Origin of the sequence: Pantoea sp. PSNIH1, assembly GCF_007680655.1 — a bacterium.
In the GTDB taxonomy this organism is placed as follows: domain Bacteria; phylum Pseudomonadota; class Gammaproteobacteria; order Enterobacterales; family Enterobacteriaceae; genus Pantoea; species Pantoea eucrina.
In genome coordinates this window covers 1,430,971-1,486,723 of the sequence record NZ_VEIP01000001.1, presented here as the reverse complement: position 1 = coordinate 1,486,723, position 55,753 = coordinate 1,430,971, and the positions used below count along the sequence as shown (strand labels likewise).

General features: G+C 56.4%; 56 protein-coding genes, 1 other RNA gene and 1 other annotated feature (2 of these 58 running past the window's edge). Of the genes, 33 read left to right on the top strand and 24 right to left on the bottom strand.

The window, feature by feature from the left end:
• The 4 genes from cyoB to FS690_RS06965 form a co-directional block, all read right to left on the bottom strand.
• On the bottom strand, positions 1-218 hold the beginning of the coding sequence (gene cyoB, locus FS690_RS06980; protein WP_065649951.1) for a cytochrome o ubiquinol oxidase subunit I. The gene continues 1,765 nt to the left of window position 1, outside the view; the window shows 218 of its 1,983 coding nt (coding positions 1-218); it begins with the start codon at positions 216-218; its stop codon lies off the left edge, out of view.
• Between the two features lie 4 nt (positions 219-222).
• Entirely contained in the window at positions 223-1,146 is a 924-nt protein-coding gene (cyoA, locus tag FS690_RS06975; protein ID WP_039382982.1) for a cytochrome o ubiquinol oxidase subunit II, read from the bottom strand.
• Positions 1,147-1,582: 436 nt separating this feature from the next.
• Complete coding sequence (gene ampG / locus FS690_RS06970) at positions 1,583-3,070, bottom strand: muropeptide MFS transporter AmpG (protein WP_071668931.1); 1,488 nt, start codon at positions 3,068-3,070, stop codon at positions 1,583-1,585.
• A gap of 55 nt (positions 3,071-3,125) precedes the next feature.
• A complete protein-coding gene (locus FS690_RS06965; protein WP_039382984.1) occupies positions 3,126-3,704 on the bottom strand; it encodes a lipoprotein in 579 nt (192 codons plus the stop codon).
• 265 nt (positions 3,705-3,969) lie between these two features.
• Here FS690_RS06965 and bolA point away from each other — a divergent pair, with 265 nt between their 5' ends.
• The 9 genes from bolA to FS690_RS06920 all read left to right on the top strand — a co-directional run bounded on the left by bolA (position 3,970) and on the right by FS690_RS06920 (position 14,355).
• Complete coding sequence (gene bolA, locus FS690_RS06960; RefSeq protein ID WP_039382985.1) at positions 3,970-4,284, top strand: transcriptional regulator BolA; 315 nt, start codon at positions 3,970-3,972, stop codon at positions 4,282-4,284.
• Positions 4,285-4,585: 301 nt separating this feature from the next.
• Positions 4,586-5,890, top strand: a complete 1,305-nt coding sequence (gene tig / locus FS690_RS06955; RefSeq protein ID WP_094111500.1) for a trigger factor — start codon at positions 4,586-4,588, stop codon at positions 5,888-5,890.
• 335 nt (positions 5,891-6,225) lie between these two features.
• A complete protein-coding gene (gene clpP, locus FS690_RS06950) occupies positions 6,226-6,849 on the top strand; it encodes an ATP-dependent Clp endopeptidase proteolytic subunit ClpP (RefSeq protein ID WP_010616837.1) in 624 nt (207 codons plus the stop codon).
• A 129-nt stretch (positions 6,850-6,978) separates the two neighbouring features.
• The gene (clpX, locus tag FS690_RS06945; RefSeq protein WP_039382987.1) at positions 6,979-8,250 is read left to right on the top strand and encodes an ATP-dependent protease ATP-binding subunit ClpX; all 1,272 of its coding nucleotides are present in this window, start codon (positions 6,979-6,981) and stop codon (positions 8,248-8,250) included.
• A gap of 189 nt (positions 8,251-8,439) precedes the next feature.
• Entirely contained in the window at positions 8,440-10,794 is a 2,355-nt protein-coding gene (lon, locus tag FS690_RS06940; protein WP_104084628.1) for an endopeptidase La, read from the top strand.
• Between the two features lie 211 nt (positions 10,795-11,005).
• Positions 11,006-11,278: a nucleoid-associated protein HU-beta gene (gene hupB, locus FS690_RS06935; protein WP_039382989.1), complete on the top strand. Its 273-nt coding sequence runs from the start codon at positions 11,006-11,008 to the stop codon at positions 11,276-11,278.
• Positions 11,279-11,514: 236 nt separating this feature from the next.
• Positions 11,515-13,383 carry a peptidylprolyl isomerase gene (gene ppiD / locus FS690_RS06930; protein WP_145339248.1) on the top strand — a complete coding sequence of 623 codons (1,869 nt, stop codon included), beginning with the start codon at positions 11,515-11,517 and terminating at the stop codon, positions 13,381-13,383.
• Positions 13,384-13,522: 139 nt separating this feature from the next.
• Positions 13,523-13,849 carry a helix-hairpin-helix domain-containing protein gene (locus FS690_RS06925; RefSeq protein ID WP_071668933.1) on the top strand — a complete coding sequence of 109 codons (327 nt, stop codon included), beginning with the start codon at positions 13,523-13,525 and terminating at the stop codon, positions 13,847-13,849.
• Between the two features lie 101 nt (positions 13,850-13,950).
• Entirely contained in the window at positions 13,951-14,355 is a 405-nt protein-coding gene (locus FS690_RS06920) for a thioesterase family protein (protein WP_039382991.1), read from the top strand.
• Between the two features lie 42 nt (positions 14,356-14,397).
• Here the strand turns inward: FS690_RS06920 and queC are convergent, their stop codons facing one another.
• Both queC and FS690_RS06910 read right to left on the bottom strand, forming a co-directional pair.
• A complete protein-coding gene (queC, locus tag FS690_RS06915) occupies positions 14,398-15,093 on the bottom strand; it encodes a 7-cyano-7-deazaguanine synthase QueC (RefSeq protein ID WP_039382992.1) in 696 nt (231 codons plus the stop codon).
• Between the two features lie 26 nt (positions 15,094-15,119).
• Positions 15,120-16,829: an SgrR family transcriptional regulator gene (locus FS690_RS06910; protein WP_145339246.1), complete on the bottom strand. Its 1,710-nt coding sequence runs from the start codon at positions 16,827-16,829 to the stop codon at positions 15,120-15,122.
• 92 nt (positions 16,830-16,921) lie between these two features.
• Here FS690_RS06910 and cof point away from each other — a divergent pair, with 92 nt between their 5' ends.
• Positions 16,922-17,743 (top strand): HMP-PP phosphatase, encoded by an 822-nt coding sequence (gene cof / locus FS690_RS06905; RefSeq protein ID WP_145339244.1) that lies wholly within the window; start codon positions 16,922-16,924, stop codon positions 17,741-17,743.
• Positions 17,744-17,778: 35 nt separating this feature from the next.
• Here the strand turns inward: cof and FS690_RS06900 are convergent, their stop codons facing one another.
• Complete coding sequence (locus FS690_RS06900; RefSeq protein WP_071668937.1) at positions 17,779-18,813, bottom strand: PLP-dependent cysteine synthase family protein; 1,035 nt, start codon at positions 18,811-18,813, stop codon at positions 17,779-17,781.
• Between the two features lie 115 nt (positions 18,814-18,928).
• On the opposite strand from FS690_RS06900, the gene FS690_RS06895 reads away from it, so the two are divergent.
• The 5 genes from FS690_RS06895 to amtB all read left to right on the top strand — a co-directional run bounded on the left by FS690_RS06895 (position 18,929) and on the right by amtB (position 24,846).
• On the top strand, positions 18,929-19,390 hold the full coding sequence (locus FS690_RS06895) for an Lrp/AsnC family transcriptional regulator (RefSeq protein WP_108569664.1): 462 nt from the start codon (positions 18,929-18,931) through the stop codon (positions 19,388-19,390).
• Between the two features lie 22 nt (positions 19,391-19,412).
• Positions 19,413-21,197 (top strand): SmdA family multidrug ABC transporter permease/ATP-binding protein, encoded by a 1,785-nt coding sequence (locus FS690_RS06890; protein ID WP_145339242.1) that lies wholly within the window; start codon positions 19,413-19,415, stop codon positions 21,195-21,197.
• Positions 21,190-22,953 (top strand): SmdB family multidrug efflux ABC transporter permease/ATP-binding protein, encoded by a 1,764-nt coding sequence (locus tag FS690_RS06885; RefSeq protein ID WP_145339240.1) that lies wholly within the window; start codon positions 21,190-21,192, stop codon positions 22,951-22,953. The genes FS690_RS06890 and FS690_RS06885 overlap by 8 nt, the downstream gene beginning before the upstream one ends.
• A 232-nt stretch (positions 22,954-23,185) precedes the next feature.
• A complete protein-coding gene (gene glnK / locus FS690_RS06880; RefSeq protein WP_003850469.1) occupies positions 23,186-23,524 on the top strand; it encodes a P-II family nitrogen regulator in 339 nt (112 codons plus the stop codon).
• Between the two features lie 32 nt (positions 23,525-23,556).
• The gene (amtB, locus tag FS690_RS06875; RefSeq protein WP_071669033.1) at positions 23,557-24,846 is read left to right on the top strand and encodes an ammonium transporter AmtB; all 1,290 of its coding nucleotides are present in this window, start codon (positions 23,557-23,559) and stop codon (positions 24,844-24,846) included.
• Between the two features lie 41 nt (positions 24,847-24,887).
• On the opposite strand, the gene tesB is transcribed toward amtB, so the two are convergent.
• Entirely contained in the window at positions 24,888-25,751 is an 864-nt protein-coding gene (gene tesB, locus FS690_RS06870) for an acyl-CoA thioesterase II (RefSeq protein ID WP_145339239.1), read from the bottom strand.
• A 203-nt stretch (positions 25,752-25,954) separates the two neighbouring features.
• Between tesB and FS690_RS06865 the strand changes: the two genes are divergently transcribed.
• Positions 25,955-26,512: a YbaY family lipoprotein gene (locus FS690_RS06865; RefSeq protein WP_039383000.1), complete on the top strand. Its 558-nt coding sequence runs from the start codon at positions 25,955-25,957 to the stop codon at positions 26,510-26,512.
• Between the two features lie 36 nt (positions 26,513-26,548).
• Here FS690_RS06865 and FS690_RS06860 read toward each other — a convergent pair whose 3' ends face one another.
• Positions 26,549-26,860: an MGMT family protein gene (locus FS690_RS06860; RefSeq protein ID WP_039383001.1), complete on the bottom strand. Its 312-nt coding sequence runs from the start codon at positions 26,858-26,860 to the stop codon at positions 26,549-26,551.
• Positions 26,861-27,017: 157 nt separating this feature from the next.
• On the opposite strand from FS690_RS06860, the gene ffs reads away from it, so the two are divergent.
• Positions 27,018-27,114, top strand: an RNA gene (gene ffs, locus FS690_RS06855) — signal recognition particle sRNA small type.
• Positions 27,115-27,217: 103 nt separating this feature from the next.
• Here ffs and FS690_RS06850 read toward each other — a convergent pair.
• From FS690_RS06850 to FS690_RS06840, 3 genes are all read right to left on the bottom strand, one after another.
• Entirely contained in the window at positions 27,218-27,436 is a 219-nt protein-coding gene (locus FS690_RS06850; protein ID WP_039383002.1) for an HHA domain-containing protein, read from the bottom strand.
• Positions 27,437-27,460: 24 nt separating this feature from the next.
• On the bottom strand, positions 27,461-27,838 hold the full coding sequence (tomB, locus tag FS690_RS06845; protein ID WP_039383003.1) for an Hha toxicity modulator TomB: 378 nt from the start codon (positions 27,836-27,838) through the stop codon (positions 27,461-27,463).
• A gap of 145 nt (positions 27,839-27,983) precedes the next feature.
• On the bottom strand, positions 27,984-28,337 hold the full coding sequence (locus tag FS690_RS06840; protein WP_039385744.1) for a hypothetical protein: 354 nt from the start codon (positions 28,335-28,337) through the stop codon (positions 27,984-27,986).
• Positions 28,338-28,656: 319 nt separating this feature from the next.
• Between FS690_RS06840 and FS690_RS06835 the strand changes: the two genes are divergently transcribed.
• From FS690_RS06835 to FS690_RS06825, 3 genes are read left to right on the top strand one after another with little or no spacing between them, the layout of a single operon-like run.
• Positions 28,657-29,298, top strand: coding sequence for a metal ABC transporter ATP-binding protein (locus tag FS690_RS06835; RefSeq protein ID WP_145339237.1), 642 nt, complete (start codon positions 28,657-28,659; stop codon positions 29,296-29,298).
• Positions 29,295-30,134 (top strand): metal ABC transporter permease, encoded by an 840-nt coding sequence (locus FS690_RS06830; protein ID WP_145339235.1) that lies wholly within the window; start codon positions 29,295-29,297, stop codon positions 30,132-30,134. Before FS690_RS06835 ends, FS690_RS06830 begins: the two co-directional genes overlap by 4 nt.
• A 21-nt stretch (positions 30,135-30,155) precedes the next feature.
• On the top strand, positions 30,156-31,034 hold the full coding sequence (locus tag FS690_RS06825) for a metal ABC transporter substrate-binding protein (RefSeq protein ID WP_094111508.1): 879 nt from the start codon (positions 30,156-30,158) through the stop codon (positions 31,032-31,034).
• A 40-nt stretch (positions 31,035-31,074) separates the two neighbouring features.
• On the opposite strand, the gene ykgO is transcribed toward FS690_RS06825, so the two are convergent.
• The 4 genes from ykgO to FS690_RS06805 all read right to left on the bottom strand — a co-directional run bounded on the left by ykgO (position 31,075) and on the right by FS690_RS06805 (position 35,974).
• Positions 31,075-31,215 (bottom strand): type B 50S ribosomal protein L36, encoded by a 141-nt coding sequence (ykgO, locus tag FS690_RS06820; RefSeq protein WP_071668939.1) that lies wholly within the window; start codon positions 31,213-31,215, stop codon positions 31,075-31,077.
• Positions 31,216-31,227: 12 nt separating this feature from the next.
• Entirely contained in the window at positions 31,228-31,485 is a 258-nt protein-coding gene (locus FS690_RS06815) for a type B 50S ribosomal protein L31 (protein ID WP_039383008.1), read from the bottom strand.
• Positions 31,486-31,608: 123 nt separating this feature from the next.
• Positions 31,609-34,761, bottom strand: a complete 3,153-nt coding sequence (locus FS690_RS06810) for a multidrug efflux RND transporter permease subunit AcrB (RefSeq protein ID WP_039383009.1) — start codon at positions 34,759-34,761, stop codon at positions 31,609-31,611.
• Between the two features lie 16 nt (positions 34,762-34,777).
• Positions 34,778-35,974 carry an efflux RND transporter periplasmic adaptor subunit gene (locus FS690_RS06805; protein WP_039383010.1) on the bottom strand — a complete coding sequence of 399 codons (1,197 nt, stop codon included), beginning with the start codon at positions 35,972-35,974 and terminating at the stop codon, positions 34,778-34,780.
• A gap of 143 nt (positions 35,975-36,117) precedes the next feature.
• Between FS690_RS06805 and acrR the strand changes: the two genes are divergently transcribed.
• On the top strand, positions 36,118-36,753 hold the full coding sequence (gene acrR, locus FS690_RS06800; RefSeq protein ID WP_108569668.1) for a multidrug efflux transporter transcriptional repressor AcrR: 636 nt from the start codon (positions 36,118-36,120) through the stop codon (positions 36,751-36,753).
• On the opposite strand, the gene rsmS is transcribed toward acrR, so the two are convergent.
• The 3 genes from rsmS to priC are packed head-to-tail and all read right to left on the bottom strand — an operon-like array spanning position 36,750 to position 37,716.
• Positions 36,750-36,905: a pleiotropic regulatory protein RsmS gene (gene rsmS, locus FS690_RS06795; protein ID WP_071668940.1), complete on the bottom strand. Its 156-nt coding sequence runs from the start codon at positions 36,903-36,905 to the stop codon at positions 36,750-36,752. The genes acrR and rsmS overlap by 4 nt on opposite strands.
• Positions 36,906-36,913: 8 nt before the next feature.
• Positions 36,914-37,159, bottom strand: coding sequence for a GlsB/YeaQ/YmgE family stress response membrane protein (locus FS690_RS06790; RefSeq protein ID WP_039383012.1), 246 nt, complete (start codon positions 37,157-37,159; stop codon positions 36,914-36,916).
• Between the two features lie 44 nt (positions 37,160-37,203).
• Positions 37,204-37,716 carry a primosomal replication protein PriC gene (gene priC / locus FS690_RS06785; RefSeq protein ID WP_104084632.1) on the bottom strand — a complete coding sequence of 171 codons (513 nt, stop codon included), beginning with the start codon at positions 37,714-37,716 and terminating at the stop codon, positions 37,204-37,206.
• Positions 37,717-37,768: 52 nt separating this feature from the next.
• On the opposite strand from priC, the gene FS690_RS06780 reads away from it, so the two are divergent.
• From FS690_RS06780 to htpG, 6 genes are all read left to right on the top strand, one after another.
• Positions 37,769-38,146 (top strand): DUF454 family protein, encoded by a 378-nt coding sequence (locus FS690_RS06780; protein WP_039383014.1) that lies wholly within the window; start codon positions 37,769-37,771, stop codon positions 38,144-38,146.
• Between the two features lie 153 nt (positions 38,147-38,299).
• Positions 38,300-38,851 carry an adenine phosphoribosyltransferase gene (gene apt / locus FS690_RS06775; protein ID WP_039383017.1) on the top strand — a complete coding sequence of 184 codons (552 nt, stop codon included), beginning with the start codon at positions 38,300-38,302 and terminating at the stop codon, positions 38,849-38,851.
• A gap of 225 nt (positions 38,852-39,076) precedes the next feature.
• Complete coding sequence (gene dnaX / locus FS690_RS06770) at positions 39,077-41,056, top strand: DNA polymerase III subunit gamma/tau (RefSeq protein ID WP_145339233.1); 1,980 nt, start codon at positions 39,077-39,079, stop codon at positions 41,054-41,056.
• Positions 40,401-40,462 (top strand) — a sequence feature (DnaX frameshifting element). It overlaps the preceding gene by 62 nt.
• A gap of 50 nt (positions 41,057-41,106) precedes the next feature.
• Positions 41,107-41,436, top strand: a complete 330-nt coding sequence (locus FS690_RS06765) for a YbaB/EbfC family nucleoid-associated protein (RefSeq protein ID WP_031377860.1) — start codon at positions 41,107-41,109, stop codon at positions 41,434-41,436.
• Complete coding sequence (gene recR / locus FS690_RS06760) at positions 41,436-42,041, top strand: recombination mediator RecR (protein WP_039383019.1); 606 nt, start codon at positions 41,436-41,438, stop codon at positions 42,039-42,041. Before FS690_RS06765 ends, recR begins: the two co-directional genes overlap by 1 nt.
• A gap of 100 nt (positions 42,042-42,141) precedes the next feature.
• Positions 42,142-44,016 (top strand): molecular chaperone HtpG, encoded by a 1,875-nt coding sequence (gene htpG, locus FS690_RS06755; protein WP_071668943.1) that lies wholly within the window; start codon positions 42,142-42,144, stop codon positions 44,014-44,016.
• Between the two features lie 65 nt (positions 44,017-44,081).
• Here the strand turns inward: htpG and FS690_RS06750 are convergent, their stop codons facing one another.
• Positions 44,082-44,951: a LysR substrate-binding domain-containing protein gene (locus FS690_RS06750; RefSeq protein WP_145339231.1), complete on the bottom strand. Its 870-nt coding sequence runs from the start codon at positions 44,949-44,951 to the stop codon at positions 44,082-44,084.
• Between the two features lie 185 nt (positions 44,952-45,136).
• Here FS690_RS06750 and FS690_RS06745 point away from each other — a divergent pair, with 185 nt between their 5' ends.
• The 4 genes from FS690_RS06745 to FS690_RS06730 all read left to right on the top strand — a co-directional run bounded on the left by FS690_RS06745 (position 45,137) and on the right by FS690_RS06730 (position 49,191).
• The gene (locus tag FS690_RS06745; RefSeq protein ID WP_071668945.1) at positions 45,137-45,958 is read left to right on the top strand and encodes a DUF6024 family protein; all 822 of its coding nucleotides are present in this window, start codon (positions 45,137-45,139) and stop codon (positions 45,956-45,958) included.
• Between the two features lie 151 nt (positions 45,959-46,109).
• Positions 46,110-46,754, top strand: coding sequence for an adenylate kinase (adk, locus tag FS690_RS06740; RefSeq protein ID WP_039383025.1), 645 nt, complete (start codon positions 46,110-46,112; stop codon positions 46,752-46,754).
• 114 nt (positions 46,755-46,868) lie between these two features.
• On the top strand, positions 46,869-47,828 hold the full coding sequence (hemH, locus tag FS690_RS06735) for a ferrochelatase (RefSeq protein ID WP_039383026.1): 960 nt from the start codon (positions 46,869-46,871) through the stop codon (positions 47,826-47,828).
• Positions 47,829-47,889: 61 nt separating this feature from the next.
• Positions 47,890-49,191: an inosine/guanosine kinase gene (locus FS690_RS06730; RefSeq protein WP_145339229.1), complete on the top strand. Its 1,302-nt coding sequence runs from the start codon at positions 47,890-47,892 to the stop codon at positions 49,189-49,191.
• A gap of 53 nt (positions 49,192-49,244) precedes the next feature.
• Here FS690_RS06730 and ybaL read toward each other — a convergent pair whose 3' ends face one another.
• On the bottom strand, positions 49,245-50,933 hold the full coding sequence (ybaL, locus tag FS690_RS06725) for a YbaL family putative K(+) efflux transporter (protein ID WP_039383029.1): 1,689 nt from the start codon (positions 50,931-50,933) through the stop codon (positions 49,245-49,247).
• A 354-nt stretch (positions 50,934-51,287) separates the two neighbouring features.
• Here ybaL and ushA point away from each other — a divergent pair, with 354 nt between their 5' ends.
• Entirely contained in the window at positions 51,288-53,036 is a 1,749-nt protein-coding gene (ushA, locus tag FS690_RS06720; protein ID WP_108569738.1) for a bifunctional UDP-sugar hydrolase/5'-nucleotidase UshA, read from the top strand.
• Positions 53,037-53,083: 47 nt separating this feature from the next.
• Here ushA and FS690_RS06715 read toward each other — a convergent pair whose 3' ends face one another.
• On the bottom strand, positions 53,084-53,515 hold the full coding sequence (locus FS690_RS06715; protein WP_039383032.1) for a multidrug/biocide efflux PACE transporter: 432 nt from the start codon (positions 53,513-53,515) through the stop codon (positions 53,084-53,086).
• A gap of 90 nt (positions 53,516-53,605) precedes the next feature.
• On the opposite strand from FS690_RS06715, the gene FS690_RS06710 reads away from it, so the two are divergent.
• Positions 53,606-54,478 (top strand): LysR family transcriptional regulator, encoded by an 873-nt coding sequence (locus tag FS690_RS06710; protein WP_039383034.1) that lies wholly within the window; start codon positions 53,606-53,608, stop codon positions 54,476-54,478.
• Here the strand turns inward: FS690_RS06710 and ybaK are convergent.
• On the bottom strand, positions 54,475-54,954 hold the full coding sequence (gene ybaK / locus FS690_RS06705) for a Cys-tRNA(Pro)/Cys-tRNA(Cys) deacylase YbaK (protein WP_104084634.1): 480 nt from the start codon (positions 54,952-54,954) through the stop codon (positions 54,475-54,477). The two genes, FS690_RS06710 and ybaK, sit on opposite strands and share 4 nt — an antisense overlap.
• Before the next feature lie 207 nt (positions 54,955-55,161).
• A protein-coding gene (locus tag FS690_RS06700) for a TraB/GumN family protein (protein ID WP_104084635.1) crosses the window boundary here: on the bottom strand, positions 55,162-55,753 show its 3' portion. Its footprint extends 218 nt past the window's final position; 592 of the gene's 810 nt are visible here — the last part of the coding sequence; its start codon lies beyond the right edge, outside the window — the gene reads right to left on this strand; it ends in the stop codon at positions 55,162-55,164.

The window sequence follows — 55,753 nt, the reverse complement described above, 5'->3', positions numbered from 1 at the left end:
AAGCCGCGCAGCAGCATGACGAATGCCATGATGATATACATGATACCCAGTTTTTTGTGGTCAACGGAGGTAAGCCATTCTGACCACAGATACTTCCACTTACCAAAATAGGTGAGGGCGGCAACCAGCGCCAGACCACCAATGATGATAGCGGCGACCGTAACCATGATAATAGGCTCATGGTACGGCACTGCATCCAGTGTTAATTTTCCGAACATCGTATTATTCCCCGGTTCCCGCAGCAGCGGCGTGATTCATGTCCATGCCTTCGTGTGACATGTCCATTTTCCCGTGGCTCATCTTGAACTTATCAATAATCTGCTTGAAGAGTTCAGGATTCGCAGTTGAGAAATATTCCACCGGATGATTCTCACTTGGCGAAGCCAGTTTCTCAAACTCATCCATGGTGGTCAGCGTGTTAGGTGCCGCTTTAACTTTGGCAACCCACTGCTGGAATTCCGCATCATCTTTAGTTGCAATGGCCTTGAACTTCATGCCAGAGAAACCGCGACCACTGAAGTTTGATGAGATACCGTCAAACGTTCCTGGCTCATTGGCGATCAGGTGCAGTTTGGTCTGCATGCCCGCCATGGCGTAGATCTGGCTGCCGAGCGTAGGAATGAAGAACGAGTTCATCACGGAGTTAGAGGTGATTTTGAAGTTAACTGGCGTATTTGCCGGGAAGGCAATCTGGTTAACGGTGGCAATACCCTGTTCCGGGTAAATGAACAGCCATTTCCAGTCCAGTGCAACCACATCGATCTCAACAGGCTTAACGTCAGAGACCAGCGGTTTAGCCGGCTCCAGCGCATGCGTTGATTTCCAGGTCAGCACGCCGAGGAAGATGATGATCAGGATCGGAATGGTCCAGACCACGGCTTCCACTTTGTTAGAGTGTGACCAGTTAGGGCTGTACTTCGCTTCGGTATTGGTCGCCCGATATTTCCAGGCAAACACAACAGCCATTAAGACTGCCGGAATAACGACAATCATCATCAAGCCAAAGGCTGTCAGAATCAGTGAACGTTGCTCCATTGCAATCTGTCCCTTGGGATTTAACAACGCACTATCGCAGCCGCTGAGTAATACAGCGCCTGCGATTAATGACAAAATCCCCAAACATTTATTGTATTTCATGAGTCTCATTTAACGACCTCAATGACAAGGGCTCTATTGTCGTTTAAGTGTGCGCGCATTTTACGGTAAGGTTTATGCAGTGTAAACCAGCTTAAGGATGTGTCAGAAGGGTGTTGACACCTTTTGCTAAGGGAGTCACAGATGTTACGCAGAGTGACAAATTATTAACCGCGACAAGCAGTTGGCGGCAATATAACAAAAAGCAATGACAGAAACCGCAGAAAAAACAGGGAAAGCATAAACCGTACTTTTAATGCTCACTTATTTAACAATTATGCATCATTTGAGCGATAATTTTTCCACAAACTGATTGCTCACCGGATTTAAATATCGCCCGATGTTGTTAAATTAATGTTTTTATTTCGCGATGAAAAAAATGCTATTTGCGCTAATTCGCAGGTGCTATTTTTAAACAAAATAAATAGCGCCTGCAAATAGTGTCTGGCTATCGCTCAGCGAGCCGGTGGGTTTTCCTCAGAGCCAGACAGTCGAGTACCACGCCCAGCATAACGGCCAGAACGGCAATGCCGATGCCCGCCTCAAACAGTGGCGTCAGCAGCGCAGTCAGCGATTCTGCGCCTGCAGCTGTTAGCGCCAGCGTCAGCAGCCAGCAGCCCAGTAACGCGCAGCCTGCGGTGAACAGGCGGACAATCCAGCGATAGCCCACAGGCCAGCTGGTACGCGGAATAAACGTGCCGCTCTGCTGCATCTGAAGAAGCGTGGTGCGGCTAAGCCACAGCAGCAGCAGTCCCGGTAGCGCAGCCACAACGGTAAACGCATAGAAAGCTGACCAGCCCCATAGCTCAACCAGCCAGCCGGCGGCCGGACCCACATAAACGCGGCCAACAGCAGCCAGCGCTGAGAGCAGAGCGAACTGGGTGGCAGAGAACGCTTTATTACACATGGTCATCAGCAGCGCCACAAAGGCTGCTGTTCCCATGCCACCACACAGATTTTCAATAAACACCGCGCTGGCCATGCTCCAGAGGTGGGGCGGGGTAACCGCCAGCAGCCAGTAAGCGGCGTTCGATACGGCCTGCAGAATGCCAAACAGCATCAGAGCGCGAAACAGGCTCAGACGCTGCATCAGCACGCCGCCATAGAGTGCGCCGATAATCGTCGCCAGCAGCCCCAGCGTTTTATTCACCAGGCCAACATCGCCCGCGCTGAAGCCGACGCCGCGGATAAGAAAGGTTGTTGTCAGCGACGCCGCGAAGGCATCTCCCAGCTTATAAAGGATGATCAGGGTGATAAGCAGCCAGGCATTGTTACGCTGAAAAAAATCCGCCAGAGGAAACGTAACGGCCTGGCGCAGCGTATGTGGCTCGCGTTTAGCCGCAGCGGGCTCGCGAGCCAGCAGCGTGGCAATCAGCCCCGGGATCATTAGCAGCGCCATCAGCCAGTAGGTTGCGCGCCAGCCCAGATAGCGATCGGCAAGCCAGAGTGCCAGCCCGCCGGAGATAAGCATCGCCAGGCGATAGCCCAGCACCGTAATCGCTGCGCCGCTGCCGCGCTCTTCCGGCGGCAGGATATCCGTTTTCCACGCATCAAAAACGATATCCTGAGAGGCGGAACAGAATGCGACCAGCACGGCGATGGCCGCCAGCAGCGTTAAATCCTGAGCCGGATGCATAAAACCGAGCGCGACAATGCCGGCAATCAGCGCCAGCTGAGTCAGCAGTAGCCAGCCCCGGCGACGTCCCAGAAACGGCGGCGTATAGCGGTCCATCACCGGCGACCAGAGAAACTTGAAAACGTAAGCCTGTCCTACCAGCGAAAAGAAGCCAATGGTTTTGAGGTCGACATTCTCTACGGTCATCCATGCCTGCAGCGTGCCTGCGGTCAGCGCCAGCGGCAAGCCGGAAGCAAAACCAAGCAGCAGCAGTACCGCCGCGTTACGTTGGGTAAATATTCGCAGATAGTGAGAGGTCATAGCCAGCCTGAGGTAGTGCCCGGCACAGACGGCCGGGCAGATGACAGCGGAGCGGTTAGCGTGCGTTCTGTTTAATGAAGTTGTTTACGCTGGTGTCCTGCGCCATATCGGCGATCACATCGCTCAGCGTCGCATTCACAGCGTTGGTGATCTTGTCGTTGGTGGCATTGAAAGCGCCTTCAATGCTGTAGGTCTGACGGTAGTTTTTCACCTGCTTGTTGCCATTTTTCGCCGTGGCAATAATAGAGATATCCGCTTTCGTGGTGATGCTGTAGCGCACGTTACCCTGCGTGACGTCAGCGTAGAGGCCATTCACCACAATCTGCAGATCCACTGCGCCGTTCGGGCCAATCATATATCCGCGGGAGGTCATCTGCTTCTCCAGCACTTCCTGCAGCAGAAAACGCAGGTCGCGTGATGGCGTCAGCGTAACCAGCTGTCCATCGCGGTTAACCTTTGCCAGCGCCTGATCGCTGCGCTGATCGGCACCGTTTACGCTGACGGTAACGCCCATCAGGCTCGGATCCTGTTGTGGCAGCTGGATCTTTGGCTGAATGTTCAGGGTTGTACTGTTGCTGGCACAGCCGGCTAAAACAAAAGCAGCCAGCAGAGGGAATAACAGTTTTTTCAACATACTCATTCTCATTAGCGTTAGGTTGGGAGATAAATCCGGCGTCATCATAGCATTGCAGCGAGGTGAAAAAAGCCCCAGCCACCGGGAAATTGATTGTAAAGGCTTTTTTCAGCCCGGAGGAAAACCCGCAGGTTGACCCGCCCGGATTGCCGGTTATGATGCGCTGCAGAGCGGGAATATTTTCTGATTTTTACCGGGCAGTAATGCAAAACCTACTAATATTTAAACAGATGGGGCACAGCGCTCGCCGGAGAGGGTGTAAACAATGATTCGCGAACAAATAGAAGAAAAGCTGCGCAACGCTTTCACACCTGCACACCTCGAAGTGCATGATGAAAGCTATCGTCATAACGTGCCTGCCGGTTCTGAAAGTCACTTTAAAGTGGTGATTGTCAGCGATCACTTTACCGGCCAGCGCTTTTTACAGCGGCATCGCGCCATCTATGGCGAACTGTCTGCGGAACTGGCAGGCAGCGTACACGCGCTGGCGCTGCATACCTACACGCAAAAAGAGTGGCACGGGCTGCAGGATACTGTCCTGGCTTCGCCTAACTGCCGGGGTGCCGGTACGCTTGCCTGATGCTGGCATCTTCAACCTTTCCTGAAACGGCCTGCGGGCCGTTTTTTAGTTTCTCAGACGCTAAACGCGATCTGCGGCGCAAAAAAGCAGCAAAGTCGTTAAAAAGTGGTGAGTTTGCAGCCTCGACTCATTCCGGCGATGCCGCTATAATGCGGCGTCTATTTTTCCGGAATGTCTTCGGGACGCTTCTGGTGACAGGGATGTGGTTCTGCCCGCAGAGGCCGTCCCGGTTATTGGATACGGCGCATTAATTGTGTGGTGTCTGAAGTTGACCGAGCACGTGATTTTTTGAGGTAACAAAATGACAGTTTCAGTAGAAACCACCCAGGGTCTGGGCCGCCGCATTTCGATTACTATTCCAGCTGACAGCATTGACGCTGCAGTTAAGAAAGAACTGATTGAAGTGGCTAAGAAAGTCCGTATCGATGGTTTCCGTAAAGGTAAAGTGCCATCGCATATCATCAATCAGCGCTACGGCGCCTCTGTTCGCCAGGATGTGCTGGGCGAGCTGATGACGCGTAACTTTGTTGACGCCATCATCAAAGAGAAAATCAATCCAGCAGGCGCGCCTGACTACGTGCCGGGTGAGTATAAAGAAGGCGAAGACTTTACCTATGCGGTTGAGTTTGAAGTCTACCCGGAAGTGGAATTACAGGGTCTGGACGCAATCGAAGTTGAAAAACCGGTTGTTGAAGTGACCGATGCAGACGTTGACGCGATGCTGGATACCCTGCAGAAGCAGCAGGCTACCTGGAAAGAGACTGACGCAGCGGCTACCGCTGAAGATCGCGCTACCATCGATTTCAACGGTTCTGTTGATGGCGAAGAGTTTGAAGGCGGTAAAGCGTCTGACTTCGTACTGGCGATGGGTCAGGGTCGTATGATCCCTGGTTTTGAAGAAGGCATCACCGGTAAGAAAGCGGGTGACACCTTTACTATCGACGTTAAATTCCCGGACGATTACCACGCAGAAAACCTGAAAGGGAAAGATGCGAAGTTTGATATCGTTCTGAAGAAAGTTGAAACCCGTGAACTGCCAGAACTGACCGCTGATTTCATCAAACGTTTCGGCGTAGAAGATGGTTCAGTTGATGGCCTGCGTGCAGAAGTGCGTAAAAACATGGAGCGCGAGCTCAAAGGCGCTATCCGTAACCGCGTGAAGTCTCAGGTTCTGGATGGTCTGGTTGAAGCGAACAACATCGACGTGCCAGCCGCTCTGATTGATGGCGAAATCGACGTGCTGCGTCGTCAGGCTGCTCAGCGCTTTGGTGGCAATGAGAAGCAGGCGCTGGAACTGCCACGTGAGCTGTTCGAAGAGCAGGCAAAACGTCGCGTTGTTGTAGGTCTGCTGCTGGGCGAAGTGATCCGCATCAACGAGCTGAAAGCGGATGAAGATCGCGTTAAGACGCTGATTGAAGAGATGGCTTCTGCGTATGAAGATCCGCAGGAAGTTATCGAGTTCTACAGCAAGAACAGCGAGCTGATGAACAACATGCGCAACGTTGCGCTGGAAGAGCAGGCGGTCGAGGCTCTGCTGGCGAAGGCCAAAGTCGCCGACAAAGCGACCTCTTTCCAGGAGCTGATGAACCAGACCTCTGCGGCCTGATTAATCACTTAACGGAATGTGCTCAGCCCGCGACCTCCTGTCGCGGGCTTTTTTATTTTTATGATAAAAACCCCCTTCCTGCACCGCTATTTGACTAATTAAGCGGCAAATTATCCGTTATGCTCTTTTTCCAGGTTAGCGAATAGAGAAAAGGTTGTTATGCTTGAAACAACCGGGCAGCATCCCCAGATAGAGGAAGAATGCGAGAGAACCGTGAGGCTGGCTGATTAACCGTCCTGAAATGTCGGAACGAGGCGGCTGTGCATAGTTTTCGCAGCGCGTCTCACGTAGAATCGGTACAGAATGTTGCCAATGAAATTTATCAGGAGACGGTAATGTCATACAGTGGCGATCGTGAATTTACTGCACCAACTAATGCGCTGGTGCCAATGGTGGTCGAACAAACCTCGCGCGGCGAGCGTTCTTACGACATCTATTCCCGCCTGCTTAAAGAGCGCGTTATCTTTCTGACCGGTCAGGTTGAAGATCACATGGCGAACCTGATTGTGGCGCAGATGCTGTTTCTGGAAGCAGAGAATCCGGAAAAAGATATCTATCTCTACATCAATTCACCGGGTGGCGTGATTACGGCTGGTATGTCGATCTACGACACCATGAAATTCATTAAGCCGGACGTCAGCACCATCTGTATGGGCCAGGCGTGCTCAATGGGCGCGTTTTTGCTGACGGCAGGAACCAAAGGTAAACGTTTCTGCCTGCCTAACTCCCGCGTGATGATTCACCAGCCGCTGGGCGGCTATCAGGGACAGGCAACGGATATTGAAATTCACGCGCGTGAAATTTTGAAAGTAAAACAGCGCATGAATGAGCTGATGGCTGAGCATACCGGCAAATCGCTGGAGCAGATTGAGCGCGATACCGAACGCGATCGTTTCCTCTCTGCCAGCGAAGCGGTAGAGTATGGCCTGGTTGACTCTATACTGACACACCGTCAATAAGACGCACCTGCCTGGCCCTTACGCTATAGTTAACGGGGGGCAGGCAGATGAGTTGCATGCATACCGGCCGTTGTTGTACGGCCAGTGCCGTACACCAGAGTAGGTCTGAGAACGAAAAGAGGTTAGCTGATGACAGATAAGCGCAAAGACGGTTCAGGTAAGTTGCTGTACTGCTCTTTCTGCGGCAAAAGCCAGCATGAAGTCCGTAAGCTGATTGCCGGGCCGTCAGTCTATATTTGCGACGAATGTGTCGATTTATGTAATGACATCATTCGTGAAGAGATCAAAGAGGTTGCGCCCCATCGCGAGCGTAGCGCTCTGCCAACGCCACATGAAATTCGTCACCATCTCGATGACTATGTTATTGGTCAGGAAAAGGCGAAAAAAGTGCTGGCGGTTGCCGTTTACAACCACTACAAACGTCTGCGCAATGGCGATACCAGCAACGGTATTGAGCTGGGCAAAAGTAACATCCTGCTGATCGGCCCAACCGGTAGCGGTAAGACACTGCTGGCAGAGACGCTGGCGCGCCTGCTGGATGTGCCTTTTACCATGGCGGACGCCACTACGCTGACCGAAGCGGGCTACGTGGGCGAAGATGTAGAAAACATCATCCAGAAGCTGCTGCAGAAGTGCGACTATGATGTGCAGAAGGCGCAGCGCGGTATCGTCTACATCGATGAGATCGATAAAATCTCCCGTAAGTCTGATAACCCTTCTATTACGCGTGATGTGTCAGGCGAAGGCGTACAGCAGGCCCTGCTGAAGCTGATCGAAGGCACCGTTGCCGCTGTCCCGCCTCAGGGTGGCCGCAAACATCCGCAGCAGGAGTTCCTGCAGGTTGATACATCGAAAATCCTGTTTATCTGCGGCGGCGCATTTGCCGGCCTTGATAAGGTGATTTCGCAGCGTGTAGAAACCGGATCGGGTATCGGCTTTGGCGCGACAGTAAAAGGCAAATCGCAAAAAGCCAGCGAAGGCGAACTGCTGTCACAGGTAGAACCGGAAGATTTGATCAAATTTGGTCTGATTCCGGAATTTATCGGTCGTCTGCCAGTGGTTGCTACGCTGAACGAGCTGAGCGAAGAAGCCCTGATTCAGATCCTGCGCGAGCCGAAAAATGCGCTCACCAAGCAGTATCAGGCGCTGTTTAACCTGGAAGGCGTTGAGCTGGAGTTCCGCGACGAAGCGCTGACGGCTATCGCTAAAAAGGCGATGTCGCGTAAAACCGGTGCGCGCGGTCTGCGTTCTATCGTTGAGGCGGCGCTGCTGGAAACCATGTATGACCTGCCTTCAATGGAAGATGTCGAGAAAGTGGTTATCGATGATTCGGTGATTGATGGCGAGTCCGATCCGATGCTGATTTATGGAAAGCATGAAGCACAAGCTTCTGGCGAATAAATAAGCAGCCAAATCACGTTGTTATCTTAAAAAAGGGGAATTTTATTCCCCTTTTACTTTTCTCACCGCTGTGACATTGAATGTCGGACAAGCATCCCCATATACTCATAATCCTGTGGGTTTAACTGCATACAGCCTGTATTACGCGGTACCCATCACCTGGCGGACATTAAACTAAGAGAGAGCTCTATGAATCCTGAGCGTTCTGAACGCATTGAAATCCCTGTGTTGCCGCTGCGCGACGTGGTGGTTTATCCGCACATGGTAATTCCGTTGTTTGTTGGTCGGGAAAAATCGATTCGTTGCCTGGAAGCAGCAATGGATCATGACAAGAAGATCATGCTGGTTGCCCAGAAAGAGGCTTCAACGGATGAACCTGGAATTAACGATCTCTTTGCCGTAGGGACAGTGGCGTCCGTACTGCAGATGCTGAAGCTGCCTGATGGCACAGTTAAGGTGCTGGTGGAGGGCCTGCAGCGTGCCCGCATTACCACGCTATCTGACAATGGCGATCACTTTGTTGCTCAGGCTGAATATCTGACTTCGCCAGAAATTGAAGAGCGCGAGCAGGAAGTGCTGGTGCGCACCGCGATTAATCAGTTTGAAGGCTATATCAAGCTGAACAAAAAGATCCCGCCTGAAGTGCTGACGTCGCTGAACAGCATTGATGATGCGGCGCGCCTGGCCGATACCGTGGCGGCGCATATGCCTCTTAAGCTGGCGGATAAACAGTCCGTGCTGGAGATGTCCGACGTTAACGAGCGTCTGGAATATCTGATGGCGATGATGGAATCGGAAATCGACCTGCTGCAGGTTGAAAAACGTATTCGCAATCGCGTCAAAAAGCAGATGGAAAAAAGCCAGCGCGAATATTATCTGAATGAACAGATGAAGGCGATTCAGAAAGAGCTGGGCGAGATGGATGATGCGCCAGACGAGTATGAAGCGCTGAAGCGTAAAATCGACGCGGCTAAAATGCCATCTGAAGCGCGTGAAAAAGCGGAAGCTGAGCTGCAGAAGCTGAAGATGATGTCGCCGATGTCGGCAGAAGCGACGGTGGTGCGCGGCTATATCGACTGGATGGTGCAGGTTCCATGGAACGCGCGCAGTAAGGTGAAGAAAGATCTGCGCAAAGCGCAGGAGACGCTTGATACCGATCACTTTGGTCTTGAGCGCGTCAAAGATCGCATCCTTGAGTATCTTGCGGTGCAGAGTCGCGTCAGCAAAATCAAAGGCCCAATCCTCTGTCTGGTTGGCCCGCCGGGTGTGGGTAAAACCTCTCTGGGACAGTCGATTGCGAAAGCGACCGGACGTAAATATGTGCGTATGGCGCTGGGCGGCGTGCGCGATGAAGCTGAAATTCGCGGACATCGTCGCACCTATATCGGTTCAATGCCGGGCAAACTGATCCAGAAAATGGCGAAAGTGGGTGTGAAAAACCCGCTGTTTCTGCTGGATGAGATTGATAAAATGTCGTCTGATATGCGCGGCGATCCCGCTTCGGCACTGCTGGAAGTGCTGGATCCGGAACAGAACATCGCGTTTAACGATCACTACCTGGAAGTCGACTACGATCTGTCTGACGTGATGTTTGTCGCGACCTCCAACTCCATGAATATTCCGGCACCGCTGCTGGATCGTATGGAAGTGATCCGCCTGTCGGGCTATACCGAAGATGAAAAACTCAATATTGCGAAGCAGCATCTGCTGCCAAAACAGATTGAGCGCAATGCGCTGAAAGAGAAAGAGATCAGCGTTGACGATAGCGCAATCATCGGCATCATCCGCTATTACACGCGTGAAGCAGGCGTGCGTAGCCTGGAACGTGAGCTCTCTAAGTTATGCCGTAAAGCGGTCAAAGCGCTGCTGATGGATAAAACTCAGAAGAGCATCACAATTAATGGCGACAACCTGAAAGATTTCCTTGGCGTACAGCGTTTTGATTACGGTCGCGCTGACAGCGAAAACCGCGTAGGACAGGTGACCGGCCTGGCGTGGACAGAAGTGGGCGGCGATCTGCTGACCATCGAAACCGCATGTGTGCCAGGTAAAGGCAAGCTGACCTATACCGGTTCTCTCGGCGAGGTTATGCAGGAGTCGATTCAGGCTGCATTAACCGTGGTTCGCGCTCGGGCAGAAAAACTGGGTATTAACGGCGACTTCTACGAGAAGCGCGATATCCACGTGCACGTGCCGGAAGGGGCTACGCCGAAGGATGGTCCGAGTGCCGGTATTGCGATGTGTACGGCGCTGGTCTCCTGTCTGACCGGTAACCCGGTCCGTTCCGATGTGGCGATGACCGGTGAGATCACGCTGCGCGGTCAGGTACTGCCTATCGGTGGTCTGAAAGAGAAACTGCTGGCAGCACACCGTGGCGGGATTAAAACTGTACTGATCCCGGATGAAAACAAGCGCGATCTGGAAGAGATCCCGGCAAACGTGATTGCCGATCTCAGTATTCACCCGGTTAAACGCATTGAAGAGGTGCTGAATCTGGCCCTGGAAAATGCGCCATCCGGTATGCAGGTTGTGACGGCAAAATAGCGCTGAGCAGCAAACGCGGCTAAAAAACGAAGCTGGCAGGCCAAATCAGGCTTGCCAGCTTTTTTTTGCCTGTTAAGTTAGAGGGCTGCTGGATCGGCGATTAAGATGAATACCGTTGTTTCAGCACCACAGGCTTGTTATAACTGGCTGCGCGTTTGCTCCGGCGTAAAGAGACGGGGCAAAGTGAATAATAAAAGAGGGGATGAAGAGAGTGAATAAGTCACAGTTGATCGACAAAATCGCTGCAGAAGCGGACATTTCAAAAGCAGCAGCCGGACGTGTACTGGAGGCCTTTACCGAATCTGTTTCTGGCGCACTGAAAGAGGGCGACGAAGTAGCCCTGGTGGGTTTCGGTACTTTCTCTGTGCGCGAGCGCGCTGAGCGTGCCGGCCGTAATCCGCAGACCGGTAAAGAGATCACCATCCCGGCTGGCAAAGTACCGGGATTCCGCGCCGGTAAGGCGCTGAAAGACGCCGTTAATTAAGCCAGTCAGGATTAACCAGTGAAGCATTTTCTTCTCTGGATTGAGGACGAAAAAGCCGTTCTCATGTAACATACGGGCACATCATTACTGATGTGCCCTTTTTTATTTGATGCGCAGCTTAAGCCAGTGGCTTCAGTCTCCGCATGGTTGCCAGCTGCCAGCCTGAACTGCAGCTGCACGATGATGGCATCGTGTCTGAGCTTTACATTCACACTACAGCGGAGTGTTGTCATACCATGATGGACAATTTACGCGCGGCGTCGAATCATGTCGTGCTCAAGGTTATTCTGGGATTGATTATCCTGTCCTTTGTGCTTACCGGGGTGGGTAACTACCTGATAGGTGGCAATGGCGATTACGCTGCGAAAGTTAACGGCCACGAAATCAGCCGGGCTGAGCTGGAGCAGGCGTTTAACAGCGAGCGCAATCGTCAGCAGCAGATGCTGGGCGATCAGTTCTCGCAGCTGGCGAGCAATGATGGGTATATCCAGCAGATGCGCCAGCAGGCGCTGTCACAGCTGGTGGATCAGGCGCTGCTGGATCAGTACATCAGCGAGCTGCATCTCGGCATCAGTGATGAGCAGGTAAAGCAGGCCATTTTCAACCAGAAAGCGTTTCAGACCAACGGCAAATTTGATAATGCCAAATATAACGGTCTGATCACCAGCATGGGCTTCTCAGCCGATCAATATGCAGAAGCGCTGCGCAAGCAGTTGCTTAATCAGCAGCTGATCAACGCCATCGCTAACACTGATTTTATGCTGAAAGATGAAACCACAAAGCTGACCGATTTAGTCTCGCAGCAGCGGGAAATTCGTCAGGCGGTGATTAACGTGGATGCGCTGGCAGCGAAGCAGACGGTTAATGACGATGAGATCGCGCAGTATTATCAGCAGCATCAGAACAGCTTTATGGCCCCGGAGCAGTTCCGCGTCAGCTACATCAAAATGGATGCAGCAGCGATGCAGCAGCCGGTCAGCGAAGCGGACATTCAGAGCTGGTACGATCAACACAAAGCGGACTATTCACAGCCCCAGCGCAGCCGTTACAGCATCATACAGACCAAAACTGAGGCGGAAGCCCGATCGGTACTGGATGCGCTGAAGCAGGGCGGGGACTTTGCCAGCCTGGCGAAAAGCAAATCTGCCGATCCTATCTCCGCGCGTAAAGGCGGTGATATGGGCTGGCTGGAGCCTGCAACCACGCCGGACGAGCTGAAAAACGCCGGCCTGACGCAGAAAGGCCAGCTTTCAGACGTGATCAAGTCCTCAGTCGGTTTCCTGGTGGTACGTCTGGATGATATCCAGCCGGAGCAGGTGAAGCCGCTGGCGCAGGTGCATGACGTTATTGCAGATAAAGTTAAGCAGGAGAAAGCGCTTGACGCCTTCTATAAGCTGCAGCAGAAAGTCAGTGAAGCCGCCAGCAATGACAATGAATCGCTGGCGGGTGCAGCCCAGGCATCGGGTCTTAAAGTCAGTGAAACAGGCTGGTTTACCCGTGATGATATGCCTGCCGACCTCGACTTTGACGCGGTTAAACAGGCGGTCTTCAGCGGCGGCTTAATCGGGCAGAACGGCGCGCCGGGTAGCAACTCTGATATTATCAGCGTGGATGGCGATCGCGCATTTGTACTGCGCATCAGCGAACATAAACCGGAAGCGGTAAAACCGCTTGACCAGGTGAAGGCACAGGTTACCGACCGCATCAAACACGATAAGGCGACGCAGCAGGCTAAAGCGCAGGCAGATAAACTGCTGGCCGATCTGAAAGCGGGCAAGAGTGAGGCGCTGAGCGCGGCAGGACTGACGCTGAGCAGCAGCAAAGTGGTTGATCGTAACGCACAGGATCCGGTCGCCCAGACCGCATTTTCACTGCCGCAGCCGGCAGCGAATAAACCTTCCTGGGGCGTAAGCGAAGATATGCAGGGCAACGTCGTACTGGTCGCGCTGGATAAAGTCTCTGCCGGCAGCCTGCCGCAGAACCAGGTCGATGAGATGATCAAAGGCGTGACGCAGAACAATGCGCAGATCGCATTTGAAGCGCTGCTTGAAAACCTGCGCAAAGAGGCGAAGATCAAATATGGGGCAGCGGCACAAGCCCAGTAAGCCTCACAAAAAAAGGTAATTTTCTGCAACAATCAAAGGCCGCTTCTGCGGCCTTTTCCATCTCTGCGCTTCGCCTTTTGCCGGACATCCTCTGCTGTGACACGCTGCTGATGCTGTCAAACACAAGGAGAAAAACAGCATGAACAAATCTACTTTTCACGCATTTTGTCTGACACTGGCGCTGGGCGGCGCACTCTGCAGCAGCACTCTTGCGCATGCGGCGGGAGAGCCCGCGGAAGCACAGGCGAAGCCGCCCGCATCGCTGACGGCCGGAGCGGTCAGCATCAACGACGCTACCGCGGAGCAGCTGGCGAGCGCCATGAATGGCATCGGATTGAAAAAAGCGCAGGCGATCGTCAGCTATCGCGAAGAGTATGGGCGCTTCACCGCGCTGGATCAGCTCAAAGAGGTGCCGGGTATCGGCAGCGCGCTGGTCGAACGCAACAGCGATCGGCTCAAACTGTGAAGCACTTCGCGACGCTGAAGAATCTGTGAAGACCGGCAACAGGCTGTGCTATGCTCAACAGGTCCAACCAGTTAGTAATTTCAGCCTGTTCAGGAGCGTTGATGCAAACCACAATCAAAGTGCGCGGCTATCATCTGGATGTCTATCAGCACGTTAATAACGCGCGCTATCTCGAATTTCTGGAGGAGGCGCGCTGGCAGTGGCTGGAAGAAGCGGACGCCTTTAACTGGCTGATGGCGCAAAAACTGGCGTTCGTGGTGGTAAACATCAACATCAACTATCGCCGGCCTGCGGTTCTGGGCGACCGTCTGGTCATTGAAAGTGACGTGTCACAGCTCAGCGGTCGCAGCGGGATCATCGCACAGCGTGTGCTGCTTGCAGAAGATCGCACTCTGGTGGCTGACGCTCTGCTGACGTTTGTCTGTATCGATTTACGGACGCAAAAAGCGGTGCCGCTGGAGGGAGAACTGCGCGAACGCCTGGCCACTCTCATGGCCGGACGTTAAACCGTGGCGTCACCGCTGACGCCACGCCAGCGGCATGCTGACTCAGCGCAGGCCGCTTTTTTGCTTCATTGCCGTCATTATCGCGGCGGCATTGTCCTGATACTCCGCCAGCCCGCGGGCACGTAAATGACAGGCGGCGCAGGTTCCGCAGCCATCTCCTTTAATGCCGTTATAGCAGGTCAGCGTCTCTGTCCGCACCAGCGGCAGCTGCTGCCAGTAATCAGCAAGCGCCCAGGTCTCTGCTTTATTCAGCCACATCAGCGGCGTCTCAAAACGTATCTCGCGAGCCATGCCAAGGCTGACCGCGTGATTTAACGCTTTAACAAACTCATCGCGGCAGTCGGGATAGCCGGAGAAGTCGGTCTCGCAGACGCCGGTAATAACAGCTTCAGCTTCTACCTGATACGCGTAGACAGAAGCGAGCGTCAGAAACAGAATATTACGGCCCGGGACAAAGGTGCTGGGTAATCCGCTGGCATCAGCCTCATAGGCCGGTACCGGAATGTTATCGCGCGTCAGGCTGCTTATCGCCAGTTCGTTAAGCAGGGTGACATCCAGTACTTTATGCGCGCGCGCGCCCAGTTTATGTGCCAGCTCCGCCGCCACTTCGATCTCTTCGCGGTGGCGCTGGCCATAATCGAAGGTGACGCAGTGAACTTCATCATAGTGCTGCAGAGCCTGAATCAGGCAGGTGGTGGAGTCTTGTCCACCACTAAAAACGACAACGGCGCGTTTCATTAACTTATCTCTCCTGGTGTGGTCTCTTATGGTACTGCGTCAGCGCCGGAGTGAACAGGGCTGACGGCTGGCGGCGGGATCCACGCCCGGGTAAAGTCAAACCAGCCCAGTGAAGTCAGCCGCACACCTTCAACGCCCGCTGGCGCCAGTACCTGATAACGGTAGTTGAACAGCGGCAGCAGATAACCTTCGCTCATCAGCGTATGGAAAAGTTGCTGAACGGCGGACGAGCGTACGCTGTCGTCTGGCTCACGGGCGATCTGCTGAAGCGACTGACGAAAGCTGTCGCGCAGCGGCTGCCACAATCTGTCCTGCTCCAGCCAGTTCAGCAGGGTAAACTGCGGCGCGTCACCGATCAGCCGGTCGCCCATAATAATATCCGCTGCGGTGAGATCCTGCGCGTGGCCCCAGCTTTTTACCTCATGAAAGACGCAGCTCAGCTCACAGCCGTGTGAAGCCAGCAGCGTGACCAGCGCCTCCGCCATCACGTGCAGTTCAACCGGCAGATGGTAATGCAGGGTCAGTCGGGCGGGCAGGGCAACGGGGTCCGCCCCGGTCTGCGGAACCGGCCAGCCGGGCAGCAGCGAGTGACTCGGCGTAATCAATCCTTCTGCCAGCGGCAGCTGGCGGATTACATCGCTGCGCTGGATCAGCGTAATCAGCGTCCGGGCCTGAGCCGTACTGAAACGCAGCGAGGGGCGGGTGGCCAGATAGCAGAAGCCGCGGCTGATACTGCGGTCTACCGGCCGCAGCTGCTGCAGTTCGTCAGCATTGCCAATCGCAATCTGGACCGGATGCCGGCAGCTGTTGCCCTGTTCCGGCATAAACAGGGCAGGCGTGATCCAGTATTCAATACGCTGGATCAGCGCGCGCTGCAGATGCCAGCGCGCATAGCTCTCCAGCCGCAGCAGCGTCGGGGTAAACTGCACCAGCTGCCAGGGGCCGCTGCCGGTTTGCGGGCTGTCGGGGTGCGGCAGCAGACAGAATTGATGGGCCAGCCGCTGCGGCAGCCAGTAGTCGGGCCGATGCAGCCGGATACGCAGCGTGAGCGGATGCGGCGCGTCAATCTGCGCCACGCTGGCAAGCAGCGCGCGGCCGTCGGGGCTGCGGATAATCTGCTGCAGGACCGCTGCCAGCTGCGCGGCATACAGCGGCTCGCCGTTATGCCAGCTGAGCTGCGGACGCAGCCAGAAGCTCCAGTTCAGTCCGCTGCTGTCATGCTGCCAGTGGTGCGCCAGATCGCCGCTGACGCGGTTGTTTTCTACGCGCGTCAGGCCGGAGAATATCTGCCGGGCCAGATGCTGCTCAGCGCGGCCGAGAGGCTGCAGGGGGGCCGGGAACGCCAGGGTACGATAATAAGGAATGCGCAGCACCGGCATGCGATCCTGCCAGTGCCCGCCCATCAGTGGCTGCAGCAGCTGCAGCAGGCGTTCCGGCGGCAGATCAAGCGTCTGCAGCATCTGGATCGGTTCGCCCGCCAGCAGCTGGCGGTTAAGCAGCTGCTGGCGCAGCGTCTCCGGTGCGATCAGAAACTGCAGTTCACCCTGCTTACCGCGCCCCGGCTGGCTGCTCCAGCGGATCCAGCCCGCCTGCTGCCATTTTTTCAGCAGAGTACGCGCATGACGTTCGCTGCAGAAACAGCGCTGAGCCAGCATGGCAACGCTTAGTCGCTGCGTCTCTCCCTGGCTGGCGTGCCACAGCCGCTGAAACTGGCTGACACGATGAAGTTCACGCATAGTTAAACCCGGAACAGTTTTCAAAAAGTATTCACTATTCGTTCCGTAATTACCAGGCGATAGTAAAAGCATCCCCCGACAGGAGAACAGGCATGGCTCGTCTTGCAGCATTTGATATGGACGGCACGCTGCTGCTGCCCACGCATCAGTTAGGTAAAGAGACGCTGGAAACCCTGCATGCGCTGCAGCAGCGCAATGTGATTCTGGCTTTTGCCACCGGCCGCCATCTGCTGGATATGCAGGTGATCCGTACACAGATCACGCTGCCTGCCTGGCTGATAACCGGTAACGGCACGCGTATTCACGACCCGCAGGGCAACCAGTTGTATGGCTGCGATCTGACGGCGGACGTCGCAGAGCAGGTCATGCGAACCCGCTGGGAAACGCTAGCCTCCATTCACCTGTTTACCGACGAGGGCTGGTTTACTGATAAGCCACTGCCTGGCGCGCTGGAGGCGCACTCGCTGAGCGGATTTAGCTATCAGCTGTGCGATCTGCAGCAGATGTCAGGAAATAACATCACCAAAATCTGTTTTATCGCACCCCACGAGATGCTGCTGGCGCTGCAGGAAGAGCTGCAGCAGGCGCTGGGCGCGCGTGCCACTATCTGTTTTTCCGCCTGGGACTGTCTTGAGGTTCTGCCGACAGGTTGCCATAAAGGCGCGGCGCTGGCGCGACTGTGCGAACATCTCGATCTGCCGCTGGCGGAGTGTATGGCCTTTGGCGATGCGATGAACGATCGCGAGATGCTGGAGCAGGTAGGTAAAGGCTTTGTTATGGGCAACGCGATGCATCAGCTTAAAGCCGCGCTGCCGCATTTGCCGGTTATCGGACATTGCGAGACACAGGCGGTGTCTCACTATTTAAATCACTGGCTGACCACGCCCCACCTTGATTACTCCCCCAGGGGCTGAGTCTTGCCGTGAGCCGGACCGGATGTCCGGTTTTTTTATTGCAGCGCCTGCAGCCAGGGCTGAATATCGCCAATCTGCGCCGCAACCCACGCCGGGTTGTAATAGGTGTCAGGATAGCGTTCGCCGCTGTCGCAGAGCAGCGTAACCAGCGCGCCCCGTTCACCGCTGGCGCGCATGCGTTTCGCCACCTGCATCATGCCCCAGAAGTTGGTGCCGGTTGAAGCGCCGGGGCGCCGCCCGAGGATCTGTTCCAGCCGCAGCATAGCCGCCAGCGTGGCGCCATCGGGGACTTTGATCATCTCATCAATCACGTCGGGCAGAAAAGAGGGTTCGACGCGCGGGCGGCCGATTCCTTCAATCAGGCTGCCGCGTGCATTGCGCAAACTGCTGTCCCGGCTGTGCCAGTAGTCAAAAAATACCGAATGCTGCGGGTCAGTAACCAGCAGGCGGGTGGAGTAGCCCTGATAGCGAATATAGCGGCCCAGCGTGGCGGAAGTGCCGCCGGTGCCGGCGCTCATGATCAGCGTATGCGGCACCGGAAACGGCTCATGCGCCATCTGCCGGAAAATACTTTCAGCAATATTATTATTGCCGCGCCAGTCCGTCGCGCGCTCGGCATAGGTAAACTGATCCATAAAGTGGCCGTTGAGTTCACGCGCCAGCCGCTCAGACTCCGCGTAGAGCTGGCACGGATCAGCCACAAAATGGCACTCTCCGCCATAAAAACGGATCATCTCAATTTTGCGCTTTGCGGTACTGACCGGCATAACCGCGATAAACGGCAGGCCGAGCATCCGGGCAAAGTAGGCTTCCGATACGGCAGTACTGCCGGATGACGCTTCAATAATCGGGGTTTTTTCACCGATCCAGCCATTAGCCAGTCCATACAGAAACAGCGAACGCGCAAGGCGATGTTTCAGGCTGCCGCTGGGGTGCGTGCTCTCATCTTTGAGATAGAAAAAGATGCCCGGGAAATCGTCCAGCGTAAAGCGGATCAGGTGTGTGTCAGCCGAGCGCTGGATATCAGCGTTGATCTCATTAATGGCGTGGCGGATCCAGGGGGTTTGCATGGCGATTCTCTCCGGTTTTCATTGCCGCCAGTGTACGGCACGGGCAGGAAAAAGAGGTTGCTAAAACCAGGGTATAATCGGCGGTTCAGAGAAAAATATTCTCCGGTGAGGCGTGATGATAGATAAAATTGACCGTAAGCTGCTCGCCCTTTTGCAGAAGGATTGCACGCTATCGCTGCAGGCGCTGGCAGAGGCGGTCAATCTGACCACCACGCCCTGCTGGAAGCGCCTGAAAAAACTTGAAGATGACGGTATCATCCGGGCGCGCGTAGCGCTGCTGGATGGTGAAAAACTCGGTCTGTCACTGACCGCGTTTATGCTGATCAAAACGCAGCAGCACAGCAGCGAATGGTTCAGGCAGTTTGTCGCCGTGGTTGAGCCAATGCCGGAAGTCATGGCGTTCTACCGTATGGCCGGTGAGTATGACTATCTGCTGCGAATACAGGTTGCGGATATGAAGAGCTACGACGCGTTTTATAAGCGGCTGGTGAATGGCGTGCCGGGCCTGATAGATGTCACCTCCAGCTTTGCGATGGAAGAGATTAAATACTCAACCGCGCTGCCCGTTGTGCCCTGAAGCGTAAATAAAGAGAGAGATTGTGCGATTATTCAGCCAGCTTAGTTGGTATTTCCTGCGTGAGTGGCGCCGCTATGCCGGTGCTGTCTGCCTGCTTATTATCATCGCTTTACTGCAGCTTATCCCGCCGCATCTGGTCGGCGTAATTGTCGATGGCGTCACGCAGCAGCGGCTCTCTGCCGGGCAGATTATGATGTGGATCGGCGTTATGTTGCTGACCGCCGTTATCGTTTATCTGCTGCGCTATGTCTGGCGCGTGCTGCTGTTTGGCGCCTCGTATCAGCTGGCGGTAGAGCTGCGCGAGGACTTTTATCGTCAGCTAAGCCGGCAGCATCCTGCGTTCTATCTGCGCCATCGCACCGGCGATCTCATCGCGCGCGCAACGAATGATGTCGACCGCGTTGTGTTTGCAGCGGGAGAGGGAGTGCTGACGCTGGTGGACTCCCTGGTCATGGGGCTGGTAGTGCTGGCGGTCATGAGTACGCAGATAAGCTGGCAGCTGACGCTGCTGGCGCTGATCCCGATGCCCTTTATGGCGCTGGCGATCCAGCGGGATGGTTCCCGGCTGCATCAGCGTTTTAAAGTTGCGCAGGCGGCGTTCTCCAGCCTTAACGATCAGACGCAGGAGAGCCTGACCAGCATCCGTATGATCAAAGCATTTGGACTGGAAGATCACCAGTCGCAGCAGTTTGCTGACATCGCCAGCGATACCGGACGTAAAAATCTGCATGTTGCGCGGGTGGATGCGCGATTTGATCCCATTATTTACGTCGCCGTTGGCTTCTCCAACCTGCTGGCGATCGCAGGCGGCGGCTGGATGGTATGGCACGGTATCCTGACGCTGGGCCAGCTCACCAGCTTTGTGATGTATCTGGGGCTGATGATCTGGCCGATGCTGGCGCTGGCGTGGATGATCAACATCGTGGAGCGCGGCAGTGCGGCCTGGAGCCGTATTCGCGCGCTGCTGGCTGAAGCGCCGGCAGTGGCTGACGGCACCCTGACGTTACCGCCTGAGCCGGCTGTGCTGCAGCTCGCCATTGACGCCTTTCACTACCCGGGGACAGAAAATGCCGTACTGCAGGATATTCACGCGCAGCTGCAGCCAGGGCAGATGCTGGGATTATGTGGCCCGACCGGCTGCGGTAAAAGTACGCTGCTCAGTCTCATCCAGCGCCACTTCGATATCGATCGGGGAGAGATCCGCTACGGCGAGTTGCCGCTGGCGCAGCTGCAGCTGGACAGCTGGCGCAGCCGCCTGGCGGTAGTGAGCCAGACGCCGTTTCTGTTTTCTGACAGCGTGGCAAACAATCTGGCGCTGGGTCGTCCCGACGCCACGCAGCAGCAGATTGAGCAGGCGGCAAGAATGGCCTGCGTGCATGAGGATATTCTGCGCCTGCCGCAGGGCTATGAGACAGAGGTCGGAGAGCGTGGGGTCATGCTTTCGGGCGGACAGAAGCAGCGTATCGCGATTGCCCGTGCGCTGCTGCTGGAGGCGGAGATCCTGATTCTGGACGATGCGCTCTCTGCGGTAGATGGACGTACTGAACATGACATCCTGCATAACCTGCGCATCTGGGGAGAGAACCGTACGCTGATTATCAGCGCGCACCGTCTCTCGGCGTTAACGGAAGCGAGTGAAATTCTGGTGCTGCAGCAGGGGCGCGTTGCGCAGCGAGGCGATCATGACCAGCTGGCGGCGCAGCCGGGCTGGTACCGCGATATGTACCGCTATCAGCAGCTGGAAGCGGCGCTGGATGATGAGAGTGAAAACAAAGATGAAACCGCAACAGGAGCGCAGCATGGCTAAGTCGCAGCGGCTGTGGCCGACGCTGAAACGGCTGCTGGCATACGGAAAACCCTGGCGCCGCTCGCTGTGGCTGGCAACCGGTATGCTCTGGCTGGCGGCGGCGGCCGAGGTGACCGGCCCGGTGCTGGTCAGCTATTTTATCGATCGCCTGATCGCCAGACATCAGATGCCGTGGGGCATCGTGGCGGGATTACTGGTGAGTTTTATTCTGCTGCAGCTTATGGCGGCGGCGCTGCACTATTTTCAGGCGCTGCTGTTTAACCGTGCGGCAATCGGAGTGGTGCAGCAGCTGCGCGTTGATGTCATGAACGCGGCGCTGCGCCAGCCGCTGAGCGCGTTCGACACCCAGCCGGTGGGGCAGATTATTTCGCGCGTCACCAATGACACCGAGGTTATTAAAGATCTCTATGTCACCGTAGTCGCCACCGTGCTGCGCAGCGCCGCGCTGATTGGCGCGATGCTGGTCGCCATGTTTTCGCTCGACTGGCGTATGGCGCTGGTGGCGCTGGTTATTTTCCCGCTGGTGCTGACCGTGATGCTGATTTATCAGCGTTACAGTACCCCGATTGCCCGCCGGGTTCGCAGCTATCTGGCGGATATCAACAACGGCTTTAACGAAGTGATCAACGGCATGAGCGTGATCCAGCAGTTCCGGCAGCAGGCGCGTTTTGGGGCACGCATGAGCGAAGCGAGTCGCGCCCATTATATGGCGCGCATGCAGACGCTGCGGCTGGACGGATTTCTGCTGCGTCCGCTGCTTAGCCTCTTTTCTGCACTGATTTTGTGCGGCCTGTTACTGCTATTCAGTTTTGCTTCACCCGGCGCATTTGAAGTCGGCGTGCTTTATGCCTTTATCACCTACCTGGGCCGGCTGAATGAGCCGCTGATCGAACTGACGACGCAGCAGTCGATGCTGCAGCAGGCGGTGGTATCGGGTGAGCGCATCTTTGAACTGGTTGATGCGCATCAGCAGGGGTATGGCAGCGAAAGTGCTCCGCTGCGTTCCGGAGAAATTGCGCTGCACGACGTCAGTTTCGCCTATCGCGACGATCGCGACGTGCTGAGCAATATCTCCTTTACCGTGCCGTCACGGGGCTTCGTTGCGCTGGTCGGGCATACCGGCAGCGGCAAGAGCACGCTGGCAAACCTGCTGATGGGTTACTATCCGGTAAAGCACGGATCGATTGTGCTGGACGGGCGTCCGGTCTCTTCGCTCTCGCACGATGCGCTGCGCACCGGCATTGCCATGGTGCAGCAGGATCCGGTGGTGCTGGCCGATACGCTGCTGGCTAACGTACAGCTGGGGCGGGCGATCCCTGAAGAGCGGGTGTGGCAGGCGCTGGAGAGCGTGCAGCTCGCTACGCTGGCCCGCGCGCTACCGGACGGTATCCATACGCGACTGGGAGAGCAGGGCAATACGCTTTCGGTCGGGCAGAAACAGCTGCTGGCGCTGGCTCGCGTGCTGGTCGCGCCGCCGCAGATCCTGATCCTCGATGAAGCTACCGCGAACATCGATTCCGGCACCGAGCAGGCGATTCAGCAGGCGCTGCGCACTTTGCGCCAGCACAGCACGCTGGTGGTCATTGCGCACCGGCTCTCGACAATTATGGCGGCGGAACAAATCCTGGTGTTACATCGCGGCCATATTGCCGAGCGCGGTACGCATACAGAGCTACTGGCGCAGCAGGGGCGCTACTGGCAGATGTATCAGCTGCAGCAGGCTGGCGAGCAGCTGGCGGCCGGCGCATCCGCCTGAGTTGCACCTTTTTTGTTCATGCTGACCCGTTCTTTTCTCGCTTCTGCACCTCTTTGACGCCCTGAGCACCAAAGAGGTGCAGACCCCCGTACCGTTCTTTCTCTCCGGCAATGCCGCCCCGCGCTGAGCCTGTACCGCCGCCGCGTTAAACCGCGTTTTGCACTTCTGGCACACCCTTTGCTTTAACCACTGCGTATACATCGCGCAGTTGTGTTTAATCCGGAGGGGACGTATGAAGCTGGTTACCGTGGTAATCAAACCATTCAAGCTGGAGGATGTCCGTGAGGCACTATCCTCCATTGGCATTCAGGGGCTGACGGTATCTGAAGTTAAAGGGTTCGGCCGTCAGAAAGGACATGCCGAACTCTATCGCGGGGCCGAGTACAGCGTTAACTTCCTGCCAAAAGTAAAAATCGATATCGCGATTGCAGATGACCAGCTGGATGAAGTGGTTGATGTCATCAGTAAAGCGGCCTACACCGGCAAAATTGGCGACGGCAAAATCTTCGTTGCTGAGCTGCAGCGGGTGATCCGTATCCGTACCGGTGAAACTGACGAAGCGGCGCTCTGATCCGGGTTCTGACTTGAGATGGGATGAAAAAAATGAAAAAAATGATGATGAAACTGGGCCTTGCCAGCCTGGCGCTGTTACCCACTCTGACGCTGGCTGCTGCCCCTGCGGTCGCAGATAAAGCGGACAACGCCTTTATGATGATTTGTACCGCGCTGGTACTTTTTATGACAATTCCCGGCATCGCGCTGTTTTATGGCGGCCTGATCCGCGGTAAAAATGTCTTGTCCATGCTCACACAGGTTGCCGTAACCTTTGCCCTGGTCTGCGTATTGTGGGTTGTGTATGGCTACTCGTTAGCCTTTAGCGAAGGCAACGCCTTTTTCGGCAACTTCCAGTGGGTGATGCTGAAAAACATCGAGCTGAAAGCCGTCATGGGCAGCTTTTATCAATATATTCACGTCGCGTTCCAGGCGTCGTTTGCCTGTATTACCGTCGGATTGATCGTGGGCGCGCTGGCTGAGCGTATTCGCTTCTCAGCGGTGCTGATTTTCGTCGGCGTCTGGCTGACGCTCTCCTATCTGCCGATTGCGCATATGGTGTGGGGCGGCGGTTATCTGGCACAGGATGGCGCGCTGGACTTTGCCGGCGGTACCGTGGTGCATATCAACGCCGCTGTCGCGGGGCTGGTGGGCGCGTATCTGGTCGGAAAGCGTGCCGGTTTTGGCAAAGAGGCGTTTAAACCGCATAACCTGCCGATGGTGTTTCTCGGTACGGCCATTCTCTACGTCGGCTGGTTTGGCTTTAACGCCGGTTCAGCGTCATCGGCGAACGAAATTGCTGCGCTGGCGTTTGTGAACACCGTTGTCGCTACCGCCGGTGCGGTGCTCTCCTGGGTCTTTGGTGAGTGGGCGCTGCGCGGTAAGCCTTCGCTGCTGGGTGCCTGCTCCGGCTTTATCGCCGGCCTGGTCGCCATTACGCCAGCCTGTGGCTACGTGGGCGTTGGCGGCGCACTGATCATCGGTCTGGCGGGCGGACTCGCGGGCATCTGGGGCGTTACGACGCTGAAAAGATGGCTGCGCGTCGATGATCCCTGCGATGTGTTTGGCGTGCACGGCGTGTGCGGCATCCTCGGCTGCATCCTGACCGGCGTCTTCGCCTCCAGCTCACTGGGTGGCGTTGGCTATGCGGAAGGCGTCACTATGGGGCATCAGGTCTGGGTCCAGATATTCAGCTGTATCGTTACCGTAGTCTGGTCCGGCGTGGTGGCCTTTATCGGCTTCAAGCTGGCGGATGTGATTGTCGGCCTGCGCGTACCGGAAGAGCAGGAGCGTGAAGGTCTGGATGTAAACAGCCACGGCGAAAACGCATATAACCAGTAAGCTAAAAATGAAGAAAAGGGGCGACCAGGTCGCCCCTTTTTTTATGCGTCGCGCTGACGCATAACACCTTCCTGTACCGTGGTCGCCACCAGCGTACCCTCCTGCGTATAGAACTCGCCGCGTACAAAGCCGCGCGCGCCAGAGGCAGACGTGCTCACCACGCTGTAAAGCAGCCATTCTGAGAGATCGAACGGGCGGTGAAACCACATCGAGTGATCGATCGTGGCCACCTGCATATCCGCTTCCAGGAACCCTTTGCCGTGCGGCTGCAGCGCCACCGGCAAAAAGTTAAGGTCGGAGGCGTAGCCCAGCACATATTGATGGATGCGGCGATCGGCAGGCATCTGGCCATTGGCGCGCACCCAGACCTGGCGCACCGGCTCAGCCACGTGGCCCTTAAGCGGGTTGTGGATCTGAACCGGGCGGATATCCAGCGGTCGCTCAGCGAGAAACTTCTCTTTGAGCTTCAGCGGCAGATGCGCGGCGAGTTTTTGCGCCAGATCGCGTTCAGAGGGCAGTTCATCCGGACCCGGTACCGGGGGCATGCTGTTCTGATGCTCAAACCCGGTTTCAGGCGCCTGAAATGAGGCGGTCATATAGAAAATAGGCTGACCATTCTGGACTGCGCTGACGCGGCGCGCGCTGAAGCTTTTACCGTCGCGCAGCGTTTCAACATCGTAAATAATCGCTTTAAGGCTGTCGCCGGGACGCAGAAAATAGCTATGAAATGAATGAATAATGCGATCTTCCGGCACCGTCTGTTTAGCAGCATAGAGCGCCTGGCCCACCACCTGACCGCCAAACACCTGACGCAGACCGAGATCTTCACTCTGCCCGCGGAACAGGCCTTCTTCCAGTTTTTCCAGATTTAATAGCGTAAGCAGGTTAGTCAGCGCCTGGCTCATAATCATGTCCTCATCAGCAGATATGGCGCAAGTGTGAAAGATCCGACCAGTTTGCGCAACGGATTTGCGCTGATTTCTGATGACGGGCGACGCGCCAGGCGCAATGCGGATTTCTGTGCCAGAATTAAGAGCAATCGGCGGTTGAAATGCCAGCTAAAAAATTAACCGCCGACAATCATAGTGTTCATAAGGAGACGACATCGATGAAACTTTGGCAGGTTATTAGCGGTATGACACTGGCGGCGGCGATTACAGGGTGTGCTGACCACAGCAAACCGGTTCCGACGCCTACGCTTGGCTCGGCGGTTGCCAGCCAGCAGTCGGCCATCAAGCAGCCTAACGTAAGCGGTTCTGTTTATATCCGTCAGCGCATCGCGCTGCCGCCGGATGCAGTACTGACCGTTACGCTGGCAGATGCGTCGCTGGCGGACGCGCCTTCTAAAGTGCTGGCACAGCGTGCCGTGCGTACCGAAGGCAAACAGTCACCGTTCCAGTTTATTCTGCCCTTTAATCCGGCAGACATTAAGCCAGACGCGCGCATTCTGCTGAGCGCAGCCATCACTATGGATGGCAAACTGGCGTTTGTTACGGACACGGTAAAGCCAGTGATCAATCAGGGCGGCACCAAAGCTGAACTGCTGCTGGTGCCGGTTGCCAATCGCGCAATGCCGACGCAGCCGGGTGCCGCTACCACGGTTCCGTCGACGTCGCCTACTCAGGTAACGCCATCGGCTTCAGTACCGGCGCCGACCAGCCTGTAATCTGCAGCATCAGCAGGCCCGTTGCGGGCCTGCTGATTAAATTTCCCAGCGATAGCGTGCCATATCAATCCCGCCTTCCTCACTGACAACGACGCCTTCAGCCTCCAGCGCATCGCGCTGACGCAGCAGATCGTCACCCTGCAGGGAAATCTGTCCGTAACGGTTAACAACGCGATGCCAGGGCAGCGTGCTTTCCGGCGGCAGGCGACGCAGTACACCGCCGACCTGACGCGCAGCGCGCGGTGAACCGGCGAGTAAGGCGATATCACCGTAGGTGGTTACCTGACCGCGCGGTATTGCGGCCACAATGTGCCACACGCGTGCGGCAAAATTCAGAGAATCATTCATTATCGGGAGTAAGAAACAGAGGGAAACCAGAAGCAGGGTAGCTGACAGAGTACGCCTGTTCAAGAAAACAACGGTTGTCTGGCTCACCCTTGCAATTGCACAGGCGTTCGCTGATAATGCCCCCGCTCTCCGAAAAGAGAGCACTCAATGGAGGCCCTGTTGGTTCTCCCGCAACGCTAACTTGTGAACTCGGTCAGGTCCGGAAGGAAGCAGCCGCAGCAGGCGACGCGTGTGCCGGGATGTAGCTGGCAGGGCCTCCACCCATTTCGGGCCAGCAAATAGCCGCGCCTCTCCAGGATTTTACGGCACTCCCTTGCCTTATTCCGCTTCAGTCACTCAACAGCACTGCACGCTTTATCAGCGAACATATTTCCACACAGAGCCTGGCACTTTATCGTAAAGCTTGTTCATGGTCAGTTCAGCAAGGCGATGATCTGCTGCTGAATAGAATACTGCCAGTTCGCTATCCGGTAATTCATACTTATTTTTTTCGATGACCCGTTCAAGGGTATCAATTGAACGACAACGACGCAGACGCATCAAATAGTCGGTCTTGGTCAGGGTTTGATTGCTCATGAAAAAAATCTTCTCACTCTGATGCTAAAAGGAATGGCTCGGTTGCTGAAGATAAGCACACTCTTCGGCGAAAATATTAAATAAGCGTTTAGCGGATCGCTGCCAGCGCTGAAGATCCTTTGCATTGATACTGTAACTGCTAAAAAGCATAAAGGTATCATCAAGATATTCATCGATTTGAGAAATCAGCGACTCGTCTTCGGTATGCTTAATTTTGTAATTCATTGTGAAAGAGGCGATATGCTCAATAAAATCGTTGAGCTGTAAATTAGCAGAGGAGGCAGGGTCGTTAACCCAGTCGCGATGATTTTCACTCAGGGTAGCCATACTCTCGTCATACAGGTTTTCACATAAGAATTTAAGCTGGGCAATATCATGCCGTTTCGGTGAGTATTCGTCCATCTTTTTCCCTCCATAGTGAGCACAGGAGCCGCAACGCGGCGAGATTTAAAAGAGCTACCAGGGAGCGATCACGAATAAAAATAATTCAGCGACCTATTAAATGTAATCCACAATCATTAGTTTTGCTCACCTCAATTACCAAATATTACAATTCATCAGCAGGGGAGAGGCGCGTATTGTCAATCACATCAAACACCAGCGCACCGGGCTTTATGTGGAACATAACTTCTTCATGTCGGGTAAAGGTTTCGTTCAAATCGAGGCAGGGATTAAATAAATCCCAGGAAAATTCATAAAGCATTTTAAAACTATCTGGATTAATGGTTTTAATAGATAGTACCTGAAAACTTTCAGGAACTAATTGAGCACTCTGCGAATACCAGTCTAACTCTCCGGCCAGCGCTTCAGCTATTTTAAGAATATTCCCCTGGATGACGCTGCGAAGTTTGTCACAGTCATGTTCATCTGCCGCAACGTCCACATTAATAATAGCCTGCATAGCGTATTCCGTAAAAAAAAGATCGTACCGCTATCATTGAGTCTTGCTGGTTGTAATGCAAGCAGGTGATTGACGCTACCAGCGATTATTGCGATGGGTAATGCCACTGGCGATCTGCCCGGGGGCACGGACGATCAATTTTTGAAACACTTCTCTGCGCGCGCGTCACCGCTAAATCCAGTAGCATATTGTTATGTTATAACATAATGGTGAATGCGATGCGCAACAGCGGTCTGTTACTTTCCGTCGGCAGTCGTCTGATGGTTGTCATGATACTTATTACTCTGCTGATGCTCTGCGTCTTCTGGGGTACCTCGGCATGATCCACTTTAATCAGCTCCAGGTCGGCTATCGCGGGCAGGCGATAACCGCGATCCCCGACGGAAAACTGGCTGCCGGCAGTATGACCGCGCTGACCGGCGCAAACGGCAGCGGCAAGTCAACGCTGCTGAAAACGCTGGCTGGCGTAATTGCACCGGTCTCCGGCTCCTGCCCGATCGGCGTGCCCGCCCGTGCTATTGGCTGGCTGCCACAGCGTAGCGAACTGGAGACGCGTTTTCCGCTTACGGTATATGAGCTGGTTGCCACCGGCTGCTGGCCGCGCTGCGGCTGGTTTGGCGGCATTAACCGGGCGCTGCACAGAGAGATCGACGCCGCGCTGGACGCCGTACAGATGCGGGCATTTGCCGATGCGCAGCCCGCCACGCTCTCTGGCGGCCAGCTGCAGCGGGTCCTTTTTGCCCGGCTTCTGATGCAGCAGAGCCGGGTCTGGCTGCTGGATGAACCCTTCAGCGCTATCGATGCATCCACCACTACTCTGCTGATGGCGCTGCTCCGGCAGCAGCAGCAGCAGGGCACGACGCTGCTGGTGGTCCTGCACGACAGGCCGCTGGTCAGCCGCTACTTCAGCACAGAATTGTCGCTGGATCACTCACCAGAGAGCGTGCAGGTGACGTCATGACGCTGCTGCAGCCTTTTATCGAATTTGGCTTTATGCGCCGCGCGCTGGTGGCCTGTATTGCGCTGGCGCTGAGCGCCACTCCGCTGGGCGTATTTCTGTCACTGCGCCGGATGAGCCTGATAGGCGATGCGCTATCGCATGCGATCTTGCCGGGTGCAGCGGTTGGCTACCTGCTCTCAGGTCTGTCGCTGGTGGCAATGGGCGCAGGCGGACTGCTGGCGGGGCTGGTGGTGGCGCTGCTCTCCGGTGCCGTCAGTCGTTACACCCCGTTAAAAGAGGATGCCAGCTTTTCCGGATTTTATCTTGGCTCGCTGGCGCTGGGGGTCACGCTGGTTTCGCTGCGCGGCTCCAGTGTGGATCTGCTGCACGTGCTGTTTGGTTCACTGCTGGCAGTCGACACTCGTGCGCTGGTTCTGGTTGCCGCTATCGCCACGTTCACGCTGCTGACGCTGGCGCTGATTTTCCGCCCGCTGGTCATTGACGCCTTCGATCCCGACTTTTTGCGGGTGCAGAACCGCTGGAGCGCACCGCTGGTACAGGGGCTTTTTCTGCTGCTGGTCGTACTGAACCTGGTTGCTGGCTTTCAGATTCTGGGAACGCTGATGTCCGTCGGGCTGATGATGCTGCCCGCTACCAGCGCCCGCTTCTGGAGCCGTCGGCTCACCCCATTGCTGTTTATCGCTATGCTGCTGGCAATCGCTGCTGCGCTAAGCGGGCTGATGCTCTCCTGGTACTACTCACTGCCTGCCGGACCAGCCGTGGTGCTGAGTGCCGCCGGGCTGTTTCTGCTCTCTGTTCTGACAGGGCCATGCGGCGGCGTGCTGCGTCGTCGTTAATATACTGATAAGGGGATACAAATGAAGTTTATTGCACTAAGCCTGATAACCAGCGCGATGCTGGTCAGCCCGTTTACGCAGGCCGGTACTATCAACACGGTAGCCAGTTTTACCGTGCTGGCCGATATCGTAAAACAGGTTGGCGGCGATCATGTGCGTGTCACCTCGCTGGTCGGGCCGGATGGCGATCCGCATACCTTTGAGCCTTCGCCACAGGATAGCCAGGCGCTGGCGCAGGCCAGCGTGGTGTTTGTCAGCGGTCTCGGTCTGGAAGGGTGGATGGATCGGCTGATAACGGCTTCAGGCTATCGCGGCGATGTGGTGGTGGCATCGAGCGGCATCAGCACGCGTACCATGGAAGAGGAGGGCAGTACCGTTACCGATCCGCACGCCTGGAACAATCTGCAGAACGGTGAAATTTATGCGCGTAACGTAATGCAGGCGTTGATAAAAGCCGATCCGCAGGACGCCGCCGACATCCGGCGCAGCGGCGAACGCTACATTCAGCAGCTGCAGCAGCTCGACAGCTGGGCTAAATCTGCATTTGACGCCGTGCCGCGCAGCGCGCGCAAAGTGCTGACCAGCCACGACGCCTTTGGCTACTTCGGACAGCGTTATGGCGTTACCTTCCTGGCACCGGTCGGCTTTTCCACGGAAGCAGAAGCCAGCGCCAGCGACGTTGCGCAGATTATTAAGCAGCTCAGGCGTGAGCATATTCACCGCTACTTTATTGAAAATCAGACCGACCCGCGCCTGGTTAAACAGATAGCCAGTGAATCGGGGGCGCAGCCCGGCGGCGAACTCTATCCGGAGGCGCTCTCCGCTGCTGGCGGTCCGGCTGCGACCTATACGGCAGCATTTCGGCATAACGCGGAAGCGATGCTGAAAAGCATGCAATAAAAAAGGCCGGGGAGCATCCCGGCCAAACTCTCACAACGCATTAACGCTTTTTCTTTCTTCCCTGAACCGCTTTGAAACGTGGATTGGATTTGCAAATCACATAAATACGGCCTTTACGTCGTACCACTTTGCAATCCCGGTGGCGGGTTTTAGCCGACCGAAGTGAACTCACGACCTGCATCGTACTGCTCCTTTATTTGGTGCGCGTCAGGAAGCTGCCAAAGCGCTTGTTGAAGCGCGCCGCGCTGCCCTCTTTGGCGAACTCTTTTTGTTTGCCGGTATAATAAACGTGCGATTTGGAGGAGACATCCAGCGTCACGTAGGGCAGAACCTCGCCTTCAAACTCGATGGTGCGTTCAGTTTTAATGGTTGATCCCACTTTAAAATACTCATCAGCGGTAGTGTCATGGAACAGAACCGGACGATAGTGCGGGTGGATATCAGGCTTCATATGACGATTCCTATGTAATGTTATAATATAACAATATTATGCGCCCGTTATAGCGCGATTGCAACCGTCATCAGGCACCATAAAAAAAGGCCGCATCTGCGGCCTTTTTCATTAAGGAGTCAATCAGTGTTTCGCGTGTTCAGCCGGATGGCTGCCTTCAAGGTCCGCTTTATGCTTACTGAAGCGGCGACGCACCACGACGAAGAAGACCGGTACAAAGAAGATTGCCAGCGCGGTAGCGGTGACCATTCCTCCCATTACGCCGGTACCTACTGCGTTCTGAGCGCCGGAACCGGCACCGCTGCTGATCGCCAGCGGCAGTACACCGAGGATAAACGCCAGTGAGGTCATCAGAATCGGGCGCAGACGCATACGCACCGCTTCCAGCGTCGCTTCCACCAGGCCTTTGCCCTCTTTATCCATTAAATCTTTCGCAAATTCGACGATCAGAATGGCGTTCTTAGCGGAAAGACCAATCGTGGTCAGCAGTCCGACTACAAAGTAGACGTCGTTACTGAGCCCGCGCAGGGTAGTGAAGATCAGCGCGCCTATAACGCCGAGCGGCACGACCAGCATCACCGAGAACGGAATAGACCAGCTCTCATAGAGTGCCGCCAGGCAGAGGAAGACGACAATCAGCGAGATCGCGTAGAGCGCCGGGGCCTGGTTACCTGACAGACGTTCCTGATAGGACATGCCGGTCCAGTCGTAGCCAATACCGGTTGGCAGTTTCGACGCCAGCTCCTCCATCATATCCATCGCGTCACCCGAGCTCTTGCCCGGCGCAGCCTGACCGAGGATCTCCATGGAAGGCAGACCGTTGTAACGCTCCAGTCGTGGTGAGCCATACTGCCATTTCGCCGAGGAGAAGGCAGAGAAGGGCACCATATTGCCGGCGCTGTTGCGCACATACCATTTGCCAATGTCATCCGGCAGCATGCGCGCATCCGCTTTACCCATAACGTACACTTTCTTCACGCGACCGCGATCGATAAAGTCGTTGACGTAGGATCCACCCCAGGCGGCGCCCAGCGTAGTGTTGATATCAGAGAGCGATACCCCCAGCGCCTGCGCTTTTTCCTGATCGATAATCAGTTTGTACTGCGGCGTATCTTCCAGGCCGTTCGGACGTACGCCAACCAGCGTATCTGAATGCTGGGCGATCATGCCAAACAGCTGATTTCGCGCTTCGGTCAGCTTTTCATGGCCCAGGTTGCCCTGATCAATCAGCTGGAAGTCAAAACCGGTGGCGTTACCCAGTTCGATAATGGCCGGCAGGTTGAACGGGAAGACCATGGCATCTTTAATCTGACCCAGTGCGCCCATGGCGCGTCCGGCGATAGCCGGTACTTTCAGATCGGCGCTGCCACGCTCATCCCACGGCTTCAGGCTGACAAACGCGATACCGGTGTTCTGACCACGGCCGGCAAAGCCAAAGCCGTTAACGGTGAACACGGAATTGACGCTATCTTTCTCTTTGGTCAGGAAGTAGTCCGTTACCTGATCCAGCACTTTCTGAGTACGTTCCTGGGTCGCACCGGCTGGCAGCTGCGCCTGTGCCAGTAACAGCCCCTGATCTTCTTCCGGCAGGAAGGAGGTCGGCAGCTTCAGGAACAGCCACGCCATGCCGAGAACAATGACCAGATAGATCACCAGATAGCGGCCGGTACTGCGGATAATATGGCTGACGCTGTCGACATAGTGATTGGTGCTTTTGTCGAACATGCGGTTGAACCAGCCAAAGAAGCCGGTGGTTTTACCATGCTCACCTTTTTTAATCGGTTTGAGCATGGTGGCACAGAGGGCAGGGGTGAGGATCAGCGCGACCAGCACCGACAGCGCCATCGCTGAAACGATGGTGATCGAGAACTGACGGTAGATAACCCCGGTCGAACCGCCAAAGAACGCCATGGGAATAAATACCGCAGAGAGCACCAGCGCAATACCGACCAGCGCGCCCTGAATCTGCTCCATGGAGCGTTTGGTCGCCTCTTTCGGCGGCAGTCCCTCTTCTGCCATAACGCGCTCAACGTTCTCGACGACCACGATGGCGTCATCAACCAGCAGGCCGATGGCGAGCACCATACCAAACATCGTAAGCGTGTTAATGGAGTAGCCAAAACCATTGATGATAGCGAAGGTACCCAGCAGCACCACCGGTACGGCGATGGTGGGGATCAGCGTGGCGCGGAAGTTCTGCAGGAACAGATACATAACCAGGAACACAAGCACAATCGCTTCAAACAGGGTTTTAACCACTTCGAAAATGGAGATTTTTACAAACGGGGTCGTGTCATACGGGTAGACGGTCTTCATGCCTGACGGGAAGAACGGCTCCAGTTTACCCAGCTCTGCTTTAACCGCTTCTGCGGTATCCAGTGCGTTAGCCCCGGTCGCCAGCTTGATACCGATACCGGATGCGGGCTTGCCGTTGTAACGGGCAATAACTTCGTAGTTTTCACCACCCAGTTCAATTTTTGCCACGTCGCGCAGACGCACCTGCGAACCATCCTGGTTCACCTTGAGCATGATGTTGCCAAACTCATCGGTTGAGGTCAGGCGGGTCTGAGCAATAATCGAGGCGTTAAGCTGCTGGCCTGGCACCGGCGGTGTACCGCCCAGCTGACCGGCAGCGACTTGGGTATTCTGCGTCTGCAGCGCGCTGATGACGTCAACCGGCGTCAGCTGATAGTTGTTCAGCTTGTGCGGATCGAGCCAGATACGCATCGCATACTGTGCACCAAACACCTGGGTATCACCTACGCCTGTGGTACGGCTGATAGGATCTTTGATATTAGAGGCGACATAGTCCGCAATGTCGTTCTGCGTCATGCTGCCATCGTCACTGACAAAACCGGCTACCATCAGGAAGCTGCTGGAGGATTTTTTAACCTGAATCCCCTGTTGCTGTACTTCCTGCGGCAGCAGCGGCATCGCCAGCTGCAGCTTGTTCTGCACCTGTACCTGCGCGATATCCGCGTCGGTACCGGACTGGAAGGTCAGCGTCAGCGTCAGCGTACCGGATGAGTCACTGCTCGAGGACATATACATCAGCCCGTCGATGCCGTTCATATTCTGTTCAATAACCTGCGTAACAGAATCCTGCAGCGTTTTTGCATCCGCACCCGGATAAGATGCCTGGATCTCAACCGCCGGTGGCGCAACATTGGGATATTGCTCAATCGGCAGGCTGATGATCGACAGCGCACCCGCCATCATAATGATGATGGCAAGCACCCATGCAAAAATGGGGCGATCGATAAAGAACTTAGCCATGTATCAACGGCTCCTGTTATGACGATGATTTAGCAGACTGAGATTCCTGGGCTGCTTTAGCATCATCTGAGACCTCTTTTGGCGTAACCTGCGCACCCGCTTTCGCGCGCTGAATACCGACGGTAATCACGCGGTCGCCCTCTTTCAGACCATCGGTAACCAGCCATTTGTCGCCAAACGCCTGATTTGCAGTGATCTTACGTACTTCAACTTTGTTATCTGCGCCAACAACCATCGCGCTGGCATCGCCGGTTGGCGTACGGGTCACGCCGGTTTGCGGCACCAGCAGCGCGGTTGGGTTCACGCCTTCATCCAGACGCGCACGCACAAACATACCCGGCAGCAGACGGTTATCCGGGTTCGGGAAGATAGCGCGCAGCGTAATCGAACCGGTGGTTTCATCGACGGTGACATCGGAAAATTCCAGTGTTCCCGACTGCTTGTAAGGGCTACCATCCTGCATCAGCAGCGTGACGTTAGCTTTACCATCGGTCTGTTTCAGCTGGCCCGCTTCCAGCTCGGCGCGCAGGCGCAGAAAATCGTCACTGGACTGCGTTACATCGACATACATAGGATCCAGCTGCTGCACGGTCGCGAGCGCGTTAGTCTGACCATTGGAGACCAGGGCACCTTCCGTCACAGAGGATTTGCCGATACGGCCGCTGATAGGCGACGTGACTTTGGTGTAGGCAAGGTTGATACGGGCAGTTTCAACGTTAGCCTGGGCAGCCTGCACGGCAGCCGCAGTCTGAGCCGCAGTGGCCGCTGCGTTGTCGTAATCCTGCTGACTGATATATTTGGTGCCGAGCAGTGGCTTATAACGTTTGATGGTGAGCTGCGCTACGCGGGCATTAGCCTGCGCCTGCGCTAAATCCCCTTTAGCACTGTCGTAAGCTGCCTGATAGGTGGCAGGATCGATCTGATAAAGCGACTGGCCCGCTTTAATATCACTGCCTTCAACAAAATTACGCTTCAGAATGATACCCGACACCTGAGGGCGGACTTCTGCTACGCGAAACGCGGAAGTGCGACCAGGCAGTTCAGTCGTGACCTTCAGGGGTTCAGCTTTTAATGTGACCACCCCGACTTCCGGCGGCTGCTGCTGCTGCTGGCCGGCTTGCTGAGATTTATCATCATCACATCCTGTTAACAAAAAGCTGCCTGAAAGCATCACGGCGGCCGCCAGAGGCACTAACCCTCTGTTTTTATTCATAAATAAAACCTCTAGTGTCCGATATCAAATGATCAATGGATCACAAACCGATAAACCCATTGCTGCGTTAAAACACGGGTCATGCTATGGTACATACATTCACAAATGTATGTAAACTTGCCAGTTTGTAAAAACAGCTCCCTATGGCACGAAAAACCAAAGCGCAAGCACTTGAAACGCGTAATCAAATTCTTGATGCCGCATTAGCACACTTTTCTGAACAGGGCGTGGCCGCCACGTCGCTGGCTGATATCGCCGCAGCGGCTGGCGTCACGCGCGGTGCCATTTACTGGCACTTTAAAAATAAAGCCGATCTGTTACAGGAAATCTGGCTGCGCTGCGACGCCGGGCTGGACGATGTGGAACTTGAGTATCAGACAAAATATCCGGACGATCCACTTTCTGTAATGCGTTCGATGCTGATCTATATCCTTGACGCCACGGCAAAGGATGCGCAAAGACGCGCACTTATGGAGATTATCTTCCATAAATGTGAGTTTGTGGGCGAAATGTCAACGCTGGTGGCGATGCAGCAGGGCTTACTGCAGGCGTGTTATGACCGCATTGAAACCGTGCTGCGCAGCTGCATTGAAGCGAGACAGCTGCCCGGTGCGCTGAATACCCGTCAGGCGGCACTGCTGATGCGCGGCTATATCAATGGCATGATGGAGAGCTGGCTGTTTAATCCGCACAGTTTTGACCTGGCCGCGGAAGCGCCGCAGATCGTTGATGCGTTTCTCGATATGCTGCGGCTGAGCCCGACCCTGAGCGGGCGTTAATCTGCATGCGCGGCGGCCAGCTTCTGTTCATAGTCGCGCCGGACGATCGCCAGCGCGGCCAGCACCGTCGCGGGCGGCACCTGGTTCTCCTCCAGCAGCTGAATCAAATCGACCGCCAGCTTAATCTCATCCGGTGCGCTCTCAAGCGACATACTCTCTCCTAAATTCGTAGTTTTATTGCAACCAGCAGCATCAGCACTGCGCCCGCCAAAGCGGCAGCTACGCCGGCGATATGCAGCGTGCCGATTTCGCCATTCATAAAGTAGGTGGCAATATAGCCGCCAATCAGCGCGCCAATTGCGGCCAGTACCAGCCCGGGGATCATCCCGCCGGGCCTGCCGGGCAGCAGCAGGCGCCTGAGCCAGCCAGCGGCCAGGCCCGTTACTATCCAGATAATCAGCGTCACCGGTTCCTCCTTCTGCCTTATGCGTTGAGTATAGAAGTGCAGCGCTACGGCTGCGCGGCGGGCAGATCGAGCTGATAAAGCGCAGCGCGACAGCGGCTTAATCGCGCCTGCAGCTGCTCCACTTCCCGCATCAGCTGCTGCTGCACGCTCAGCGTTTCTGCCCGGGCAAGATGCGCCTCGCGCTGGCGCAGCATGGCGAGTAGCCGCGTCTCATACCCCTGATACTCAACACGCTTCTGCTGGCGGGTATCCCGCCGCGGCTGCTCCCGCCACGGCCGCAGCTGCTGGCTTTCGCATTCGCGCTGAAGTGCCGCCAGCTGATCCAGCACCCGCTGCGCCAGCCACTGCTGCTGCACGGCGCTGTGCTGTTTTTGCTGCAGATGGTGCAGATTTCGCTCCAGCTCCTGCAGATAGTCGCTCAGGCGGGTGCCTTTAGTATGAAACAGTGCGGCATCAAAGCGCGGCACTCTGCAGACGCCGTCCGGCTGCTGTGCTATGCGCTGGCGCAGCGTTTCAACGATTTTTTGCAGCCGCTCAGGCGCGGAAAGGAGAGGCATCACTTCGGTTCCATGTTAACGTAAGAGCATATTCAGTATTCAGGCATCTGGCATGCAGCGTTTTCTACTGTTGAGCCTTGGCTGGCTGGCGATAGTGCTGGGCACGCTGGGCATTGTATTACCTTTACTCCCGACAACGCCATTTGTGTTGCTGGCCGCCTGGTGTTTTGCCCGTTCATCGCCGCGCTTTCACCACTGGCTGCTGTGGCGCTCGCCTTTTGGCCGCTATCTGCGTCACTGGCAGCGTCATCGTGCCATGCCGCCAGGCGCTAAGGGGCGGGCAATAGTGCTGATTATCATCACCTTTGCGTTCTCGCTCTGGCTGGTAAAGCTGTTCTGGCTGCGTCTGCTGCTGCTGGTGTTATTAGCGATACTGCTGCTCTTTATGTGGCGTATCCCGGTAGTAGCAGAAGAGACAACGCAACATTAACCGCGTCAGGGTTGCATTTAGGCCGCTGTTTGCTTAGATTTGGGCATCTTCGTGCGTGGCTTCCCTCTGTGAAACGACTTCGCTTAACCCGGTCTCCGGGTATTGGCGCTGTTGAAGCTGCGCGTTTTAGATATTTTTCCAGGCGTAACCTTTATGACCGCAACTGCGCAGCAGCTTGAACTGATCAAAAACAGCATCAAAAGTATTCACGACTATCCGAAGCCGGGCATTCTGTTCCGCGACGTGACCAGCCTTATGGAAGATCCGCAGGCCTATGCGGCGGCGATTTCCATTCTGGTTGAGCGTTATCGTGACAAAGGCATCACCAAAGTGGTGGGTACAGAAGCGCGCGGCTTCCTGTTTGGTGCACCCGTAGCGCTGGGGCTGGGCGTAGGCTTTATACCGGTGCGTAAACCGGGCAAGCTGCCGCGTGAAACCTGGCAGGAGCGCTATGAGCTGGAGTACGGTACGGATGCGCTGGAGCTGCACAAAGACGCGATTAAACCCGGCGATATCGTGCTGGTCATCGACGATCTGCTGGCAACCGGCGGCACCATTGAGGCGACGGTAAAACTGATCCGCCGCGCGGGTGGCGAAGTCAACGATGCCGCTTTTGTCATTAATCTGTTCGATCTCAGCGGCGAAGCGCGCCTGACCGCGCTGGGCGTTAACTGCTACAGCCTCGTCAGCTTCCCCGGCCACTAAGGCCTGCTGCGCTCTGCCGTTTTGCAGAGCGCAGTGCTTATCCCATAGGTTACTCTGCCTGCGCCTGCCCGAGACGGGTATAGGCATATTTCGCTGTGGCTGGTAAACTACTGCCCAAATACACAGGGTTTGCGAAGCTGCATTTTTTCCCTTTTTCTGACGGTGGCTGCCGGCTGATTGCCGCGCTGCTGTGCCAACTCAATACAATCCAGTGACCACATCCACATGAGCTATCAGGTACTTGCGCGAAAATGGCGTCCCCAGGCCTTCGCAGACGTAGTGGGTCAGGAACATGTGCTGACTGCGCTCGCCAACGGGTTATCACTGGGACGTATTCATCATGCCTATCTTTTCTCCGGCACCCGCGGCGTAGGGAAAACTTCTATTGCCCGCCTGCTGGCGAAAGGGTTGAACTGCGAAACCGGTATTACCGCTACGCCCTGTGGCAAGTGCGACAACTGCCGGGAAATTGAGCAGGGCCGCTTTGTTGACTTAATCGAGATCGATGCGGCTTCCCGTACCAAAGTGGAAGATACGCGCGATCTGCTGGATAACGTGCAGTACGCGCCAGCGCGCGGTCGCTTCAAGGTCTATCTGATTGATGAAGTACATATGCTGTCGCGCCACAGCTTTAATGCCCTGCTGAAAACGCTGGAAGAGCCGCCGTCCCACGTTAAGTTTTTGCTGGCCACCACCGATCCGCAGAAGCTGCCGATCACTATCCTGTCGCGCTGCCTGCAGTTCCATCTGAAAGCGCTGGACGTTGAACAGATTCAGCAGCAGCTGAGCTATGTGCTGGAGCAGGAGCAGATTGCCGCGGAGCCACGTGCGCTGCATCTGCTGGCGCGCGCTGCCGATGGCAGTATGCGTGATGCGCTGAGCCTGACCGATCAGGCGATCGCCAGCGGGCAGGGCAGCATCACGCGCGATACCGTCGCGCAGATGCTCGGCACGCTGGATGATGAACAGCCGCTGGCGCTGATTGAAGCGCTGGTGGAGGGCAGCGGCGAACGGGTAATGGCGCGCCTGAATCAGGCCGCTTCGCGCGGAGTAGAGTGGGAAGCGCTGCTGGTTGAGATGCTGCGGCTGCTGCATCGCATCGCAATGGTGCAGCTGCTGCCTGGCTCTCTCAATGATGAAGAGTTCAGTGAAGCGCAGCGCCTGCGTGAGCTGGCGCGTACCCTGCCACCCGCTGACGTGCAGCTCTACTATCAGACGCTGCTGATGGGACGCAAAGATCTGCCGCTGGCACCCGATCGGCGCCTGGGTGTGGAAATGACGCTGCTGCGCGCGCTGGCTTTCCATCCACAGGCTACACTTGCTGAACCGGTGGCGCGTCCGTCGCTGGCACCGCAGGCGGCACCGCAGGTACCTGCCGCCGCCCCGGCTGAGCAGCCTGCTGCGGCTACACAACCGCAGATGGCGCCGGCTACGCAACCGCAGATGGCGCCGCCCGCTGCGCCGGCTCCGGCAGAACCGCAGGCTCCGCCTGCCGGCAATCTGCCGGACACCACCAGTCAGCTGCTGCAGGCGCGTACGCAACTGCTGCGTCAGGGGGCAGGTAAAGTAAAAAAGAGTGAGCCGGCAGCGCGTCCCGCGCGGCCGGCAAATCAGGCGCTGGAGCGTCTGGCTACGGTGACGGAGCGCGTTCAGCAGCGCGCACCCGAAACCGCAAGCGCGCCGGTAAAACCGGAGGCGTACCGCTGGAAAGCACAGCAGCAGAGTGAGGAGAAAGCGGAGCCGGTCGCAACGCCAAAAGCCTTGCGTTCAGCGCTGGAGCATGAGAAAACGCCGGAGCTGGCTGCGCGGCTGGCCGAGGAAGCACAGCTGCGTGATGCCTGGACCGCTGAAATTGCCCGGCTGACGCTGCCAAAGCTGGTGCAGCAGGTGGCGCTCAACGCGTGGAAAGAGCAGCATGAACAGAGCGTGACGCTGCATCTGCGCAGCAGCCAGCGACACCTCAATTCTGCGGCAGCCCGGCAGGCCATTCAGGCTGCGCTAAGCCAGGCGGCGGGTCAGGAAGTTGAACTGACCATCGTGGAAGATGATAATCCGGCGGTGCTGACGCCGCTGGAGTGGCGACAGGCCATCTATGAAGAGAAGCTGGCGCAGGCGCGCCAGTCGCTCGCAAGTGATACCCACATTCAGATGTTGCAGCAGTTCTTTGATGCCGATCTGGATGAAGAGAGTATCCGACCCGTATGATCACGCTGTCGCGCAGAGGTTGCGCGCAGCCCCAGCAGAGAGAGAAAACTATGTTTGGTAAAGGCGGATTGGGCAACCTGATGAAACAGGCCCAGCAGATGCAGGATAAAATGGCCAAGGTTCAGGAAGAGATCGCCGCGCTGGAAGTTACGGGCGAATCGGGTGCGGGTCTGGTTAAAGTAACCATCAACGGCGCGCACAACTGCCGTCGCGTGGAAGTCGATCCCAGCCTGCTGGAAGATGACAAAGATATGCTGGAAGATTTGATTGCTGCAGCCTTTAATGATGCGGCGCGTCGCATCGATGAGACGCAGAAAGAGAAGATGGCTTCTGTCTCTTCCGGTATGCAGCTGCCGCCTGGCTTCAAGATGCCGTTCTGATGCAGACCAGTCCACTGCTTGAAACCTTAATGGAGTCACTGCGCTGTCTGCCGGGTGTAGGCCCTAAGTCAGCGCAGCGCATGGCGTTTCACCTGTTGCAACGCGATCGCAGCGGTGGCATGCGTCTGGCTCAGGCGCTGACGCGCGCGATGTCGGAAATCGGCCACTGTGCCGATTGCCGTACCTTCACCGAACAGGAGATCTGCACCATCTGCGCTAACGCCCGTCGGCAGCAGAATGGGCAGATTTGCGTGGTGGAAAGCCCGGCAGATATTCACGCCATTGAGCAGACCGGCCAGTTTGGCGGACGCTACTTTGTGCTGATGGGACATCTGTCGCCGCTGGATGGGATTGGTCCGCAGGATATCGGGCTCGATCGCCTGGAGCAGCGTCTGGAACATGAGACGCTGCAGGAGGTGATCCTGGCGACCAACCCCACGGTAGAGGGTGAAGCGACCGCCAACTATATCGCTGAGCTGTGCGGTCAGTATGGCGTTGACGCCAGCCGTATCGCGCACGGTGTACCGGTAGGTGGCGAGCTGGAGATGGTTGATGGCACCACGCTGTCGCACTCTCTTGCCGGACGTCATAAGATTAAATTCTAAGCACTCGCCGGTTTCATTCACTGAAACCGGCTTGAAAATTTTCCCGCCATCCCCATATCTTCCTCAACGTTCGATCAACCCCGATTCTGTTGAGGTAGCAATGACCATGAAAGGACAAGAGACGCGTGGCTTCCAGTCAGAGGTAAAACAACTTCTGCACCTGATGATCCATTCCCTCTATTCAAACAAAGAGATTTTCCTGCGTGAACTGATCTCCAACGCCTCTGATGCCGCTGATAAGCTGCGCTTCCGCGCGCTTTCCACTCCGGATCTCTATGAAGGCGACGGCGAGCTGCGCGTGCGTATCTCGGTCGACAAGGAGAAACGGACGCTGACGCTGAGCGACAACGGTATCGGTATGCGTCGCGATGAGGTAATTGAAAACCTCGGTACTATCGCTAAATCAGGCACCAAAGCGTTCCTGGAGTCTATGGGCTCTGACCAGGCGAAAGACAGCCAGCTGATTGGCCAGTTTGGTGTGGGTTTCTACTCCGCCTTTATCGTTGCTGACAAAGTGACCGTGCGCACCCGCGCTGCCGGCGCACAGGCCAGCGAGGGCGTGTTCTGGGAGTCAGAAGGCGAGGGCGAATATACCCTGGCAGAAATCGAAAAAGCCGATCGCGGTACCGAGATCACGCTGCATTTCCGCGCAGGGGAAGATGATTTCCTTGACGCCTGGCGCGTGCGTAACGTCATCAGCAAATATTCCGATCACATCGCACTGCCGGTAGAGATCGAAACCAAAGATGAAGAGAACGACACCGTAACCTGGGAGAAGGTCAACAAAGCCCAGGCGCTGTGGACGCGTAATAAAGCGGAGATCAGCGACGACGAGTACAACGAGTTCTACAAGCACATTGCACATGACTTCAGCGATCCGGCTATCTGGAGCCATAATCGCGTGGAAGGCAAGCAGGAGTACACCAGCCTGCTCTACATCCCGCAGCGTGCTCCGTTCGATATGTGGAACCGCGACAGCAAGCATGGCCTCAAGCTTTATGTACAGCGCGTGTTTATTATGGATGACGCTGAGCAATTCATGCCGAACTACCTGCGCTTTGTGCGCGGTCTGATTGACTCTAACGATCTGCCGCTTAACGTCTCACGTGAAATTCTGCAGGACAGCCGTGTCACCCAGAGCCTGCGCGCCGCGCTGACTAAGCGCAGCCTGCAGATGCTGGAAAAACTGGCAAAAGATGATGCAGAGAAGTATCAGCAGTTCTGGAAAGAGTTTGGTCTGGTACTGAAAGAGGGACCGGCAGAAGATAGCGCCAATCAGCAGGCGATTGCTAAACTGCTGCGTTTTGCCACCACGCAGAGCGAAGGCAGCGAGCAGAGCGTATCGCTGGATGACTACCTGAGCCGCATGGTTGAAGGTCAGGAGAAGATCTACTACATCACGGCGGACAGCTATGCCGCGGCGAAAAGCAGCCCGCATCTGGAGCTGTTCCGCAAAAAAGGCATTGAGGTACTGCTGCTCTCCGATCGTATCGATGAGTGGATGATGAGTTATCTCACCGAGTTCGAAGGTAAAACGTTCCAGTCAGTAAGCAAAGCTGATGAGTCGCTGAGCAAGCTGGCGGATGAAGAGACCGAAGAGCAGAAAGAAGCGGAAAAAGCGCTGGAGCCGTTTGTTGAGCGCGTGAAAACGCTGCTGGGCGAGCGCGTTAAAGAGGTGCGACTGACGCATCGTCTGACCGATACGCCTGCTATCGTCACCACTGATGCTAACGAAATGACCACCCAGATGGCGAAGCTGTTTGCCGCCGCCGGTCAGGATGTTCCGGAAGTGAAATATATCTTTGAGATCAATCCGGAGCATGGCCTGGTGAAACGCGTAGCGGATACCCAGGATGAGGCGCGCTTTGCCGAATGGGTTGAACTGCTGCTGGATCAGGCGCTGCTGGCTGAGCGCGGTACGCTGGACGATCCTAACCAGTTTATCCGCCGCATGAACCAGCTGCTGACGGCGTAACGCCGCACAGCGCGAAGCGAATAAAACAGCTAAGGGCGCCATTAATGGCGCCCTTTTTTATGGCGTCAGCACTGCGCCTGCTCTCTGAGCCATGCGCGAAACAGACGGATCTCTGCATTCTGCTCGCGCGAGCGTTTGGCCATCATCCAGGTCGCGCGATCGATGCGCACAAAGCCCAGCGGCGCAATCAGCGCGCCCGCTTCCAGCTCCTGCTGCACCAGCAGTCGCGGGGCCATCATGATCCCCAGACCGCTTCTGGCGGCCTGAATAGCCAGCATCAGATTATCAAAGTGTTTGCCACGCCAGAAATCACCGCGTGCGCCGCTGTTTTTTGCCCACTCAGCCCAGGCGTGCAGCCGGGTATCCGCATGCAGCAGCGGCAGCGTTTGCAGATCGCGCGCGCTCTGCAGGCGTTCGGCGTAGTGGGGCGCACAGAGCGGCCCAATCGCGTCATCGCTGATAAGCGTGGCTTCAATATCATCATCGGGCTGCTGCTCATAACTCAGGATCAGCACATCGGTGTGTTCACTGCGCAGCTGATCGATCTCAACCAGTGACTGAAACTGCACGTCGATATCCGGGTAGCGCTGATAGAAACTGCTGATACGCGGGATCAGCCACTGAGAGAGAAAGCTGGGCGCACAGGAAACAGAGAGGTGATGCCGCATACCGGTACGTATGCTTTCGCAGCTGGTGGCGAGTTCGCTGAACGCTTTCTGACAGCTGACCAGAAGGCGTTCGCCATGCGAGGTGAGTTTGACGCGTCCGTTAGTGCGTACAAACAGCGGTTTGCCCATCCAGCTCTCCAGCTGGCGCACCTGATGGCTGACGGCGCTGTGGGTGACATGCAGGGTTTCCGCTGCCGTGCTGAAACTGCTGTGCAGCGCTGCCTGATGAAAATAGCGCAGCGCCCGTAGTGACGGAAGCGCGGTCATACTCGTCCCTTGTGTAAAAACCTAACAGGGATTGTCAGTTTATATCATTTTAATGTCCAGCCGCATTGCCCTAACCTCTGCTCCAGATTCTGGCAGGTTGACGGGACGGGCTGGCTATGTATCAGCCACGCGTTTTATCTGCCGGAAAGCACCACTTCGCAGCTAATATAGGGAAACGTTACGCGATGGCCTCACAAAACGCCTCTGCCAGGGCGGCGATATGCGATCGGCTGCGCAGCCAGCTATCCCGCTACTACCGGCTGGAAAATTACGATCTCTTCTTTGCGCCCACGCTGCATATTGCGCGGGTGGTGCTCTCTCAGCTTTTTTTACGCCAGGAGCAGGCGCGTAATCAGACACGCTACGCCTCGCACCATCCGGTTAGCGAGCTGAGCGTGCTGCCCGCCGTCCCGATGATGGCGGGAAATATCGCCCTGATAGAGCATGTGGATCTGGCGGAAGGGCGGGTGCGCTCGCTCGACGCCTGCCAGAGTCAGGGCGTGACCGACGCTTCCGGGTCGTTTGCCAGCGCGCTGCACAAAACGCTGATTGCCGGCTCCCATCTGTTTGTCGCACACCTGAACCACCATGCAGCGCTGAGCGACGATCTGGTACTGATTGCGCTGCGCACGACAAAATTCAGCACGCTGGTGCGCAGCGAACTGCGGCTGATAGAGCAGGGGCTGGCGCTGGGAAGCGCGCCGCAGCAGGCGCTGACGATGATGGAGAGCGCTGAGTGGAAGCCGTTTAATATCGCCATGGTTGACCGGTTTGCGCTCGAAACGCCGCTACCGCTCGCCTCACTGCAGCAGCCCGGTTTGCCATTTGCCCTGATTGATCTGCCGCCGGCGCTGCATAATGTTACCCTGCCGCCGGAGATCCGGCGGCTGCCCGGACGTTTGCTGATCCCGGCCAGCCTGCGCGGCAGCGGCAGCAAACATACAAACGTCACCGCGACGCTGAAAAAGCAGCTGAAAGCGTTGTTGCTGCGTAGCCTGAATTCCTAAAATCAATCCCTCAGCTGGCGCTTCATCCCAAAGCAGGTCACAGTAGGCGGGCCAGTGATAGCGTGCCCGTTGCCTTGTGGCTGGCGGGTCATAATGGTATGTTCTTGGCCTTCATAGATTGATCAATGCGATTCGCAAGGGGAATTACGCAATGCGTATTATTCTGCTCGGGGCACCGGGCGCAGGTAAAGGCACTCAGGCTCAGTATATTATGGAGAACTACGGTATTCCGCAGATCTCTACCGGTGACATGCTGCGCGCCGCAGTAAAAGCAGGCACCGAACTGGGCCAGCAGGCGAAAGCCATCATGGATGCCGGTAAACTGGTGACTGATGAACTGGTGATTGCGCTGGTTAAAGAGCGTATCGCGCAGGAAGACTGCAAAAACGGCTTCCTGCTCGATGGCTTCCCACGCACCATCCCGCAGGCTGACGCCATGAAAGAAGCGGGCATCAAAGTCGATTACGTGCTGGAATTTGCCGTGCCGGACGAGCTGATCGTCGATCGCATTGTGGGCCGTCGCGTGCATGCGCCTTCTGGCCGCGTGTACCACATCAAAAACAAGCCACCAAAAGTGGAAGGTAAAGATGATGTGACCGGTGAAGAGCTGACCACGCGCAAAGACGATCAGGAAGAGACCGTGCGTAAGCGTCTGGTTGAGTATCATGAGCTGACAGCGCCCCTGATTGCTTATTACAGCAAAGAAGCGGAAGCGGGTAACACCGCCTATCACAAAATTGACGGCACCCGCCCGGTGGCTGACGTCAGTGAAGAACTGCGCCGTATCCTCGGCTAAGTACCAAAAGGGCCGGATGCCTGGCCCTTTTACAGCAATTGCTTTTCCCGCCCGTGATTTCCGCTACAATTTCCCCCGATTCACCACTCTTCGTTGCGATATCAAGGAAACAGAATGAGGCAAGATAAGCCCGGTGTTCTGCTGGTTAACTTAGGCACACCTGAAGCACCTACCACCCCGGCGGTGAAACGCTATCTGAAGCAGTTCCTCGGCGATCCGCGCGTGGTTGATACGCCGCGCTGGCTATGGTGGCCCATCCTTAATTTTATTATTCTGCCGTTTCGTTCGCCGCGCGTGTCGAAACTCTACGCCTCCGTCTGGATGGAAGAGGGATCGCCGCTGATGGTATTCAGCAAGCGGCAGCGTGCCGCGCTGGCGCAGCGCGTGGACATGCCGGTCGAGCTGGGCATGAGCTATGGTCAGCCGAGCCTGGACGGAGCGGTACATCGCCTGCTGGATCAGGGCGTCACGCACCTGATTGTGCTGCCGCTCTATCCGCAGTTCTCCTGCTCTACCGTTGCCGCCGTGTGGGATGGCCTGGCCAGCAGCTTTAAACCGCTGCGCTCGCTGCCGCAGGTCTCCTTTATTCGCGACTATGCTGAGCATCCGGCTTACATTGCCGCGCTGAAAGCCTCCGTTGAGCGCTCATTTGCCCGCCACGGCGAGCCGGATCTGCTGGTGCTCTCTTACCACGGCATTCCGCAGCGTTTCGCCAATGAAGGCGATGATTATCCGCAGCGCTGTAAAGATACCACCGCCGCACTGGCGGCGGCGCTGAATATCGCCCCTGAAAAAATCATGATGACCTTTCAGTCGCGCTTCGGGCGTGAGCCGTGGCTGATGCCCTACACCGATGAGACCATGAAAAGTCTGCCGGCCAAAGGCATTAAGCACGTGCAGGTCATGAGCCCCGGCTTTGCGGCGGACTGTCTGGAAACGCTGGAGGAGATCAGCGGTGAAAACTGTGAAATTTTCCTGCATGCAGGCGGCGAAAAATTTGAATATATTCCCGCGCTTAACGCTGATGACGAGCACATTGAGATGATGGTACAGCTGGTCAACGCGCGCCGCTAAGCGCATCAGGCAGAGAGTATGATATGCTTCTCTGCCTGATTTTCCCTGATGACTGCTTTTCATGAAATTTCCCGGCAAACGTAAATCCAAACACTATTTTCCCGTCAACGCGCGCGATCCGCTGCTGCAGGCTATTCAGCAGGAGCAGGAGGAGGGCAGCTGGGTGGTGGGTATCGACCAGACGCTGGTGGATATCGAAGCCAAAGTTGATGACGCGTTCCTGCAGCGCTACGGCCTGAGTGCCGGGCATTCGCTGGTGATTGACGACGCGACGGCGGAAGCGCTCTATAACGAGTTGATGCGCGAGCAGCTGATCAGCCACCAGTTTGCCGGCGGCACCATTGGCAACACGTTGCACAACTACTCGGTGCTGGCTGACGATCGTTCCGTGCTGCTGGGCGTCATGTGCAATAACATCCAGATTGGCGGCTACGCCTATCGCTATCTCTGCAACACCTCCAGCCGTATGGATCTGAACTTCCTGCAGGGCGTGGACGGCGCGATTGGCCGCTGCTTTACCCTGATTGGCGAGCACGGTGAACGGACCTTCGCGATCAGTCCGGGGCTGATGAACCGGCTGCAGGCGGAGAGTATCCCGGAAGAGGTGATTGCCGGGGCGTCAGCGCTGGTGCTGACCTCCTATCTGGTACGCTGCCAGCCTGGTGAACCGATGCCGGACGCCACGCTGCGCGCCATTGCGTATGCGAAAAAGCATAATGTGCCGGTGGTGTTAACGCTGGGTACAAAATATGTCATTCAGGATAACCCGCAGTTCTGGCGTGATTTCCTGCGCGATCACGTCTCTATTGTCGCGATGAACGAAGAAGAAGCGTTTGCGCTGACCGATGAACAGGATCCGCTGCTGGCAGCTGATATGGCGCTGGAGTGGGTCGATCTGGTGCTCTGCACCGCCGGTCCGACCGGGCTCTACATGGCGGGCTTCACTGAAGATGAATTTAAGCGCAAAACGAATCACCCGCTGCTGCCGGGCGCGATTGCGGAATTCAACCAGTATGAGTTCAGCCGGGCGATGCGCCAGCAGGATTGTCAGCAGCCGCTGCGCATCTTCTCGCATATCGCGCCTTACATGGGCGGACCGGAAAAGATCATGAATACCAACGGGGCAGGGGACGGGGCGCTGGCAGCGCTGCTGCACGATATCACGGCGAACAACTTCCATCGCCTCAAAGTCCCCAACTCCAGCAAACATGCGCGTGAATATCTGACCTACTCCTCGCTGGCGCAGGTGTGCAAATATGCTAACCGCGTGAGTTATCAGGTGCTGAACCAGCATTCACCGCGCCTGACGCGCGGCCTGCCGGAGCGGGAAGATAGCCTGGAAGAGTCTTACTGGGACAGATAAGCGCGCAGTAAAAAGGGGCGCATCAGTGCGCCCCTGCAGTCAGCGATCCCCGATCAAATCGGGCATTCGCGGGAGATCGGCTCAACGGCGATCTCCTTTTTCAGCACATTGAGCATGCTGCTGGCAATTTCACGCTCGCCCATCACGACCTGATTAGCGCCGCGATCCATAATATAGGCGACTTCGTCGTCATAGTGCGCACGGGCGATAATCTCAATATCCTTGCGCTTCTCACGTGCGGCCACTACCACTTCACCCGCTTCATAGCCATTCGGAATGGTCAGCAGCAGCCAGCGGGCGCAGTCAAGCCGTGCCAGCTCCATGGTCTCTGCGCGTGCTGCATTGCCCAGCACCGCTCTGATACCCTGTTCACGCAGCGCTTCAACGCGCGGGCGGGAGTTTTCCACCACCACCAGCGGGATATCTGCTTCCAGCAGCTGCTGCCCCAGCAGGCTGCCGACGCGTCCATAACCCACAATCACCGCGTGATTACAGATATCTACCGGGATCTGTTTCTCTTCCGCCATCGCCTCTTCCAGCGTCTGCTCCTCAGCGGTTTCAGTTTTATCCAGATAGCGCTCCAGCAGCGAGAAGAGGATAGGATTCAGCATAATGGAGAGAATAGCCGCCGCCAGCACCAGGTTGCGCCCCTCTTCGCTGAGCAGATCGAGTGAAATGCCGAGGCCGGCGAGAATAAAGGCAAACTCACCAATCTGCGCCAGACTGACCGAAATGGTCAGGGCGGTACGGCGTGAGTGCCCCAGCAGAGTGACCAGCGCCCAGGCGGCGATTGATTTACCCAGCACCACGATGGCGAGCGCGCCCAGTACCGCCAGCGGCTGTTCAATCAGGATCATCGGATTAAACAGCATGCCGACCGATACAAAGAACAGTACGGCAAAGGCGTCGCGCAGTGGGAGCGTGTCGCGCGCCGCGCGGTGGCTCAGCTCAGATTCGTTCAGTACCATGCCGGCGAAGAAGGCGCCAAGGGCAAAGGAGACATCAAAGAACTCTACGGCACCAAAGGCGATACCGAGCGCCAGCGCCAGCACCGATAGAGTAAAGAGTTCACGCGAGCCGGTAGCCGCGCTTTTTGCCAGGATCCACGGGATAACGCGGCGGCCTACCACCATCATCAGCACCATAAAGGCGGCCACTTTACCGATGGTCAGCAGCAGATCCCATGCCAGCAGGGTCGGACTGGCGTTACCCTGTTCCAGCATGCCGGCGATGGCAGGCAGCAGCACCAGCGTCAGCACCATCACCAGGTCTTCCACAATCAGCCAGCCGATCGCAATCTGGCCGCGCTGGCTGTCAATCAGCTGTCGCTCCTCCAGCGCCCGCAGCAGCACTACGGTACTGGCCGTAGAGAGGCACAGGCCAAACACCAGGCCAGTCATCCATGACCAGCCCATGGTCCAGGAGAGCCCCATTCCCAGCAGCGTCGCCACCGCGATTTGCGCCACGGCGCCGGGAATGGCGATCGACTTTACCGCCATCAGATCTTTCAGTGAGAAGTGCAGTCCGACGCCAAACATCAGCAGAATGACGCCCAGCTCTGCCAGTTCAGGTGCCAGATTCGTATCCGCAACAAAGCCTGGCGTAAAAGGGCCCGCAACCACGCCGGCAACCAGATAGCCCACCAGCGGAGAGATGCGCAGGCGATTGGCCAGCATGCCAAGGAGAAACGCGAGGACCAGGCCCCCGACAATAGTGGTGATCAACGGTGTGGTGTGATGCATGCCTGTCTCCTTGTGTGCAAATGTGTCCGCTTGTAACAATCAAGTGTAATGCAAATCCTGCTGCAGCGTTTAGACATTTGCGGGATGAAAGCTGAATAAACTGAAAAAATGCGATAAAAAACGTGCCGAAGCGCTATTTTCAGCAGTTATCCTGGCGTGCAGGTAGTGATAATGCATTACAGCAGCGTTAAAAAGCGCAGCATCCCCCGACGGGCCCAGCCGGCGAGAGCAGATGAAAATAGCAGCGGGTACTGCCTTTCAGCTTGAGTTAAGCAGGGAACTGTGCGACACAGAGGGCAGAAATCTGTCAGGTCCACGATGCAGTGGAAAAAAACGAACAAGGAGAGCGTTGTGTTGTTACTTACCCCGAAAAAGCGCTGGCTGGCGCTGCTGGTTTTGCTGGTGCCGATGCTGGCGCAGGCGTGGCAAACCGATCGCAGCTATCGCTTCAGCATCCTGCATACCAACGATCATCATGGCCATTTCTGGAGTAACGCGCAGGGTGAGTATGGGCTGGCAGCACAAAAGAGCCTGATGGACCAGCAGCGTTATGATGTCCAGGCGCGCGGAGGGGGTGCGCTCATCCTCTCCGCCGGGGATATCAATACCGGCGTGCCGGAGTCAGATGTGCTGAACGCAGAGCCTGACATTCGCGGCATGAATCTGGTGGGTTATGACGCTATGGCGCTGGGAAACCACGAATTTGACAAGCCTCTGAGCGTGCTGGAACAGCAGAAAAAGTGGGCACGTTTTCCCTTTCTCGCGGCGAATATCTATCAAAAAGGCAGCGATCGGCGGCTGTTTTCGCCCTGGGCCATATTTAACCGTATGGGCCTGAAAATAGCGGTTATCGGGCTGACCACTACGGATACGCTGCGTATTACCAACCCGGAAAATGTCGCAGAGCTTGAGATCCGCGATCCGGTCAAAGAGACGCTGAAAGCGGTAGCGGAGCTGCGCGCCACGGAAAAGCCTGATGTGATCATCGCGCTGACGCATATGGGACATTATGACGACGGTCAGCACGGCAGTAACGCACCGGGCGACGTTGAGCTGGCGCGCAGCCTGCCGCCCGGCACCCTGAGTGTTATCGTGGGCGGCCACTCGCACGATGCCGTCTGTATGGCGCAGGCTAACCGCAGCGTGCCGGATTATCAGCCAGGCCAGCCCTGCCAGCCCGATCGGCAGAATGGCGTCTGGATCATGCAGGCTAAAGAGTGGGGCAAATATGTGGGTCGCGGCGATTTTACCTTTCGCAACGGTGAGCTGACGCTGGAAAATTATCAGCTCATCCCGGTTAACCTGAAGCATAAAGTCACCAACCAGGATGGCAGCGAAACCTGGCTGCCTTATCAGGAGCCGATTGTACCCAATACCGCGATGATGAAGCTGCTGACCCCTTTCCAGCTGCGCGCCGGTAAACAGCTGGATGTCGCCGTTGGCCGCAGTGACGGGCTGTTTGTCGGCGAGCGCAATAAAGTCCGCTTTGAGCAGACCAATCTGGCGCAGCTGATCCTGCGAGCGCAGATCGCCGCGACCAAAGCGGATGTGGCGGTGATCAGCGGCGGCGGCATCCGCACATCGCTTCCGGCAGGCGAGCTGCGCCTGCGCGATCTGCTGCAGGTGCAGCCGTTTGGCAATCAGGTGGTGTCGGTCACGCTGAGCGGTGAGGAACTGCAGGCATATCTTGCCCGCATCGCCAATATCAAAGCTAACTCCGGCGGCTTTGCGCAGCTGGCCGGCGTCAGCCTGGTGGCCGACGGCACCTCAGTGAGTGATGTCAAAATCAACGGTAAGCCGCTGGAGAAGACAAAAACCTATCGTCTCGCCACTAACAGCTTTAACGCCAGCGGCGGCGACGGCTATCCGCCGCTGACGGCGCGCGCGGGCTACCGCAACAGCGGTCTGCGCGATGCTGACGTGCTGCGCGACTATATTACTCAGCATTCGCCGCTAAAAATCGCTGATTTTGTGCCGCCAGCCGTCGTGCATCTGACTGACGAGCAGGTACGCGAGCGTGACAAGGCGCTGGAAAAGCAGCGCAAGCGCAGCTATCCGCGTATGTTCCTGGCATGGATCTGGCCGCGCGCGGCGCAGGATTAAGCGTAACCGGCGCGCTGCTTCCGTCCGGAGGCAGCGCGCGCCCGGCATCAGGCGCGGCAGGATGGCTGCGCAAACCAGCGCAGGCGCAGCTTATCCCAGACCCAGTTGTAAACCATGGTGTAGGGCAGGAAAAACAGAAAGAATCCCACCTCCACTAAAAAGGCGTTAAGCAGCGAAATATGCAACATGCCGGCGGCGATCGGCAGGCCTATCAGGATAAATCCCCCTTCAAAACAGAGCGCATGCAGGGCACGCAGCCCCAGCCCGCGCTTCTGATGCGGCGGCCAGATGCGATCGAACAGGGTGTTATAGATCATGTTCCACAGCATCGCGACGGTAGAAAGGGCAATCGCCAGCGTGCCCATCTGGAACAGCGGCTTGTCCATAATCCATGCTGCCAGCGGCGCGATAGTCACAATAGCCAGGCCCTCAAAGCCCACGGCGTGCAGAATGCGTTCTTTCAGCGAACGGGTACGCATAAATACCTCCGGTTACGTAATAACGCGCATTTTCGCACTGCACGCATCTGAGATAAAATGAGTGTCTATCGAAAAAAACGATGGTAAACCATGAAATACTCTCCGGAATCCCTTGAGGCATTTGTCCAGACTGTTGCGAGCGGCTCTTTCTCTGCTGCTGCCCGCGCGCTGGCAAAAAGCCAGTCCACCATCAGTGCTGCCATCGCTAACCTTGAAATTGATTTAGGCTTTGCGCTGTTTGATCGTCGCGGCCGTCAGCCGGTGCTGACACCGCAGGGGGAACGCGCGCTGGCTCAGGTGCAGCAGATCCTGGCCGCCAGTCAGCGGCTGGATGAACTGGCGCTGCGTCTGTCGCAGGGTGTTGAGCCGCGCCTGAGTCTGGCCATTTCCGATTTCTGGCAGGCCGATCATCATGAACATCTGCTGACGCGGTTTGATGCCCGCTACCCCGATATCGACTTTGAATGCATGATTGCAGAGGATGAGGATGTACTGGATCTGCTGCAGGCGGGGCGGGTGCACCTGGGCGTGGTCCGCACTCAGCCTGCGCTGCCGCCCGATCTGGCGGTAGCCCGGCTGCAGGTGGAGGCGCAGATGGCGATCTTTCTGCATCAGGATCACGCGCTGTCGCAGCTGGCTCAGGTGAGTGAGGCGCAGCTCAGCGAGCTGCGGCAGCTGCGGCTGAACACCTGGGTACAGACGCGCGGACCGCTGCCGGCTGCCGGACGAACCTGGTCAGCGCCGACGTATCTGCTGCTGCTGGAGATGGCGGAGCAGGGGTTTGGCTGGAGCGTACTGCCGCGCTGGCTGGTGGATCAGTTTGGTCATCAGGTCCTGAAAGAGCTTTGCGTTCCCGGCTGGCCGCAGCATATTGCGGTAGATGTGGTCTGGTCGCGACGTAATCCGCCCGGCCCGGCCGGGCGCTGGATGATCGATCAGCTTTGCGCGCAGCAGCCCGATTAATCGCAGCGTGCCACGTCGGCCAGTGTGGCATTCAGCAGCCGCGCCAGATCCTCTGCAGCCAGTTCAATGTCGAGGCCGCGTTTACCGCCAGAGATAAATATGGTGGCAAACTCTGCGGCCTGCCGATCGATCACCGTTGGCAGGCGCTTTTTCTGGCCCAGCGGACTGATGCCGCCCAGCAGGTAGCCGGTGACGCGCTGCGCCAGCTGCGGATCGGCCATCTCTGCTCGCTTTGCGCCCAGCGCTTTTGCCACTTTTTTTAGATCAAGCTGGGATGCAACCGGCGTAACCGCCACCGCCAGCGCTTTCGCATCGCCGTTCAGCGCGACCAGCAGCGTTTTAAACACCTGGCGCGCATCAAGGTTGAGCTTGCGCACCGCTTCATCGCCAAAATGCGTTTCATGGCTGTCATGCTCATAGGGGTGCAGCGTAAACGCCACGCCGTTTTTTTCCAGAAGTTTGACTGCAGGGGTCATCATTAATCCTTACGACAAAAATTCTTCTCAAAGATTGCGCTAATAACAGTGGCGAAAATCTGAACTTTGCGCGAGAATTGTCCCGCGCCACTCACCCTGGCGATAACCAAAATCATAAACAAATTCCTCTTTGACAGGTCGATAGTGATATCGGCCTTCTTTTTTTGTCTTATCCTTCGGCCACTCCTGAGCAGCGCAGGTGTCGCGTTACGGCTGCTTCTGTTTTAGCAGGCCGGGCAGATTATCATCGCCATAGAGATGCAGCGCGCCGACGGCCACCAGATAGCGACCCGATGGCAGCGCCAGCAGCTGTTCGCGCCATTGCTGGTTACGGTTACGCATCAGCGTATCGCTCAGCTCGCTGCCAAAGGTCGCGGGCAGCGCTACCGGCTGCTGCGCGGGCGGCGCTTCAAGCCACCAGCTGATCATCGTCTGCAGCAGCCGCGCATTGGTATGCCAGTGCTCAAGCGTATCCACCAGCAGCGCCCGACCCTCCTGCGGCAGGGATTTCAGCAGCGCGATCTGCGTCTCCGGCCCTTCCAGCTCAATGATCGGCTTGCCCGCTGCCTTTGCGGCCTGCAGCAGCTGATAATCGATACCATACTCCGGACGCAGTCCGAGCCGCTGCGCCTGGTGCGCCTGCAGCATCAGCGCTATCTGCCAGCAGGGCAGGGTATCAAAGAGATCACTCTCCAGCCCCAGATCCTGACAGAGCGTCTGCAGCCGCGTCAGCGTGGCGCTCTCCAGCCGGGTGTGCAGCGGCGGCAAATCTGCGGTATCCGCAAAAGGAGAGCCGCCG

Excerpts from the sequence above, each read along its gene's own strand:
- cyoA (WP_039382982.1), bottom strand. The coding sequence starts at position 1,146 with ATGAGACTCATGAAATACAATAAATGTTTGGGGATTTTGTCATTAATC.
- ampG (WP_071668931.1), bottom strand. The coding sequence starts at position 3,070 with ATGACCTCTCACTATCTGCGAATATTTACCCAACGTAACGCGGCGGTA.
- FS690_RS06965 (WP_039382984.1), bottom strand. The coding sequence starts at position 3,704 with ATGTTGAAAAAACTGTTATTCCCTCTGCTGGCTGCTTTTGTTTTAGCC.
- bolA (WP_039382985.1), top strand. The coding sequence starts at position 3,970 with ATGATTCGCGAACAAATAGAAGAAAAGCTGCGCAACGCTTTCACACCT.
- tig (WP_094111500.1), top strand. The coding sequence starts at position 4,586 with ATGACAGTTTCAGTAGAAACCACCCAGGGTCTGGGCCGCCGCATTTCG.
- clpP (WP_010616837.1), top strand. The coding sequence starts at position 6,226 with ATGTCATACAGTGGCGATCGTGAATTTACTGCACCAACTAATGCGCTG.
- clpX (WP_039382987.1), top strand. The coding sequence starts at position 6,979 with ATGACAGATAAGCGCAAAGACGGTTCAGGTAAGTTGCTGTACTGCTCT.
- lon (WP_104084628.1), top strand. The coding sequence starts at position 8,440 with ATGAATCCTGAGCGTTCTGAACGCATTGAAATCCCTGTGTTGCCGCTG.
- ppiD (WP_145339248.1), top strand. The coding sequence starts at position 11,515 with ATGATGGACAATTTACGCGCGGCGTCGAATCATGTCGTGCTCAAGGTT.
- FS690_RS06925 (WP_071668933.1), top strand. The coding sequence starts at position 13,523 with ATGAACAAATCTACTTTTCACGCATTTTGTCTGACACTGGCGCTGGGC.
- FS690_RS06920 (WP_039382991.1), top strand. The coding sequence starts at position 13,951 with ATGCAAACCACAATCAAAGTGCGCGGCTATCATCTGGATGTCTATCAG.
- queC (WP_039382992.1), bottom strand. The coding sequence starts at position 15,093 with ATGAAACGCGCCGTTGTCGTTTTTAGTGGTGGACAAGACTCCACCACC.
- FS690_RS06910 (WP_145339246.1), bottom strand. The coding sequence starts at position 16,829 with ATGCGTGAACTTCATCGTGTCAGCCAGTTTCAGCGGCTGTGGCACGCC.
- cof (WP_145339244.1), top strand. The coding sequence starts at position 16,922 with ATGGCTCGTCTTGCAGCATTTGATATGGACGGCACGCTGCTGCTGCCC.
- FS690_RS06900 (WP_071668937.1), bottom strand. The coding sequence starts at position 18,813 with ATGCAAACCCCCTGGATCCGCCACGCCATTAATGAGATCAACGCTGAT.
- FS690_RS06895 (WP_108569664.1), top strand. The coding sequence starts at position 18,929 with ATGATAGATAAAATTGACCGTAAGCTGCTCGCCCTTTTGCAGAAGGAT.
- FS690_RS06885 (WP_145339240.1), top strand. The coding sequence starts at position 21,190 with ATGGCTAAGTCGCAGCGGCTGTGGCCGACGCTGAAACGGCTGCTGGCA.
- glnK (WP_003850469.1), top strand. The coding sequence starts at position 23,186 with ATGAAGCTGGTTACCGTGGTAATCAAACCATTCAAGCTGGAGGATGTC.
- amtB (WP_071669033.1), top strand. The coding sequence starts at position 23,557 with ATGAAAAAAATGATGATGAAACTGGGCCTTGCCAGCCTGGCGCTGTTA.
- tesB (WP_145339239.1), bottom strand. The coding sequence starts at position 25,751 with ATGAGCCAGGCGCTGACTAACCTGCTTACGCTATTAAATCTGGAAAAA.
- FS690_RS06865 (WP_039383000.1), top strand. The coding sequence starts at position 25,955 with ATGAAACTTTGGCAGGTTATTAGCGGTATGACACTGGCGGCGGCGATT.
- FS690_RS06860 (WP_039383001.1), bottom strand. The coding sequence starts at position 26,860 with ATGAATGATTCTCTGAATTTTGCCGCACGCGTGTGGCACATTGTGGCC.
- FS690_RS06850 (WP_039383002.1), bottom strand. The coding sequence starts at position 27,436 with ATGAGCAATCAAACCCTGACCAAGACCGACTATTTGATGCGTCTGCGT.
- tomB (WP_039383003.1), bottom strand. The coding sequence starts at position 27,838 with ATGGACGAATACTCACCGAAACGGCATGATATTGCCCAGCTTAAATTC.
- FS690_RS06840 (WP_039385744.1), bottom strand. The coding sequence starts at position 28,337 with ATGCAGGCTATTATTAATGTGGACGTTGCGGCAGATGAACATGACTGT.
- FS690_RS06835 (WP_145339237.1), top strand. The coding sequence starts at position 28,657 with ATGATCCACTTTAATCAGCTCCAGGTCGGCTATCGCGGGCAGGCGATA.
- FS690_RS06830 (WP_145339235.1), top strand. The coding sequence starts at position 29,295 with ATGACGCTGCTGCAGCCTTTTATCGAATTTGGCTTTATGCGCCGCGCG.
- FS690_RS06825 (WP_094111508.1), top strand. The coding sequence starts at position 30,156 with ATGAAGTTTATTGCACTAAGCCTGATAACCAGCGCGATGCTGGTCAGC.
- ykgO (WP_071668939.1), bottom strand. The coding sequence starts at position 31,215 with ATGCAGGTCGTGAGTTCACTTCGGTCGGCTAAAACCCGCCACCGGGAT.
- FS690_RS06815 (WP_039383008.1), bottom strand. The coding sequence starts at position 31,485 with ATGAAGCCTGATATCCACCCGCACTATCGTCCGGTTCTGTTCCATGAC.
- FS690_RS06810 (WP_039383009.1), bottom strand. The coding sequence starts at position 34,761 with ATGGCTAAGTTCTTTATCGATCGCCCCATTTTTGCATGGGTGCTTGCC.
- FS690_RS06805 (WP_039383010.1), bottom strand. The coding sequence starts at position 35,974 with ATGAATAAAAACAGAGGGTTAGTGCCTCTGGCGGCCGCCGTGATGCTT.
- acrR (WP_108569668.1), top strand. The coding sequence starts at position 36,118 with ATGGCACGAAAAACCAAAGCGCAAGCACTTGAAACGCGTAATCAAATT.
- rsmS (WP_071668940.1), bottom strand. The coding sequence starts at position 36,905 with ATGTCGCTTGAGAGCGCACCGGATGAGATTAAGCTGGCGGTCGATTTG.
- priC (WP_104084632.1), bottom strand. The coding sequence starts at position 37,716 with ATGCCTCTCCTTTCCGCGCCTGAGCGGCTGCAAAAAATCGTTGAAACG.
- FS690_RS06780 (WP_039383014.1), top strand. The coding sequence starts at position 37,769 with ATGCAGCGTTTTCTACTGTTGAGCCTTGGCTGGCTGGCGATAGTGCTG.
- apt (WP_039383017.1), top strand. The coding sequence starts at position 38,300 with ATGACCGCAACTGCGCAGCAGCTTGAACTGATCAAAAACAGCATCAAA.
- dnaX (WP_145339233.1), top strand. The coding sequence starts at position 39,077 with ATGAGCTATCAGGTACTTGCGCGAAAATGGCGTCCCCAGGCCTTCGCA.
- FS690_RS06765 (WP_031377860.1), top strand. The coding sequence starts at position 41,107 with ATGTTTGGTAAAGGCGGATTGGGCAACCTGATGAAACAGGCCCAGCAG.
- recR (WP_039383019.1), top strand. The coding sequence starts at position 41,436 with ATGCAGACCAGTCCACTGCTTGAAACCTTAATGGAGTCACTGCGCTGT.
- htpG (WP_071668943.1), top strand. The coding sequence starts at position 42,142 with ATGACCATGAAAGGACAAGAGACGCGTGGCTTCCAGTCAGAGGTAAAA.
- FS690_RS06750 (WP_145339231.1), bottom strand. The coding sequence starts at position 44,951 with ATGACCGCGCTTCCGTCACTACGGGCGCTGCGCTATTTTCATCAGGCA.
- FS690_RS06745 (WP_071668945.1), top strand. The coding sequence starts at position 45,137 with ATGGCCTCACAAAACGCCTCTGCCAGGGCGGCGATATGCGATCGGCTG.
- adk (WP_039383025.1), top strand. The coding sequence starts at position 46,110 with ATGCGTATTATTCTGCTCGGGGCACCGGGCGCAGGTAAAGGCACTCAG.
- hemH (WP_039383026.1), top strand. The coding sequence starts at position 46,869 with ATGAGGCAAGATAAGCCCGGTGTTCTGCTGGTTAACTTAGGCACACCT.
- FS690_RS06730 (WP_145339229.1), top strand. The coding sequence starts at position 47,890 with ATGAAATTTCCCGGCAAACGTAAATCCAAACACTATTTTCCCGTCAAC.
- ybaL (WP_039383029.1), bottom strand. The coding sequence starts at position 50,933 with ATGCATCACACCACACCGTTGATCACCACTATTGTCGGGGGCCTGGTC.
- FS690_RS06715 (WP_039383032.1), bottom strand. The coding sequence starts at position 53,515 with ATGCGTACCCGTTCGCTGAAAGAACGCATTCTGCACGCCGTGGGCTTT.
- FS690_RS06710 (WP_039383034.1), top strand. The coding sequence starts at position 53,606 with ATGAAATACTCTCCGGAATCCCTTGAGGCATTTGTCCAGACTGTTGCG.
- ybaK (WP_104084634.1), bottom strand. The coding sequence starts at position 54,954 with ATGACCCCTGCAGTCAAACTTCTGGAAAAAAACGGCGTGGCGTTTACG.